This is a genomic window from Virgibacillus sp. LDC-1 (assembly GCF_030137545.1).
In the GTDB taxonomy this organism is placed as follows: Bacteria; Bacillota; Bacilli; order Bacillales; family Amphibacillaceae; genus LDC-1.
In genome coordinates this window covers 173015-230685 of record NZ_JARUVL010000003.1, presented here as the reverse complement: position 1 = coordinate 230685, position 57671 = coordinate 173015, and the positions used below count along the sequence as shown (strand labels likewise).

Genomic DNA, 57671 nt, shown 5'->3' with positions numbered 1-57671 from the left:
GCCAATTAGATGTAGGAGAAGAACTCGGCGATATAATGGATGCTTATGTTCAAAAGAAGGATGTTCGAAAACAAGAAGGAGCTATTGGGATATTTACCAATGGTCATATCACCAGAAGTGATATGTTTGAACATGTTGTGAAAATTCTTCGTGGCCAATGGGAATACATGAAATAATAAAATAGAACGAAATAAGAAGGCTATCCTAAAGTCAATTATTTGACAGATAGGATAGCCCTGTTTGTTTATTCAAAAATATAAGCTAACACATCTAAAGCTTGATCGACGGTTTCAACAGTTACATTTGCTTTATTAGAAAGCTCTTTTAAAGGATGAATAAGAGATTCAGGACGAACTATAATCGTCGGTTTGTTCATCGCAATTGCAGCACTGGCATCCATTGCTGTATTCCATTGCTTGTATTTTTCACCAAAGAGTGCAATTACAATGTCTGCTTTTTGCATTAATACTTGTGTTCGTAAATTATTTATACTTGAAGCTGCATCGTCTTTAAAGAGTTTGTTCGGTTGTTGTCCTAGGATATCTTCACCAACATTATCAGAACGATCATGATTTGTTTGTGGAGCTACAAACGTAAGTGGTAGACTCTTTTCTTTCGCTTTCTGTGCAACTTCCTCACGCCAGTTGTCATGAATTTGTCCTGCTAGATAAACGGTTAACTCCATGTAATTCCCTCCATTTAAAAATCTCTCACCTCCATATTAATCAAAACACAACAAAAATTAAAGCGTTTCAAACGTTCTCCTTGCAAATTTTATGATTTCTAGTAAGATATAAATGGACATAATAGGCCTTAAGTAGGGGGAAGCAAATTGAAGCGACCAACATTATTAGTCATTCTTGCTTTAGTAATATTTATTGTAGGGCTGACAATATCAGAATATAAATCAGAAAAGACAATCATTCAGGATGCACGAAAAATAGCAGAACGCACCTTCAAAAATGCAGCAAATGAGGGTGAAAATAGTGAGAAAGCAGATTTGCCTTTTTATCTACCAAAAGGTTTTCATGTAACGGAACAAGATAAAAACAATATTATTTTAGAGAATAAAGAGCAAACATTCCTTATTTTTAATAACGGATTAGAATCAGCGGACAGTGAGCTGAACTATACTGCAGCGGCACGTAATGAAGATGCACTTCTTATCGAATCATTTCAAGATAAAGAAAAATTCGGTTATATTCGAATTGTTCCAGATGAGGAAAATCATTATGAGCTGCAAGTTGGAGTAGGCGGTGTAAAAATAACGACTTTTACACCAAAGACAAACTTGGAAAATGATGCAAGGGAATTAATGAAAATAGCACTCTCACTAGCGTTCCAAAATGAATGAATAGTAGCTATCCATATTAATTTTGGATAGCTTTTTTATTCCTATGGAGTGTATAGCGAATTAAACAACATCATTGAAAGTAAAGAAAAACAAAGCTATTATAAGAATTGGGAGTTGATAAGATGCAATTATTAGAAACAATGGAACAGTATAATGAATTGATAAGCAAAGATAAGGTAGTTCTTTTATTCACGGCAGATTGGTGTCCAGATTGTCGCGTAATAGAGCCAATCTTACCTGAATTAGAAGATAGATTTTCGGATTATACCTTTGTAATGATAAATCGAGATCAATTTATTGAGCTTTGCCAAGAACTAGATGTATTTGGTATACCAAGCTTTATTGCCATGCATAAAGGGCAGGAAGCTGGTAGATTTGTAAGCAAGAATCGAAAGACAAAAGAAGAAATTGAACAATTTTTAGAAGATCTATTTGCGTAATGCTTGCTAGAGACGAGGAGGAAAAGCGATGAAGATGACTAGTATTAAATTGAAGAACATACTAGAGCAGCAGCTTTCCAACCCGAATTATCAGACGTCATATGATCGGAACAATGATACATTCCGGATAGAATGGAAAGATACGAAGCAGGGCGTAACGATAACTCTTCCAAATGTTGTAGCTAAATTTAATGCTCGTGGAGAGGTAGCAATTGAAGAACTAAAGGAGCATATTGAGGAATCCTTGCGCATTATGAATCAAACTTATTCCTTACAAGGAATGGAAAAAAATATCTATCCTGTAATCCGAGCCGCTTCCTTTCCAACGAAAACTAAGGCAGGAGAAGCGCTCATTTACAAGGAGCATACCGCGGAAACACGTGTTTATTATGCGCTCGATTTAGGTAAATCGTATCGATTAATTGATGCACCTTTACTAAAACAAGAAGGCTGGACAGCGGCTCATATCGATGAAATAGCGACCTTTAATTTACGTTCATTACGAAATGATGTGAAAAAGGATACAGTTGCGGATAATGATTTTTACTTTGTTGCTATGCAGGATGGATATGATGCAAGTCGCATACTGAATGAGGCATTTCTAGAGGAAATGAAAGCAAATAGTAAGGGTGAACTAGCCTTATCTGTTCCGCATCAGGATGTTTTTATAATCGCAGATATACAAAATAAAATGGGTTATGATATTCTTGCTCAAATGACGATGAAATTTTTTGCAGAAGGACGAATTCCGGTTACATCGTTATCTTTTGTTTATGAGGATAAAAAATTGACCCCTATTTTTATTTTGGCTAAAAACCGCCCAGAAAAATAACTTAGAAATGAGTGAGTTGAATGGATGTTTTTTATAATCCGAATGGTATTGGAGATGTGCTTATTATCCCATTAAAAGAAGGAAATAGGTATGAAATAAAGCATGAAATATACGGACCAATTGTTAAAATTACCGACAATCATGGAGAACGATTAGGCTATAATATTTTGGAAGCATCGAAGCATTTGCAGCTTCATTCAACTGGTCGGATAACAATGAATGAGCAGCTTTTAATGGAGCTGGAAAAGTTATTTCAAACGCATCAGCTTCAAGATGAGCTTGACTTCGATTTAAGCCCGACGTTTGTTGTTGGTTATGTGTTAAATAAAGAAGCCCATGAAAATGCAGATAAGCTTAGCGTGTGCCAAGTTGATGTAGGCACAGAAACATTACAAATTGTTTGTGGCGCTCCAAATGTGGACAAAGGACAAAAAGTTGTAGTTGCCAAGGTTGGAGCAACGATGCCTAGTGGATTACGAATAAAACCGACAGAATTACGTGGTGTTCCTTCGAATGGTATGATATGCTCGCAAAAAGAGCTTGGCTTGCCGAATGCACCGCAAGAAAAAGGAATTTACGTATTAGAGGATACGCATGAGATTGGTGACGCCTTTCAGGTCTAGTTTCTCAAGCTTTTTATAATATAAAGCAGCCCAGGTCTTCAGACATGGGTTGCTTTATTTATAAGGTTGCACGCATCTACCGATATAAAGGGAGAACATCGATTGCGAATATTTACCAAGAATCCTGCAAAAGAAGGTATAAAACTGGTAGAATATTAGCTAGAAATGAATTCAAGGAAATGAGTGAACATATATGTGGGATAAGTGGAAGAAAAAGATAGAACACTTTATTTGGAAGGAAGTAGAGGTAGAAGTAGAGGTTGATGATATAGAAACGAAAAAACCACAATATCCTATCGGCTCGGTTCAATCAACTGAAGTAGAAGCAAAGATAGCTTATCAATATCCAAAAGAGACTCCTTTTCGATTTCCGGTAATCCCGGATTCGACTGAAAAAGTGAATCCAACTGAAATTCCAGCATATCAGCGTCGGGCAAAGAAGACGAGAGAGTATGATCATAAAATTAACAATGAAGTAAAAGACAATAATTATCGTCGAGTTAAGGATGAAAAAAAGCCGTTTCAACCAACAAATGTTCCTTCTCCGATTTACGGCTTTCATCCTCGTAGAGCCAGTCAGAAAGAAGAACTAGAAAATGTACCGGCATTTATGAGAAAACAGCAATATTTGGACAAAAAAGAAAGTGAAACACTAATCGAAGAGAATAAGCAGCAGGAACAACCTTTATTTAAGGACCAACCTGCAGCTACAGTAAATACGGAGGAGCAAGTAGACATTTCTACTTCAGTTCCTAAACAAGATACCGATTATTCTTTCGCTGAAGATAATTGGAAAGAGCAAAAAACGGAACCGAATCAGCTAGAAGTGGATAAACAGAAATCAAAACAAAAGCCATATTCAAATACTAGTGTGGTAGCAAGTAATAATACTTCTTCTGTTCCTTATAATGTCATGATGACACCAAAAGATAAAAAGCGTTTACAGGATAAAAGAGACATAAAGAAGATAGAGCAAAATAAGGAATCGTCAGCATCCGTTCCACTTCATTTATTAGATGATCCAGAAGTAAAAGGGAACGAAAATTCGATATGGGTGGAGGAGCAGCAGCAACTGCTTGAGAAAACGTTAAAGCATTTTAATGTACGTGCAAGAGTGGTGAATGCAACGCAAGGTCCTGCTGTCACTAGATTTGAGGTTCAACCTGAAATGGGTGTTAAAGTAAGTAAAGTAAAGAACTTAAGTGACGATTTGAAGCTGAATATGTCAGCACGGGATATCCGTATTGAAGCACCAATTCCGGGGAAAAATACAATTGGAATCGAAGTGCCTAATCCACAGGCAAGCATGGTAGGATTACAAGAAATTTTGGAAACAGAACAATTTAAATCAAGTACCTCTCCGTTAACGATTGCATTAGGCCTCAATATCGACGGTTCACCGATCGTAACGAATATTCAAAAGATGCCACATGGAATGATAGCGGGAGCTACTGGTTCAGGTAAAAGTGTTTGTATTAATACGATTTTGCTTAGTTTGCTTTATAAAGCAAACCATGAAGAAGTTAAATTTATTCTTATTGATCCAAAAATGGTTGAGCTTGCACCTTATAATGGTATCCCTCACTTAATTTCTCCAGTCATCACAGATGTAAAGGCTGCAACAGCAGCGTTAAAATGGGCTGTGAATGAGATGGAAGAGCGGTATGATCGTTTTGTTCAGGAAGGTGTACGAGATATTAAGCGATTAAATCAAAAAATGGAGCAACAAAATCGACTTGATGAAAAAATGCCTTATATTGTAATTATCATTGATGAATTAGCAGATTTAATGATGGTATCTCCGCAGGATGTGGAGGATGCGATCTGTCGAATTGCGCAAAAAGCACGTGCATGTGGGATTCATTTATTATTAGCGACACAACGACCGTCCGTAGATGTAATTACAGGCTTAATTAAGGCAAATATACCGACGAGGATTGCATTTAGTGTATCTTCACAGGTTGATTCGCGAACAATAATTGATAGCGCTGGTGCAGAAAAACTGCTCGGTAGAGGGGATATGTTATTTGTCGAAAATGGAGCTGGAAAAAGCATTCGCCTTCAGGGACCATTTGTATCAGATGATGAAATTGAACGTGTGACAGACTATGTGCGAAATATTGCTCCTCCTAATTATTTATTTGAGCAGGAGACATTGCTACAACAGCTATCTGTTGACGAAGAAGAGGATGAACTTCTTCAGGAAGCGATTCAATTTGTAATGGCACATAATAGTGCAAGTACTTCTTTATTGCAAAGACAATTTAAAATTGGCTATAATCGAGCAGCAAGATTAATTGATGCGTTGGAGTCAAAAGGCATCATCTCAGGTCAAAACGGAAGTAAGCCACGGGATGTTCTAATTACGCAAACACAACTGGAAGAGTGGCAGGATAATATGGATTAAGCAACGTACTTAACTTGTTTAATTGGAGACGTTTTTATATGATAGTATAGATGGACTATAAAAAATAGTATCAAGGGAGAAAGTCATGAAAGAAATTGAAGAAAAACTAAAAGGGAAAATAGATCGTTTAACCAACCGTACGTTCAAATTCGATAAACGGATTAGTGAGGGATGGTTCTCGGCAGTATATTTTTTAAAAACAAAAGAAATTGCAGAAAAGAAGCTTCCTGATAATTATGTGACGATGCAGTTTTTTCAAAAGGATGAAGCGGTGCTTTGTGGAACAGATGAAGCTATTGCACTCGTTCATACATTTGCAGAAAATCCAGAAACATTGCAAATATATTCGTTGAAGGATGGCGATAAAATCAAGCCATATGAATCTGTATTAACGATATCGGGTGCTTATCAGCAATTTGGTTTTTTAGAGGGGATAATCGATGGCATACTAGCTAGGAGAACATCAGTCGCTACAAATGTATATAATGTAGTGAAAGCGGCTAGATCTTCTGGTAAGCAAAAACCAGTTATTTTTATGGGAGATAGAGATGATCATTATACACAGCAAGCAGGAGATGGTTATGCAGCATTTATAGGTGGCTCTACTGCACAGGCGACCCATGCTATGAATGAGTGGTGGGGAAAGGAAGGTATGGGGACAATGCCTCATGCACTTATTCAAATGTTCCGCGGGGATGTTGTTGCTGCTTCAAGAGCATATCATGAAATGTATCCTGAGGATGATTTAGTTGCGCTTGTTGACTATAATAATGATGCAATTACTGATTCGTTAAAGGTAGCACGCCAATTCGGGAAGGATTTAAAAGGTGTACGCATCGATACATCCAGAACATTGGTGGATAAATACTTTTTACGAAACCATCATTTAATGGGAACCTTTGATCCGCGCGGGGTAAATCCAGAGCTTGTATTTGCTTTAAGAAAGGCATTAGATGAGGAAGGCTATCAGCACGTGAAAATTGTTGTTAGTGGTGGGTTTGTAGAAGAGCGAATTCGTCATTTTGAGAACCTCGGAGTTCCTGTTGATATGTATGGAGTTGGTGGAAGTCTGTTGAAAATTAACATTGGCTTTACTGGTGATAATGTCTTATTAAATGGAACACCATCCGCCAAGGAAGGAAGACGTTTTCGTCCTAATCCGCGACTGGAAAAGGTAGAGTATCATAAACAAACAATGTAAACGGTCTTATTCTTCGGGAATAAAAAGCAGTTTCGCTCCTTGTTATCTTTTGCTATAATTATCGATATTGGTGAATTATTCACCTAGGTTAATTGATATTGGGAAAAAGATATTTTTCCTACATATATATTTGGAGGTTCTTTTATATGACAACTTACCATTTTATTGGTATTAAGGGAACGGGAATGAGTGCACTTGCCCAAATACTTCATGATTCAGGTGAAACCGTTCAAGGCTCGGATGTGGAGAAACGTTTTTTTACGCAAGAAGCAATAGAGGCAAAGAACATTCCGATTTACCCTTTCTCAGAAGAAAACATCAAGGATGACTACACCGTTATAGCGGGTAATGCGTTTCCTGATAATCATGTTGAGATAAAGGCTGCGAAAGAACGTGGAGTAACCTTTTACCGTTATCATGAATTTTTAGGGGAATGGTTAAAGCAATATACAAGTATTGCTGTTACAGGTGCTCATGGAAAAACATCTACAACCGGTTTACTTGCCCATGTGCTAGATCATGCATTTCCAATTTCCTATTTAATCGGAGATGGTACTGGAAAGGGCCATGTGGATAGTAAATATTTCGTTTTTGAAGCATGTGAATATAGAAGGCATTTTTTAAAGTATGAACCGGATTATGCTATTATGACAAATATTGATTTTGATCATCCAGATTATTTCTCAAGTATTAATGATGTATTTGATGCATTTCAGTCCATGGCTGATAAGGTAAAAAAAGGAATAATTGCATGTGGGGATGATGAACAATTACAGCAAATCCAGGCAAAGGTTCCGGTTGTTTATTATGGATTTTTACCTACAAACGATTTTCAAGCGCAAAATGTGATGCAAACCGGAAATGGGACTTCCTTTGAAGTATATGTTCGCAATACGTATTATGATACGTTTACGATACCAATGTACGGGGATCATCATGTACTTAATGCTTTAGCTGTAATCGCAATTTGTCATTACGAAGGTATTGACACAGATATAATCAAGCATATATACTCCTTTCAAGGTGTAAAGCGTCGCTTCTCAGAGAAAAAAATAGGCAATCAAATTTTGATTGACGACTATGCGCATCATCCAAAGGAGATTACGGCGACGATTGATTCAGCTCGAAAAAAATATCCAGAAAAAGAGATTGTCGCTATTTTTCAACCACATACATTTACAAGAACAAAAACGTTTTTACAGGAGTTTGCAGATAGTCTTAATCTAGCCGATCATGTTTATTTATGTGACATATTTGCATCTGCAAGAGAAGAAAGTGGACAGCTAACAATTCATGATTTACAAAAGCTTGTTCACCATAGTAATATCCTTACGATGGAAAATATCGATACATTGTCCAGCCATACAGATCATATTTTAATCTTTATGGGTGCTGGAGACATTCAAAAATTTCAGCAAGCGTATGAAACCAACATCTCACAAGTTTAATTTAACCAATAGATGAAACAAAAGAGTCTAGTAATGAAAATCATAGACTCTTTTTGTTATAATTAAGATATAAAGTTCTAAAATGATGCAGGATTTTTTTAGTCTTTGTCGAAATTAGTACATAGTTACCTTACTTTTTGAGGCATACTAACATAGGTTATGTTTAACGAACAAAAACGAGGGTAAATAATAAAAAGAATCGTTAACTTTGGGATTTACATGTGAGCAAGCTATACTTTCCACATAGCAATAAATAGAATAGAGAAGGAGCTGTTATCTTATATGGAAAGTCTTTTATACATTTCTGCAATCATTGCGGCTGTTGCTTTTGCCGTTCTGGTTATTTATTTGGCAATCACTTTGAAAGCAACACAACGCACCTTAAACAATGTCGCTAATACGTTAGAAGGTTTAGAAAAGCAAATGGAAGGAATAACTTCTGAAACAACCGAACTATTAAAGAAGACAAATCAATTAGCAGAGGATGTTAATCAAAAAACATCGAAGCTAGATGGTATCTTTGATGGAGCAAAGGGTATTGGAGAAACGATAAAGGACTTTAATAGTTCACTTCGTCAGCTTTCAACTAGTATTACGGAGAATGCTTACCGAAATAAAGACCAAGCATCCCAGGCTGTGAAATGGGGAGCGGCAATGGTCGATTTATGGAAGAAAAGCAAATCTAAATAGATATTAGGGGAGGAATTTACATGAGTGATAATGTGAATAGTAAAGATTTTTTAATTGGTACGATACTGGGAGCAGCAGTTGGAGCTGGTTTAGCATTAATGCTTGCACCAAAAGCAGGAAAAGAGCTTAGAGAAGATATTAATGAAGGTGCATTAAAGGTAAAAGAACGTGCTTATGAATGGAAGGATAACGCACAAGTGAAAGGAATCGATTGGAAGGAAAAAGCGTTGGTGAAAGGAAATGAATGGAAAGATAAGGCAGTACAATCAACTTCTGAATTAACGAAGACTGTTTCACAAAAAACACAGGATCTGACCAATACGGTGCAAACGAAGCTCCAAGAAAAAAGAAAAAAAGAAGATGAAGCTTTAGAAGCAGCGAATGACGTAGCAGAACAAATGGAAAAGGCAGCGGATGAACTAGAAAAAGAAAAGTAAAAAAAAACTTCTTTCCATCTTTAAATGGAAAGAAGTTTTTTTAGACCCACTTTATGATTTGATGGAAAGACGGTCACCCGTTTGAATAGGATCGTCAAAGCTGGACACGTTTTTATTTTTGTATAACTTAAAGTTTCCTGTAATAGTTGCCAAATCAATATCCACAAAACGGAATACATCTTGAAAGATGAAGGATACGTTTTTTTTCTCTGTGATGGAGATTTCATCGTTAGGATGTAATGTTTCTTGTTCATCTAATTCTACTCCATTTCTTGTAACAACAAGCTGTTTTTGTTTTAATGTTACAGGCTGATCATTGAACGTAATAGAAATAGTCGTCCAGTAATTTTTATCAAGCTGCTTTAAAAGGTCATGCACTGTCGGTTCTTTTGCATAAGTGACTTCTAGGAGGTCACGATGCTTTAATGGATGCTCTATTGAAGTAGCCTTTCCATTCACAAAGAACGTTGTTTCACCAGCTTCTAATGCTAGATTTTTATAATTAACGATAATTTCAAATTGTTTGTCCGCTAACAAAGTGTCACGTTTTATAAACTGGAGGAAATCTCGTATTGTTTTCGGCTGCTTTAAATCAATACGATCTTTATCTTTAATGTAAGCATGCTTAGAAGCTTTTTGCCTATTGATATAAATTTGTGGATCTACAGTGTATTCTTGTTCCTCAAAGTTTACTGTAATTGTAGGCATCTCCCCAATAAGCTCTTCTACTGTAATAATGGAAGCAGTCCCATCTGCGCCTTTTTCTACTTGTAAAATATCACCATTATGAATTCTATCATCAACTGTTACTGGAACACCGTTCAACGTAAGTTGTGGTGGGTTTCCATATCCCCCTGGAAGGGTTATTTCTTTTCCATTTAGCTGAATCATCGCTGCCATACCTGGTCGACCGTAATATTTTCTTATCTCTAATCCCGCTTGAACACAGGCATCTCCTACGGTAAGTTGCTTCATCTCAAACATGCGAATTGTTTTACCATTAACTCTTACGGAAACATAATGTACAGGATTTTGAGTTGCTGCAATTGCGATTCCAATTGGTGTTACATAATCTGGACCAGTAGGAAGCAGGTCAGTTTGCTCGAGCTGTTCAATGGCATCTATTCCTCTTACCGCAACTCGATTTGCTGGTAATTGTAGCTTCGTTGCAAGCACTTTCGTTAGTTCGGGTGTTAAACTTCCCCCACCAACAAGCATTACAGCCTTAGGAGAACGATTATTCAAGCGGTATATTTCTTCCGCGATTGCGTCAGCGAGCTTCTCGATACTTGGACTAATTTGGGAAACAAGTTCATTATATGTAATGGTAGTTTCGAATCCTAAAATATCAGCAACGACATCTTTTCCATTGTCAACGATATTTCGCTTTGTTTTTTCTGCTTTCGGAAAATCAAGTAAATATTCATCACTAACCGCTTCGGTAATTTCATCACCAGCTACTGGCACCATTCCATATGCAACAATCGTTCCTTTATCAGTTAAAGCGATATCACTCGTGCCTGCGCCAATGTCAACGAGTGCAACATTGAGCCTGCGCATAGAGCTTGGAATTAACACATCTATCGCTGCAATCGGTTCTAATGTGAGTGCTTCCATTTCTAGGTTTGCCCGAGAAAGTGCAGCAATTAAAGATTCTACGACAACCTTAGGTAAAAAGGTAGCGATGATCTCTACTTTTGCTTCTTCACCAGCTTGTTCTAATAGGGAACCAATTTGATCGCCATCCAATTTAAATTGAAGTACAGAATAGCCGACACAGTAATAATCATGGGACTTAACGTGGTTCTCTTGTGCAATAAGCTCTAATTGTGCTGTATGCACAGCACTTAACTCTAAATGTTTAATGGTTTCCATATTGGAAATTGGTTGTTGATGTAGCTCCATGGAGGCTGTTGCTTCTATTGTTTTTAAAGCTCTACCAGCTGCTGCTACACATACCTTTAGCAGTGGACCATGTTTTTTTTCAAGGTGTGCTTTTACTTCTATTATTACTTCGGCTACCTTAACGACATCGTGAATTTGACCATCTTGCATGGACCTTACTTTGTGTTCAACCATATGATAATCAATAAGTTCAAATGTATCTTCACTTTTTTTAAGAATAATTCCTGTAACAGAACGTGTACCGATATCTAGTGCAAAAATTAAATCGTTCATTTAGATTAATTCCTTTCGCAAGTAATCTAGAAAATATGCTTCTATTTTTCTAGCAAAACCGTTCAGTATTAATATCGACTTAATTATAAACTTATTAATGACAAAGGAAAAATTTTTAGCTATAATTGTCTCTAATTATTATTTTGACTCGAGAAAAAACGTTAGGGGGAGGATTTCAATGAGTAATTTGAAGATGGATCAATTACGCGCTGAATTGGATGAAGTAAATTTGAAATTATTACAATTGATCAATCAACGCGCGAAGCTTGTCCAAGAAATAGGTGCGATTAAAAATAAACAAAGTATGAAACGGTTCGATCCGGTGCGAGAACGGGAAATGCTAAACAAAATTGTAGAACAGAATGAAGGGCCTTTTGAAAGTTCAACGATTGAACATATATTTAAGGAAATTTTTAAAGCTAGCTTGGAGCTGCAAGAGGATGATCATCGTAAAGCATTGCTTGTTTCTCGAAAGAAGAAGCCAGAAGATACGATCATTCAAGTCCAGGATACGTCAATTGGAAATGGAGCAGTACAATATGTCATCGGTCCTTGTTCAGTGGAAACGTATGAACAAGTTGAAAAAGTTGCAGCTGCAGTAAAGCAAAGAGGAATTAAATTCTTGCGCGGTGGTGCTTTTAAACCACGTACTTCACCATATGACTTTCAAGGACTTGGCTTAGAGGGATTAGAAATCTTGAAGAAGGTAGCTGATAAATACGATCTTGCTGTTGTAAGTGAAATTGTTAATCCAGCGCATATTGAAAAAGCCCTTGACTATGTAGATATTATTCAAATTGGTGCAAGAAATATGCAGAACTTTGAATTGTTAAAGGCAGCAGGTGATGTAGATAAGCCTGTTCTGCTTAAGCGTGGACTATCAGCGACAATAGCAGAGTTTATTAATGCTGCGGAATATATTATTTCTAGAGGAAATGGCAATATTATTTTATGTGAGCGTGGCATTCGAACATATGAAAAAGCGACAAGAAATACACTAGACATTTCAGCCGTTCCAATATTAAAGAAAGAGACACATCTGCCTGTTATGGTGGATGTTACCCATTCAACTGGTAGAAGAGATTTATTATTGCCAACGGCAAAAGCGGCACTTGCTATCGGTGCAGATGGTATTATGGCAGAGGTGCACCCAGATCCAGCCGTTGCATTATCGGATTCGGCGCAACAAATGGATATTCCAATGTTTCATCATTTCATGGATGAAATAACGAAGCTTCAAAATCAAATTAAGTGAATTGGAAAGAGTCTGGGACAAAACAATTTTTCATCTAAAATTACCGAACGAAATATGGACGACAATAACTTACATTTAATTAAATGAAATAAATCGAGCATTTGAAATGGGTGAGACTTCCTTCGGGAATAGCACGAGCCGAAAATCTACTCGGAAAAGCAGACTTTCTTTTCCGAGTTAGGTGAGGCCGTGCCCGAGGAAATCGAACCCATTTTCAAACTGTCATGAAATTTTTTGGATTTTAATTTAAATACGCTTGTTTTAAATCATCTTTTTTGCTTTTATCTTATTAAGAGACATAATTGTAGTCATCTATGCTAGATAATGGTTTATTCGTATTTAATTTCACATACTCTTTGTAATTTTTCTCATCCTGGAGTATGATAATAACAAAAGTGAGGATACGTTTGAAATATTTAATGTAGTAATAATCAAGCCTTAACGAAATTAGTAAATAGCAGTAGGAGGAATTACAAATGACAATAACAATATATGATGTTGCCAGAGAAGCCAATGTATCAATGGCGACGGTTTCACGCGTTGTAAACGGCAATCCAAATGTGAAACCTGCCACAAGAAAAAAAGTGTTAGCAACAATTGAACAATTAGGATATCGTCCAAATGCGGTTGCGCGGGGACTAGCAAGTAAAAAAACGACAACAGTTGGAGCTATTATCCCCGATATTTCGAGCATCTTCTTTGCAGAGTTAGCAAGAGGAATAGAAGATATAGCTACGATGTATAAATATAATATTATCTTAAGTAATTCGGATCAAAACATGGATAAAGAGTTACAGCTCATTAATACCATGCTCGAAAAGCAAGTGGATGGAATATTGTTTATGGGTGGAAATATTTCTGAAGAGCACATTAAACAGTTTTCAACTGCTTCCGTTCCAGTAGTATTAGCAGCAACCTATGATGGCTCTGGAAAAATTCCGTCAGTTAATATTGATTATGAGGCAGCAGCCTTTGAAGCGACTAAGTTTTTAATTGACAAAGGGAATAAGCGAATCGCGTTTATCTCAGGAGAAGAAGATACAATCATTAATCAGTTAAAGTACGAAGGATATAAACGTGCTTTTAAAGAAACAGCAATGACATTAAATGACGCATATATCATTCATGGTGATTATACGTATGATTCTGGAATGAAGTCGATTGAAAAACTACTTCAACTAGAAGAGAAGCCTGATGCAGTGTTTGTAGCGTCGGATGAGATGGCGCTTGGTGTTATTCATGGTGCACAAGATTTGGGATATTCTATTCCAGATGATCTTGAAGTATTTGGCTTTGATAATACAAGATTAGCTACAATGGTTCGTCCAACATTATCAACAATAGTACAACCAATGTATGATATTGGGGCAGTAGCGATGCGCCTATTAACTAAATATATGAATAAAGAACAAGTAGAAGAAAAAAATGTCGTACTACCACATCGAATTGTAGAAAGAAACTCAACAAAAGATAAATAATGTCGATATATAAAGTAAGAACACGAGATATAACCTTCTAGTATTTTTATAAGATGGACATGCTTTTCTAGTTGTTTCGGTAATAATCAACATGGTTTGGGGAGAAGAATATATGAGAAAACGCGATTTATTAACTCCAATCGGCATTACATTAGGCTTTGTTATGATTATGCTTGCTATCATTTCAAAAGGTGGCAGTAATGCAACATCGTTTTTTGATATTTCATCCATATTCATTGTAATTGGAGGGCTTATTGCTTCGTTACTCATCAATTTTAAAATGGAACACATTAAGATGACGAACAAAGTACTTAAAGAGGCTTTTCGTAAACATGATCAGAAACTACCAGAGCTCATCCGCTTGTTTATCAGATTGTCGGAGCGGGCAAGAAGAGAAGGTATTTTAGCCTTGGAGAATGAATTAGATGAAGTAGAAGATCCATTTATTCGAAAAGGAATATTATTAACAGTAGATGGAATCGAGCCTGATGTCATTCATGACATAATGAGTGCAGAAATAACGGCGATAGAGGATCGGCATTATCGCGGAAGACTGATTATCGAAAAATGTGGAGAGTATGCGCCTGCTTGGGGAATGATTGGTACATTAGTTGGGCTCGTACTAATGCTAAATACGCTTCAAGACCCTTCAACTTTAGGTCCTAGCATGGCGGTTGCCTTATTAACAACACTGTATGGAACCGTACTTGCCAACTTGGTATTTATTCCAATGGCAAGTAAGCTAGAAAATAAAACAGAAGAAGAAGTATTCTTAAAGCAAGTTATTATAGAAGGCGTTATTGGTGTACAATCAGGGCAGAATCCGCGAATATTGGAAGAAAAGCTGAGCGCATTTCTTTCAAGTGATGCATCATTAGAGGAAGAAGACGATGCACAAGCTTCTATCGCGAGGGAGAGCTTCCATGAAGCGTAGAGAAATTCGAAAAAGCAAAAAGCTCGGTGCACCGAAATGGATGGTAACGTATTCCGATATGGTTACACTGATTCTCGTTTTTTTCATATTGCTCTTCTCGATGTCACAAATTGATGTAGTGAAATTTGAAGCTGTATCAGAATCATTCCGAAATCGAATGATATTTGATTTTAATCCATCTCCAGTTCCAATGGAGAACCCTACGCAAAGCCCAAGTCAACAGGAAAGTGGTAAGCAATCCAATGAGTTTGATACACCGGATGAAGGGAAGAAAGATCAGACGGAGGAAGAAAAGAACAAAGAGGATTCCTTAAATACTTTAATGAGCGATGTGGAAGCATACCTTGATGAAAATGGACTACATAATGTAATAACAGCTAATCGGACGGATCGTGGTGTTGTTCTTGTTCTACAGGAAAGTGTCCTTTTTGATTCAGGAGAAGCAGATATTCTTGCTTCTGGAAAGCCATTTTTGAATAAGGTCGGGTCACTTTTGGAAAAGATTCCAAATCACGTGAAGGTAGAAGGTCATACGGATAATCGACCGATTTCTAATTATCGCTATCCTTCCAACTGGGAATTATCGGGGGCTAGAGCTAGTAGTGTTGTACGGTTTTTGATTAAAGAAAATCAATTTGATCAATCACGGTTTTCTACGGTTGGTTATGCAGATACAAGACCAATTGCACCAAATGATTCGCCAGCCAATTGGAGTAAAAACCGGCGTGTGGAAATTATCATTATGGAGCAGGAATAAGTAAACAAAAGGCTGTCCTTTATTTAAGGGACGAGCCTTTTTTCTTAAGTAATTAAGTTTTTGTTCTTCCTTTTGTATACTTTAACGCAACTTGTAGCATCTTGTCGTTTTTTTCCTGAATATCGGCTTTACGTGGAATATTTGGTAGTGTATCACTTTGATCCTGCCAGGTTCGTGGTAACGTCACTGGTGCTGATTTTTGCCATTTCTTTAACCAAGAAAGGGGTAATGAACCTGATTTAGGTACACCATAGCGCATTACATTCCATACTTGTGCCCATGCACGTGGAACTACTCTCCATATATCATAGCCACCGCCACCTAATGCAACCCATCTACCTTCACAATAAGTATGTGCTAGTTCATGTGCAAGCTGTGGAATTCGTTCATATATTTGCATCGATGCACTTAAATGCGTAAGCGGATCGTGAAAATGAGCATCGGCTCCATTTTGCGTAATAATAATATCTGGTTGAAAAAATGCTGTAATTTCTCTGAAAGCGGATTCATAAACGTGTAAAAAAGATTCGTCCTGCGTAAAAGCATCGATCGGTATATTAAAGGAATATCCATGTCCTGCTTTAATTCCACGCTCATTAACATTTCCAGTGCCAGGAAAAAGATATCTGCCTGTTTCGTGGATAGAAAATGTGCATACATTTGGATCATCATAAAACGCCCACTGGACGCCATCACCGTGATGCGCATCTGTATCAACATACAGTACTTTTAAGTTATAGTGCTGACGGATGTATTTTATAGCTACAGCACCGTCATTATAAATACAAAAACCAGAAGCTTTTTGCTTGAATCCATGATGTAAGCCACCACCAAGATGAAGTGAATGTGTGGAACGTTTTTCTAATACAGCGTCAACTGCTGTTAGCGTACCACCAACTAATAGGGAGGAAGCTTCATGCATGTTCTCAAAAATTGGAGTATCCTCTGTTCCTAAACCATACTTAGCTGCTGTGGTTTCTGAAAGCTCTCCATTACTTGCTTGCTTAACCGCCTCAATAAACTGCGGATCATGAAAAAGGGCAAGCTCCTGTTCGGTTGCTTTTCGCGGTGGAATGATGTCAGTTTGATCTAATTGATGTGCTGCTTCTAGCAGCTCTTTTGTCATTTGTACTCTTTTTTGATTAAAAGGATGATCCGAATGAAAATGATAGTTCAAGAGTGCATCCGAATAAACGAAGGAAGCATTACCGCTCATACATTATCCTCCACGTTGTTTGGCCACATTAATTCATAGCCAGCTTTCTTTAAATCTTGAATAACCGGAAGTGGATTCATCGTTTGGATACGGAAAACTAAAATCTTAAAGTTCGGATCATCTTTATATGGATAAATTAAAACAGAAACAATATTCGTTTTTCGTTTTCCAAAAATCGCAGTAACCTCAGGAAGGATTCCTGGGCGATGTGGCACTTTTACTTCGATATGAGAGCTTTGAACATGCGTTCCAGTTAGTTGAATCAATGTGTACAGCATATCCTTCTCCGTAACTATCCCGACCAATTGATTGTTCTGAACGACAGGAAGCGAGGCAAATTCTTCGTCATAAAAAATACTTGCGATTTCTTCAACAAGGTCAAGTGGATGTACAGTCACTACAGGCTTACTCATAATCGTTTGAATTTCATTGCTTAGCGCCGAATTATCTGAGGTTGTATCAAAAATGGATGGGCTTGCATCACGAACATCTCGATCAGAAACAATACCAATTACCTGTTTCTTCGTATTGACAATAGGAATATGACGAATGCGATGCGTTTGTAATAGATGAAGCGCTTCCTTAATTGGGGCATTCGGTGGTAAGGTAACGACGTCTGTTTTCATAATTTCTTCTACAAGCATTAAAATCCTCCTCTCATGCTACGGTATTTCTTCCGCTGTAAAAATCGCAGCTCATCGAATTTCTTTATAGAAGCAGCGGGTACATTTTTTCCGATTCGTACCATTAGGCAGTTTGCTGGGTGCGAGATAATTTCTGGATCGTCCGTTGGTGCTGGTTTTAAGCCGCCTGCAGCCATCATTTTTTCCATGATCTTACGATAATTCCAGATACTTAGCTTTGTCCCTTCTAAATCCCAATGCCAATAGTATTCAGTGGATATAACGATATAATTTTCCATGAAATCGTCCATCATTGAAACCTCTAATAGTCCAGAAGCGATTTTATACCCACGGAATTCCGGTACTACTTCTATCGCTCCAAGCACGATTAAATCATCCATCTTGTATGTTGACCAGCGTTCAAGTGGGTCTGGGTGAAGGTAAGTAACATACCCAATAATAACATCCTTGCATCGAGCAATAATAATACGTCCTTCAGGAAAATCAGCAATCTGTTTAATTGCCTCGAACTGTTTGTCTGGTGGACGAAACGCAGTTAGTTGTCCATGGAACTGATAGCTTGCTAACTCTTTAGAGGAGAGTGGACCCTCTAATATTATTGGTTCATTTTCTGTATAGCGTGTGATAGAATGATATGCCTTCTTATGCTTCACTATGTCACCACCTATTAAAATAATCCGCCTATGCTTTTATCACCTTGTAATAAACCCCACTCTCGCTAAGTAAGCGAAGAAAGAGAGGGGGTTATGGGGATAGAAACATCAGAAATTTTTCATGTAACAATCGGGTGGAGATGAAAAACAACCGATTGATGTTTCATTTTTTATTATACAGGATAACGAGATGTTTTTTTAGTAATTACTATGAATATTTTGAAAAACTATTTAAATGAACGTAGAACTATTTTTTCATAAAAAGAAGAGGGGGGTCCCCTCTTCAAAATGTAATCGTTATTTAATTATTATCTCCTGACCCGGGATCTGTTGGTGGTGAACCTTCTTCTCCATTGCCTGGATCCTTTTCATTACCATTGTCTTTGTCTTCATCCTTTTTTGGATCATCTGGTTTAGGTTTTTCTGGTTTTTCTTTATCAGGATCAGGAAACTTTCCAATCATTAACTCTTTAGATGCATTGGATTCAAGTCCAAAGTAATCGACAGCCTTTACTTGATAGAGTGCTGGATTACTAGATATTGATAAGCTCGTGTCGGTTGTGCTACCGATCAGAGAGTAGTTTCCATCGGGTTTTGTTTTTCTATACACACGATATCCAACAACATCCTTACTCGACGATTTTTTCCACGCTAGTTTATTGCCGGATTTTCCTAGCGAGCTAGGAGCTACTGGAGCTTTTCCGTCGTCTTTCACTTTGCCGCCTAAATCACCTTTTGGTAATCCAATCTTTTCCCATTTCTCCCGGTCTGATCTTGGGAAAAGCACGGACAAGTCACTTAACTTATCATAACCTTCTCGTTTTAACCATGCTGGATTAAAGGTTAATCCGTCTCCATTAACAAACTCCTTTGGAGTATTTGGTCCTGCTACTACCGATTTACCATTCACCTTAACGAAAGAGCCTCTAATTAAGCTGTCATCTCTTTTCTTTGGAACATACTTTGCATTAAATAAATCTGTTTTTACTAGTCCAGCTTCTTGACAGAGCTCGGATGGTAATAGACCAGATATACCACAATAGCTCCGCGACACGACTCCACTTGGTCGGCTAAATCGTTCTTTTGGTGCAAGTAGTTCAGGGTTAACTTTGGTAGCAGCATTGATAAGCTCTGCCCAAAGCTTTATATTACGCTGACTATAACTATAGGTGCATCCAGGGCAATATTTCAAGCTCTCATTGGAATCATAACCAATCCATGCGCCCATCGTAATATTTGGATTAGTTGCAACAAACCAAGCATCTTTATAATCGTTTGTTGTTCCTGTTTTTCCTGCCCAATCAACTCCACCATATTTTAAGTATGAGCGTAAAGAAGCAGCAGTTCCTGAATTAATGACATCACGCATCATATCAATTGTTAAATAATTCGTTTGTGGTGAAAGCACTTTGACGGGTTCTGGCTTATGTTCATAAATGACCTTTCCATCTTTTGTCGTAATTTTTTCAATCATGTACCCGTCAACAAATTTACCCCCGTTTCCAAAGGTTGTATACATGTTCGTGTTTTCTTCTACACTAATATCGCCTGAACCTAAAGACATCGAGATATTTTCATGATCCTCTGCCGTTAAAGTTGAAACTCCCATTTTCTCTAAATACGTTCCAACGGGATCAGCATGAAGTATTTTGGAATATGTTCGAGCAGCTGGAATATTATACGATTTTTCTAAAGCAGTACGCGCAGAAACGATACCATGAAAGCCTTCCCCATAGTTTCCAGGCTTCCCATACGGATAACCAGGCACAGGAATTAATTTTGTATCAATATCCGCAATAGGTGTTCCAGGTTGAACAACTCCCATTTCCATAGCTGGTGCATAGTCTAGCACCGGCTTAATAGTACTTCCAGTTTGTCGCATTGTACGGGTAGCAAAATTCACTTGGCCAAGCCTTTTTTCTGTCGAATACCCTCGACCACCAACGAAGCTAATGATTCTTCCCGTATTATTTTCTATCAGCATTGCACCAGCTTGCACAGGATCTTTCACCGTTTCAATCTTACCAGTTTCCCCATTTTTTTCTTGAATGGTACGATCCGGTCCGTAATGTTTATAGTTTTTGGCCACATCTTGAAAAACATCAAATATCTTTTTATCGATCGTAGAATGAACTCGATATCCATCCATTTTCAAGCTTCGTCTTGCTAAAATATCGTATTTCTCATTTAATTCTTTATCTTTTTTAAGGTCTTCTTCTGTATGACCATCTTGTTTTGCAAGATATGTTTTTATAATTGGTTCAGCGCGAAGCTCCAGTTCATCAATAACATATTGATATTTATCGCTGGACTTTTTCACCTGCTTCGTAAAATCAGCTGTAATATCATAAGCTAAAGCATCTTTATATTCTTTTTCAGAGGCAATAAACCCTTCTTCATACATTCGTTTTAAAACGATTTTCATTCGGTTTATTCCATATTCCAATCCTTTTTTATCTTTTAGACCGCCGCTATTTTTAAACGGTGTATATTGATACGGGCTTTGTGGCATTCCTGCAAGAAAGGCCGCTTGTGGTAAATTCAGTTCTTTAGCATTAACACCGAATATACCTTGTGCAGCGGTTTGGATACCTGCAATGTTACGACCTGATGCATCTCTTCCATATGGAACAATATTTAAATAGGCTTCCAGAATTTGATCCTTTTCAAAGAATTGTTCTAATCGTAAGGCAAGAAGAATTTCCTTTGCTTTACGTTCAAATGAAACTTCATTTGTTAAGATTTGATTTTTAATCAGCTGCTGCGTGAGCGTGCTTCCACCAGATTTCATGTCCATATTAAGTACTTCTTGAATGATTGCACGAACAATCGCTTTTGGAACGACTCCTTTATGTTCGTTAAAATATTCGTCTTCTGTAGCGATTACGGCATCGATTAATATTGGCGCCACATTTTCCAATGATGTCTCTTCTCTATGTAGATCTGAGCTAATGTCTGCAATATAGACGTTATTAGCAAAATATAGCTTGGACGTTTCTTCGTAATTGTATATGTCTTTTTCCATGCTTTCATAGCTACGGATAGGTTCATCCTTCACGAGTGCAGCAAAGTAGCCTGCACCTAGGCCAAGACCAAAAAAACCACCAATAAATCCGATGATGAGGAAGAAGAGAATAACATTCCAAACAACATCATAGGTAATTCTCGATGAGCGTTGGAGTTTCCCAGTACGCCAAAGTGATATTATTTTATGGTAAGCTTGTTTACTCCATTTTTTGAAATCCACTATAAAACCTCCTAAAATTCCAATATTTATTATACCATACGGTTAAGTGGAGAAGGTATAGAAAAAAATTGCTTTTTATATGGAGATGTGGTAAGAATATATTATACTTTATATTCAATAGCTGAGAAAGATCGCAGTAGTGATGCAAATCCCTATCCAAGAGAGTCGACGGTTGGTGGAAGTCGATATATATTTGCTAACGAATTACAATCTGGAGCTTCTTTTCATGTCATAGGACATGAAAAGACGGTGTTTTGCATCGTTATCAATACCAAAGTGGCAATTAAATTGCAACAAGGGTGGTACCGCGTGTAGAAGCTCGTCCCTTTTTATAGGGAAGGGCTTTTTTTGATTTCTTCGTTTCACAAATCCGATCAAGAAAAAGGATGAAATTCTATTTTAAAGGAGAGTAAAGAATGGATATTTTACAGGATTTAGAAAAGCGTGGCTTAATTAATCAAGCAACAGATATGGATGGACTTCGAAAGCATTTAAATGAGAATCAAGTGACGCTTTATTGTGGATTTGACCCAACAGCAGATAGTTTACACATTGGCCATTTATTGCCAATCACGATACTTAAACGATTTCAAAAAGCAGGCCATCGTCCAATTGCCCTTGTTGGTGGTGGTACGGGAATGATTGGCGATCCAAGTGGTCGCAATTCCGAGCGTTCATTAAATACCGCGGAGGTAGTGGAAGGCTATGCGAATAAAATTAAAGAACAAATTGCTAAACTAGTTGAATTTGATAAGGGAGAAAATCCGGTCGTTGCCAGGAATAATCATGATTGGTTAACGAAAATGACAGTGATTGACTTTTTACGTGATGCGGGTAAATTTTTTAGCATTAACTACATGCTTGCAAAAGAATCCGTTTCTGCACGAATTGAGCAGGGGATCTCTTATACAGAGTTTAGCTACATGCTTTTACAGTCACTTGACTATTTAAAGCTTTATGAAGAAGAAGGCTGTACATTACAAGTTGGTGGAAGTGACCAATGGGGAAACATTACGGCTGGAATGGAATTGATTCGACGCTCCAGAGAAAACCTTGACGAAGAAGTAAAGGTGTTCGGACTTACAGTTCCACTTATTACAAAAGCGGATGGAACGAAATTTGGGAAAACAGCTGGAGGTGCCATTTGGCTGGATCCTGAAAAAACGAGTCCGTATGAGTTTTTTCAGTTTTGGGTGAATACAGATGATCGTGATGTCCTTAAATTTTTGCGCTACTTTACGTTCCTTTCTGATGAAGTCCTTTCAGAGCTAGAGGAAGAAGTGAAAAACAGACCAGAAAATCGTGTTGCGCAAAAACGTCTTGCAGAGGAAATGACAAAGACAGTACATGGAGAAGCAGCTTTAATGCAAGCACAACGGATTACGGAATCCCTATTTAGTGGTGATTTAAAGCAGTTATCTGTAGATGAAATTAAACAAGGCTTTAAGGATGTGCCAACATTTGAAATGGAGAAAGAAGCTATTGGCTTAGTAGATTTGCTTGTGCAAGCATCAATCTCACCCTCCAAGCGCCAAGCAAGAGAGGATATTTCAAATGGTGCGATTTACATTAATGGTGAAAGACAACAGGATGTTGCATACACACTAGATAAAGCAGATCGAATAGAAGATACCTTTATCATTATTCGAAGAGGAAAGAAAAAGTATTTCCTAATTCGATTTCAGTAAACTATATTTGTGAAAAATAAATAAGCGTTGTTTTGGAATCTCGTAATGTGCAAGCATTACGAGGTTTTTCAATTCATAGAAAACATTTGCATAGAGCTATTAAAACGAATTATGAAGAAGTGAAGTATTTTTTGTATCACCTGATAGGTAGCTGCTTCTTTTAAACAGAAAAACCCCTCTTAATCCGAGTGTGTAGGATTAAGAGGGGTTTATAAAAATTATTAACGTGAGTAGAATTCAACGATAAGTGCTTCGTTGATTTCTGCTGGAAGCTCAGAACGCTCAGGAAGACGAGTGAATGTTCCTTCTAAGCTATCAGCGTTAAATGAAACGTATTCTGGTACGAAGTTGTTAATTTCAACAGCTTCTTTAATGATATCAAGGTTTTTCGCTTTTTCACGAAGGCCAATTGTTTGACCAGGCTTCATTTGGTATGATGGGATATCTACGCGAGATCCATCAACAGTGATGTGACCATGGTTAACTAATTGACGAGCTTGTCTGCGTGTACGTGCAAGCCCCATACGGTAAACAAGGTTATCAAGGCGAGATTCCAATAGTACCATGAAGTTTTCACCATGAACACCTTTCATTTTACCAGCTTTGTTGAATAGGTTGCGGAATTGACGCTCGTTCAATCCGTACATGAAGCGAAGCTTTTGCTTCTCTTGTTGTTGCAAGCCATATTCAGAGATCTTTCTACGTTGGTTTGCTCCGTGTTGACCAGGAGCGTAAGGGCGCTTATCAAGCTCTTTCCCAGTTCCAGTTAATGAAATGCCAAGACGACGTGATTTTTTCCAAATCGGTCCAGTATAACGTGCCATAGGACATTTCCTCCTTTATATGTTATTTTGCATAAAATAACGCGACCGTGTCCCTTTCCGTTGTCCATTTTGTTTTCATGTACCATCGCTCCAGCAGCTAAGAGTTACGCGATACACCTCTTCTCATACGAGGAACAAAATGGGAACCAAGCGGCGGTTCACTAAGGCTACTTAATTATTTTACACAAAGAATAGTATATAATTTTATCTACCAGAAGTCAACAAATGCTAACGGATTTTTTAGAATTTAAGATAGAATGTAATTCTTCAATAGAATATGAAACGATTTAATCTTTATATATTACTTTTGTTTTTCAAGCGCATTACATAAAACAAGAACAAATTTCTCTAAATAGGTTTGATCGATTTCATCGAATCGATTTATAATGGGGCTATCAATATCAAGCACACCATAAATAGAATCATGAATATACATCGGAATGACAATTTCTGATTTACTTGCACTGTCACATGCGATATGCCCTGGGAATTCATCCACATTTGCGACTCGCATTGTAGTTTGTGTAGAAAGGGCAGTACCACATACTCCTTTTCCGGAAGGAATACGAATACATGCTGGTAGTCCTTGAAAAGGACCAAGGACTAATTCTTCCTCTTTCCATAAATAAAAGCCAACCCAATTAATTTCCTCTAAAAACTGATTTAATAATGCTGCTGCATTCGCTAGATTAGCAATTTCATCGTGTTCTCCTTCAGTTAATGCCTTTAATTGATTAATGACAAGATCATAATCTTTTGCTTTGTTTCCGGTGTATGATGATACTTGAAACATCCGACATCTTCCTCTCATTATGTTAATTTGGTTAAGTAATCTGTTCTTTCCTTCGACATGCTGTAGGGATTTGTCGATAAAAAAATGCAGGGATTTTTTTATCCTTGTCGTAAAAGGAATAATAGAAGGTATATTTATCAATTATTTCATTTTGGTGCTACAATTTACTATAAAGTACTGTTGCGTTAAATTAACAATACTTTAAAGCAGAAAGGACTGCTATAAATGGAATCGAATTCAACAAAATTAAAAATTATGCGTGTTGCAACAGCGTTATTTTATCAGAAAGGATTTCATAACACTTCTGTACGTGATATTGCTAACAAAGCATCTGTTAATGTATCCTCTGTTAGCTATTATTTTCAAGGTAAACAAGGCTTGTTGGAGGCTACCGTAACCGAATATTATGAAGCCTATTTACTACAGTTGGAGGAAAGTATGCATATGATGGATCATGCTCCTCCACTTGATTACTTGAAGAAATTAATTTCGACTATTATACAGTATAAGCAGAATAATTTTCAATTTTCGTGTTTTATTCATCGTGAGCTCTCTTTCGACTCTGTTTTTGCTAGAGAAATGGTTGTAACTTATTTGGCAAAGGAAAACCATTATATAGCGGATGCGTTTTTTAAGGCAATTGAAAATGCGCGACATACTGTTATGGATCGACAGTTTTTGTTAATGCAGTTAAAGGGCATGCTTAGTACGCCGTATATCATGCACAGTGAGCTTAAAAATCAAGTGATTGGCGATTATTCGCACGAGCTCTTTGCTACACAGTATGCAAAAACAATTCATAATTGGCTTGATTTTGTTGTTGCTACAGAAGAACTAAGCTATAAATAACGAAGAGCGTTAGCTTCAAGAAATTTATATTCATTCTAAGACGATGGAATCGACTTTAGTCTGGTGGCATTGAGAAAAAGATGGAGAATGCTCTCACAAATTGCGGTAGAGCGAATTAATCAACCATTAGGTCGTTGTTTTAAACATAGTAAACGAGCTGGGAACAGGAGTTCCTGTTTAATAAATTGCATTTTTGGACGAAAAAAAAGAAAATGTCAAAATGTGAATTTATTTGTTTTTTTTTAGCCAAAAAAGGGACTTACATGGTATCATAAGAATAATTACAATCCCTCCATCAACATACATAAAAGGAAGATGGAGAATAAGGAACGGTTGAAAATCCTCTTATTAAGGATTTCGGTGAGGAGGCTTTATATGGCAGCTTATATTATAGGAATCATACTAGCAATTATCGTACTAATTATCATCGGTCTTATACTGCGAAAACGTGTTTATGATGAGGTTGATCGACAGGAAAGCTGGAAGATGGATATTATGAATCGGAATATTGCTTCTGAGCTAGCTAAGATTAAGAAATTAACCTTATCAGGGGAAACGCAAGATAGATTTGAAACGTGGAAAGAACGTTGGGATGCTATCGTAACAAAAGAGTTGCCAGATATTGAAGAGTATTTGTTTGATGCAGAAGAGGCGGCTGATCGCTATCGGTTTCCGACAGCAAAGAAAACGCTTCGCAAGATTGATCAAATTATGACAGCGATTGAAGCAGATATCGAACGGATATTAAATGAACTAGATGAACTGCTTGAATCTGAAAAAACGAGTAGATTAGAAATTGAACAAATACAGCCAGCGATTCGCGATCTTCGTAAAACAATTTCCCAAAATCGTTATCAATACGGTAAAGCAGAAATTCGTTTTGAAGTCGAATTAGATGAGCTAGATGAGCAACTTCAAGCATATGATGAAACGGTAAAAGCCGGGAACTACATAGAGGCGAAGGAAATTGTTAAACACTTAAGTGATCGACTACATACACTAGAGCAAGAAATCCATGAATTTCCGCAACTATACAAAGCATGTAAGCAAGAGTTGCCTGCACAGCTAGATGATCTTTACACAGGGATGAAGGAAATGAAGGAGTCAGGCTATCGTATCGAGCATTTAGGGTTTGAGAAAGAAATTAAGCAATATCAGGAACGGTTAATTGATTGCGTAAAGGCTCTAGAAAAAGGTGAAACAGAAGAGTCGAAGTCTATTATTGATGAGCTTGATGACCGAATAAAAGAAATGTATCAGTTATTAGAAAAGGAAGCAATTGCTAAAAGCTATATCGAAACTCAGCTGCCAAGCTATCAAAATGCGCTTACAGAAATAAGTGCGACGTTTGAAGAAACGCGTTTAGAAGTAGAGCATTTAAAGCAAACATATTTCTTCACAGATCAAGATATGGAAAAATACTTATCGCTTGATAAGACAATTTCAACGTTAAAAAATCAGCTTGAAGAATTAAAAGAAGCAAATGAGACAGAGCATACGGCTCACTCGGAGATTCGCATTCAGCTTGAGTCCGGGTATGAACAACTTGAGAAAATTGAGAATAAGCACACAGGCTTTAAAGAGATGATTCACAATTTGCGTAAAGACGAACTAGAAGCTAAAAGTCAATTAAAGCTTATACGTGAACAAATCCAAGTTACGCAACGAAAGTTAAACAAGAGTAATATTCCTGGAGTTCCAAGCTTTATATGGAATATGATGGATGAAGCCTCTGACAAAAATAATCGGGTGCTAAAAGCATTAGAAAAGCAGCCATTAGATATGGCGGAGGTGCAACAAGCGTTAACGGAATCCCAAGCTGCAATAGACTATATGGGTGAACAGACTGATTTGTTACTGGATCAAGCTTATTTGACAGAGCAAGTAATTCAATATGCGAATCGCTATCGTAGTAAATATCCACTGCTAGCCGCGAAGCTTGCGGAATCTGAACGATTATTTCGTGCTTATGAGTATGAGCTTGCATTAGAACAAGCTGCGAAAGCAATTGAAGAAATTGAACCAGGTGCGTTAAAGCGTATTGAAGAGCAACAAATGGCGATTAATGGGTAACGAATTAAATGATGGAAACTAGTCATGGTGCAACAAGCGTTTACGATAATGGATGGATATAGAAAAGCATATAAAGGCTGACGATAGGGGGGATGAACCTAAAAAATCCAACCTGGAGTTCAGCCTTCTGTTGTGTTTGCATGAAAAGACAAGAAAGCATAAAATATGGGAGTAGTATATGCATTATAATAATAAATCGAGTGTTACGACTCGTTTGATTTTTTTGAAGGGGAAGAAGGCGTATTAATCATGATATATTTAGATAATAGTGCAACAACAAAGCCACATCCAGAAGTAGTGAAGAGCTTTCATCACGTTTCCGAGCGATTCTTTCCTAATCCTTCTTCTATTCATCAATTAGGTGGAGAGGCAGAGCAATTACTAATAGCTGCAAAAGGGCAAGCAGCAGAATTACTTGATGTACAACAGAGTGAAGTGATTTTTACGTCTGGTGGAACAGAGGGGAATAACCTTGCGATTAAAGGAATTGCTTTACAGTATCGACAAAGAGGAAAGCATATTATAATATCTGAGGTGGAGCATCCATCTGTCTATGAGGCATGTCAGAGCTTGGAAGAGCTCGGATTTGAAATAACATATCTCCCAGTTAACCAAGACGGTAAAGTATCAATCAATGATGTAGAAGCTTCGATAAGAGAGGATACGATTTTAATCAGTATTATGCATGTCAATAATGAAACAGGGACGATTCAACCGATAGAAGCGATTGGATCTATTGCGAGGCGTTATCCGAAGTTGTTTTTTCATGTTGATGCTGTGCAAGGATTTGGAAAGGTACCATTACAAATACAGAATTGGGGTATCGACTTATGTACGATATCAGGGCATAAACTTCATGGCATGAAAGGAACAGGATTGCTTTATGTTCGAGATGGGATAAAGCTATTTCCGTTATTTCATGGAGGGCAGCAAGAAAATGGAAAACGAGCAGGGACAGAGAATTTGCCAGGTATAATTTCGCTCGTAAAGGCAATGCGCCTTATAAAAGAAAGAGAAATGAGCGATAGTGATAAGCTTCAAGCATTAGGACAAGCGCTTCGCTGTGGACTAGATAAGCTTCATACTGTTAGAATAAATACTCCTCAAAATGGAGCGGCCCCACATATCATGAATTTTTCAGTGCCTGGTTTTAAACCAGAGGTTATTATTCACGCCTTAGGAGAAAAGGACATTTTTATCTCAACAAAGTCTGCTTGCTCATCAAAACGGATGAATGGAAGTAGAATATTAGAAGCGGCAGGATTAAGTGAAGTACTTAGTCGGTCAGCGTTACGTGTTAGTATGTCCTATGACACCACAATAGACGAAGTAAATGCTTTTCTTCGCGCAATAGAAACAGCTATTTATCAACTTAAAGATGTAATGAGGTAGATTAAAAATGGAATATGATCATATATTAATTCGCTATGGTGAAATAGCATTAAAAGGAAAAAATCAAAAAAAGTTTCTCGTAAAGCTACAAGAAAATATTCAACAGAAATTAAAGGATTTTTCAGGGATAAAAGTAAAACGAACCCAAGGAAGAATGTTTATTCTTTTAAATGGACAAGACCCCTTTCCAATCATGGAACGATGTAAAACAATTTTTGGTATTCATAGTCTTAGCTTGGCCATAAAGGTAGATAATGATGTAGAGGCGATAAAAGAAGGTGCACTATATGCCTTAAAGCAAGGGAAGAATATTGAAACCTTCAAAGTATCGGTTAAACGGATTAATAAAGGATTCCCAATTCGTTCTCAGGAAATGAATCAAGTGCTGGGGCGGCATCTGTTAGTGCATACCGATGATGTAACAGTTGATGTTCATCATCCAGATTTACAAATTAAAGTAGAAATTAGAGCTGAGGCAACTTATATTTCTTCAAGTACTGTTCATGGACCTGGTGGATTGCCTGTTGGTACTTCAGGAAAGACATTATTGCTTTTATCTGGTGGAATCGATAGTCCGGTAGCAGGATATTTGGCAATGAAACGTGGCGTAGAGTTGGAGGCGATTCATTTTCACTCTCCACCATTTACAAGTGACCGAGCAAAGCAAAAGGTAATCGATTTAGCTGAAAAGCTCACGTCATTCGGCCCGTCCATTAAGATCCATATGGTTCCTTTTACAAAACTACAGCAAAAGATCTTCAAGGATACACCAGATGGCTATGCGATGACAATCATGCGTCGAATGATGATGCGAATAGCAGAGCAGGTATGTAAAAAAGAGGACATCCTTTCATTAACAACAGGGGAAAATCTAGGCCAGGTTGCCAGCCAGACCATGAATAGCATGAATACGATAAATGAGGTGACAAACTATCCTATTCTTCGTCCGCTCATTACGATGGATAAAGATGAAATTATCCAAATTTCAAAGAAAATAGATACGTTTGAAATATCGATTCGTCCGTATGAAGATTGTTGCACAATATTCGTTCCAAAATCACCAAAGACAAAACCGAAACGAGAGCGTGCAGCCTATTTTGAAGAAAAGCTGGATTATGAGGAATTGCTTCAGGAAACAATTGATGGTATTGAAACAATTAAAATTACAAGTAAAAAGCAAGAGCAACATCTATTTTCCGAGCTGTTTTAACAGAACTTCAGAAAATGCAAAATTAACGTATACTGACAACACTTACCTTTCGAATTAGCGCATGTTTCTTCTTTCTTTGACACACGATAAGTGTACTAGGGAGGTGAAGAGATATGGCTAATAATTCAAATCAATTGGTCGTGCCTGGTGTAGAACAGGCATTAGAGCAAATGAAATATGAAATTGCTTCTGAGTTCGGCGTGCAACTAGGAGCAAATACAGTTTCTCGTGCGAATGGTTCAGTAGGTGGAGAAATTACGAAACGTCTCGTGCAAACTGCACAACAGCAATTAAACCAAGGTAAATAATAATGATGGCAAAGGACTATTCCATAAGGGATAGTCCTTTTTTGCAGCCTATAAAAATGTACGCTTTACTCTGTCCCAATACGAATTATTTTTTAGCTTCACTGTTTTTATCACTTTATCACTCAGTGTAACGATAATGTTTTTGATGTTACGGACAGAATACGCTTCATTATCTAAACCAATAATTGGATAGTCATTTCCATCTTGAGTAACGGTCAGCTCCAGTTTTCTCTCTTTACCTAAGACAAAAGATGAGCCAAGCGTCCGATAACGATTATTATTCAATGAAGCAAGCTCGGATACTTGAAAACAAGGAATCTTAGGATCAATTACTGCCCCGTGTATAGATTTGTTATATGCAGTACTTCCGGTAGGGGTTGCAACGATAAGCCCATCCCCACGAAAGGTTTCAAAATGCATGTCATCAATATGTACATCCATGACAATTGTTTTAATAATTGCGGAGCGAATACTCAATTCATTTAAACAGGAAAACGTCATTTCATCATTTACATTTACATCAATTACTGGGAAACGTCTCACCTCTAATGGTGCATTTTGCATTGTAAGTAACATATCATCGAATTGATCTAAATTAAAATCACAATATAATCCGGATTCATTTTTTTGCGTGATTCCTAAATATAGACAGTCTTGTCTAAAGCCAGTTTTACGCACTGCCTGTAAGAAAGAACCATCTCCTCCAATGCTAATGATGATGTTTGCCTCGCTTGGTTTTTCTACAATAGAGAATCCATTCTTCATTGCGACTTCCATTAAGGTATTAAGTTTACGATCAATTTCTGGATTGTGCTGATAATAAAAGTAAAGATTTTTTCGGTTTGTCATAATCAACAGGCCTCCTAAATATATCTTGTCTCTTCTTCTATCATACCATTTATAAGTAGGTTTCCCTAATGGATTGGAAAGAAACAAAAAAAGTCAGTGTTAGTGAGTAAGATTATCCCAAAAGCTGCATGATAAAAAGAAACGAATATTGAATGGAGGAGTCTCTATGTTTTGGGCATTATTAGGTATGCTATTGGTCAGTGGTTTGGTGTTCATCCTTTTTGTGCGATTATATATGTCTTTTACGTTTCATTACATCGAGAAAGAGCAAAGCTTAATCATTCTTCTTCGCATTTTACATATAAAGCTATACGAAAAACAAGTTTCGTTTAGCAATGATGAAGATGAGCTATTAAATTATTTAATGCAGGAAAACGGGTTAGATGATAAAGGAAATAAATTCCGTTTTTCAAGTATCCTTCAGACCATCCCGAATTATGGAAAGCTAATGATGGATTGTTTACAAAAAGTAACGATTCATGAGTTAAGTTGGAAAACAAATATTGGTACAGGAGAAGCTGCGCTTACCGGTTTAGTTGCAGGAGCATTTTGGAGCATCAAAGGATCAGTTCTTGCGTTTTTAACTGCGTGTTGCCGTGTAAAACAAAATGCGCAGGTTGAAGTGGTTCCACATTTTCAACAAAAACGGTTTCAAATAAAGCTTCATTGCATTGTATCGATCAGATTGGGACAAGCTATTTACATAGCCTTAAAGATAAATAAAGCATTGAAATCAAATGCAACTATTATGCAATCACCAGAATTCATATAAATAGGAGGTAGTATCGTGGAAGAGCATCCAATACAAGGGTTAATGACGACTGCAATGGAAAACTTAAAGGATATGGTTGAAGTAAATACGATTATTGGTGATCCGGTTGAATCTCCAGATGGGAGTATGATTATTCCAGTTTCAAAGCTAGGCTTTGGGTTTGCAGCAGGAGGAAGTGAATTTAATAATAAATTTGATAGTTCAAATGGAGAAGCTATCCTTCCTTTTGGTGGCGGAAGCGGTGGTGGTGTTTCTATTTCACCAGTTGCTTTTTTAATCGTCAATGAAAAAGGAGTAAAGATGGTTCATTTAAATGAAAATGTTCATATTTATGAAAAGATGATTGATTTTGCACCAAAGGCAGCAGAAAAAATTCAGCAAATGATGAAAGATTCGAATAAAAAAAACCAGTCAAAAGAGCTTAGGAACGATAAGTCGAAAAAGAAACAGAAAGATGATGAAGAAGCAAAGGCAGAACCTGATGATGACTCAGACTTTATTATTTAACAAAACAATTATGGCGAAAAAAGCACTAGTACAGATGCTGACATAGAACTGTAACAGTTTTATTAGGTTTAACGTTGGACTTAAGAAGGTAAATTCTTCATAATGGAAGGTGAATATGAAAATATTGAAGGAGTGATACCGATGGCTAACGTAACGTTCAACCAAAATCCAGTCACCCTTGTCGGAAAAGAATTAAAAATTGGAGATCAAGCACCAGATTTTACTGTACTGTCCAATGATTTACAGGAAGTAACTTTATCCGATTATCAAGGAAAGATAAAACTAATTAGTGTTGTTCCTTCTCTTGATACAGGACTTTGTGCAGAGCAAACAAAACGTTTCAATGAAGAAGCAAGTAAGCTTGGGAATGTCCAAGTCCTTACGATTAGTATGGATCTACCATTTGCACAAAAGCGGTGGGCAACAGAAAATAGGATTGAAAACTTAACTACACTTTCAGATTATCGTCAAGCAGAATTTGGTGAAAAGTATGGAGTATTAATTAAAGAGCTGCGATTATTAGCTCGTTCTATTTTCGTGTTAGATGAAAAGAACAAGCTAATCCATGTGGAATATGTAAAGGAAGTTACCAATCATCCTGACTATGATAAAGCTTTGGAGGCTGTTGCTAGCTTATCGTAAAAAAAGCTGTTAAAATTCTCTCTCTATTTAAACTGAGAGAGAATTTTAACGGTTTGCTTGCTCCAATTACCTTCATTCGTATTCAGTCTCATTTTTTGTTATAATACTAACGCTTTGATAGGGATTGGAGGAATACATATGGAAGAAAATAATGTAACAACGTTATTTGAGTGGCTCGATAAAACGACAGCAATGGTAGAAACACATTCTAATGAGCCTTACTTAGATAGCTTAAGTATAGTACTGGATATTGCTTTTTATGAACGTGTTTCAGAATTCGAGGATGAAATATTAATACACAAAATGGATAAAGCCATAAAGGAATTAGCTATTGAATCATATGGAACAGAAGAAATTCGCAAAGCCGTTCAACTAGTCATTTTAAAAGGAATGAAAAATTCAACACAGCAACAGCATCTTATGACTCCTGAGACAGTAGCTTTGATTATGGGATATTTAGCGTCTAAATTAACGGAAAATCTGGAAAGTATTCGTCTATTTGATCCAGCATGTGGAACAGGAAATCTTCTTACAATTGTAATGGATCATCTGAAACAACCACTAGCTACCTTTGCGAGTGATGTGGATTCAACCTTAATTAAACTAGCATTAGCAAATGCAAACTTGCAAAAAAAGGATATCACTTTCTTCCATCAGGATAGCTTACGTCCATTATTGTTAGACCCTGTTGATCTAACGATTGCAGATTTACCTGTGGGATACTATCCAGATGATGTACAGGCGTCAGAATTCGAATTAAAAGCAAAAGAAGGGCATGCATATTCGCATCATTTATTTATTGAACAAGGTGTCCGTTATACAAAGGATGGAGGGTACCTAATCTTTGTAGTGCCAAATTCCTTGTTCGAGACTGAGCAAGCAAAAGAGCTTCACCGTTTTATTCATCAATACGCACATATTATTGGTTTTCTACAGTTACCAGAAAGTCTTTTTAAATCACAAACAAATGCAAAAAGCATTCTTATTATCCAAAAAAAGGGCAATCATACAGCTGCTCCGAAACAGCCATTACTTGTTAAGCTACCATCGTTTAAACATACACATGCCATGGAAGATGTGCTAGCGCAAATGAATAGCTGGTTTGCCTCATATCAAAAACGTTCTTAATCGCATTCATTATCATATTAGTTCTTTTTAATATAAGACAACCGAGGAGTTGATTGATAGTGGTTAACGTATTAGCTATTAATGCAGGTAGTTCATCTTTGAAATTCCAATTAATTCAAATGCCTGGAGAAAATGTACTCGCAAAAGGTCTTGTTGAACGTATCGGGATTCCAAATTCTATATTTAGTATTGAGGTAAATGCGCAAAAAGAAAGCCAAGTGGAAGATATACCAAATCATGAGGTAGCCGTTCAAATGCTTTTAAAAGGTTTAATGGCATCTGGAGTGATTCATTCATTAAATGAGATAAATGCAGTTGGACATCGTGTTGTTCACGGAGGAGAGACTTTTAGCGATTCAGTTCTTATTACAGAAGAGACAATACAGAAAATAGAAGAAATATCGGAACTCGCTCCTTTACACAATCCTGCCAACTTAACAGGAATTCACGCTTTTCGGGAGATATTACCAGAAGTACCTATGGTTGCAGTTTTCGATACATCCTTTCATCAATCTATGCCAGAGAAATCTTATCTATATAGTCTTCCATATGAATATTATAAAAAATATGGCATACGAAAATACGGTTTTCATGGAACATCACATAAATATGTATCACAACGCGCTGCTGAATTATTAGGCGTGCCATTAGAACAATTGCGATTAATTTCCTGCCACCTAGGAAACGGTGCAAGTATTTCAGCGATTGAAGGTGGGAAATCGATTGATACATCCATGGGCTTTACGCCATTAGCCGGAGTGACAATGGGGACAAGATCAGGGAATATAGACCCCGCTTTAATTCCGTATATTATGGAGAAAACGGGACAGACAGCGGAGGAAGTAATTGAAGTCTTAAACAAGAAAAGTGGATTATTAGCGTTGTCTGGTTTCTCGAGTGATTTAAGAGATATTGAAGAGGAAGCTAACAAAAATGATCGTGCAGAGCTTGCTCTGGAAGTATTTGCGGCACGAATCCATAAATATTTGGGCTCCTATGCAGCACGAATGTCTGGTGTCGATGCAATTATTTTCACTGCTGGAGTCGGTGAAAATAGTAGTGAAATCCGTGCAAAGGTATTAACAGGTTTAGAGTTTATGGGCGTGTATTGGGACCCTGCTTTAAATCATACACGTGGAAAAGAAGCATTTATAAATTATCCGCATTCCCCAGTTAAAGTGCTTATCATTCCAACGAACGAGGAAGTGATGATTGCAAGGGATACAGTGCGTTTGTCGGGCTTAGTAAAGCATGTGTAAACGAGGCTTTTCTCGATTATGAGGGGGGATTATTATGTCTGTTCAAGCGCATAAAAAGGATGCATTCCAAGTAAACTGTATGATTGTTACCATTAGTGATACGAGAACGGAAGCAACAGATAAAAGTGGGGCACTTATGCAGCAATTACTTGAGAATGCAGGGCATAACGTTACAAATAAAAAGATAGTTCAAGATGAAGAAGCGTCGATTCGTTCTGCGATTGAGGTAGGATGTAGCGACCCAAACGTGGATGTCATTTTAACCAATGGTGGAACAGGAATCGCATCTCGAGATGTGACAATCGAAACGATACAACCAATGCTTGACAAGACGATCCCTGGCTTTGGAGAAATTTTTCGATTTCTTAGCTATACGGAAGATATTGGATCAGCGGCAATTTTATCGCGAGCAATTGCAGGTGTGGTTCAAAACACAGCGATTTTTTGTACCCCTGGATCAACGGGTGCTGTAAAATTAGCAATGAATAAATTGATATTACCCGAACTTTCTCACGTTGTGCATGAGTTGAAAAAGAAGCCTTTATAAAAAAAGGTGCTGCTTTAAAAGGCAAAAAGTCCTTTTGGCAGCACCTTTATATTTGGTATTTTCACAAGACCTTCCTCATCGAACAACAAGCACATCACAATCAGCATAACGGGTAATGCTTTCAGAAACACTTCCAATTAAAAAGCGTTCTACAGCGTTCATCCCAGTTGCACCACAAATAATTAAATCAGCTTCAAACTGCTTGGCAATGTCTTTTGCAATTTTTACTTTCGGGGATCCATATTCAATACAACGGACAATGTCAGTAATCCCAGCTTCTTTTGCAGTTTCTACATAGTTATCAATTAATTCCTTTGCATATTGTTCTGCTCGTTCACCGAGTGTTCTGTCATATGCTTCTACCGTTGCAAATGATCGAGAATCGACTACATGAGCGAGGATAAGACGGGCTGCATTCCTTTTGGCAATATCCAATGATTTCATGAATGCTTTTTCAGAGGCTTCTGAACCATCCACTGCAACTAAAATATGTTGATATTCAAATTTCATTTTCCTCTCTCCTCTCATGGTATTCTTTTACTCATCTTAATTATACAATAAAACGATTACAAATGGTAAAACTTCACAAAATATTGTTTTTTCTTATCGTACAAACTAATGCAAGGGGAGTATCGTCCCTGCTGCATTTTCTTTGCTTCGTATCTTATATTATTGGAGGTAGATGCTAATGGCGGACAAGAAGAAGAAAATTACGAATTTGCAGGAAGATAATGATGGAGTAGCTGCTGTTAAAAACCAGCTTTTTGAAAGCTACCAAAGTGGTGTAGTTGAAGATCAATTGCATAATAATAAAGGAATCTTCAAGTACAACAATCAGAAAAACTAATGTTTATAATGGATAGTCTCTTTAATGGAGGCTATCCTTCATAATTATGCTTTTTTCAATGGCTTTATTTATGATATTCTTAATACATGCTTGAATAAACTGAGGATAAGGGAAGGTGTTTTTTAATGAAAATTGGCGTGCCAAAGGAAATAAAAAATAATGAAAACAGAGTAGCAATGACACCAGCAGGAGTTGTATCATTAACAAATGCCGGACATGATGTATATGTAGAAGCAAGTGCTGGTTTAGGTTCTGGATTCACTGATGAACAATATAAACAAGCAGGCGCATACATTGTACCAACGGCAGCAGAAGCATGGTCTAAGGAAATGATTATGAAGGTAAAGGAGCCTTTAGAAGAAGAGTATCATTATTTTAGAGAAGGTCAGCTTTTGTTTACATACTTGCACTTAGCAAATGAGCCAGAATTAACACGTGCGCTTATTAAACACAAGGTTGTTGGAATTGCTTATGAAACGGTACAGCTGCCAAACGGATCATTACCATTGCTAACACCGATGAGTGAGGTAGCAGGCAGAATGGCAGCACAAATTGGTGCACAATTTTTGGAAAAAAACAATGGTGGTAAAGGTGTTCTATTAGCAGGAATTCCTGGCGTAAAACGTGCCAAAGTAACAATCATTGGTGGAGGCGTTGTTGGAATGAATGCTGCCAAAGTAGCCTCAGGACTTGGTGCAGATGTAACGCTAATTGATTTAAATCCTGATCGACTTCGCCAGCTAGATGATATTTTTGGTTCCTCGATCAATACCGCAATGTCTAATCCGATGAATATTGCTGAAGCAGTAAAAGAATCTGACCTAGTAATTGGTTCTGTATTAATTCCTGGAGCAAGAGCACCGAAGCTTGTATCAGAGGAAATGGTTCGTACGATGTCAAATGGATCTGTCATTGTGGATGTTGCCATCGATCAAGGAGGAAATTTTGAAACGTGCGATCGAATTACGACCCACGACAACCCTACCTATACAAAACATGGGGTACTACATTATTCGGTAGCAAATATGCCAGGAGCTGTGCCTCGAACGTCAACGATAGGATTAACGAATGTAACCGTACCATACGCCCTTCAAATAGCAACGAAAGGGTATAAACAGGCATGCTTAGAAAATGAGGCGTTGAAAAAAGGGATTAATACATTGCAGGGCTATGTCACTTATGAAGCTGTAGCAGAGGCACATAGGCTAGAATATGCAAGTGTTGATGAATTATTAAATAATTAGTAAGGATTCCGTTAAGTACAAGTCATTAGGTTAGCTCTTGTATTTAACGGTTTTTTATATGGCTGGAAACCTAGTAATATAAACATAACATAATAAATAATTAATTTTTGTGTATTGATAGACAATTATGAAACTTTTTGAATGATTGGACGTATTACAAAAAGAACAGATGAATAACATTTACGTTAAATCAAATAAGGAGGTTTCTGTATGTTTCAATTTTTTAAACGGATGAAGACAGTAGTGAGTTCTGAATTGAATGCCATGCTAGATAAAGCAGAGGATCCTGTTAAAATGCTTGAGCAATTTTTACGGGAAATGGGAGAGGAAATACAAGAGGTTGAAAAAGCGGTTGCAAAGCAAATCGCGAACGAAAAAATCTTGAAGCGTAAGGCAGACGATGCGAAGGTTATGGTAGAAAAACGTTTAGGTCAAGCGGAGCAAGCTGTAAAGGCAAATAATGATGAGCTTGCACGTCGTGCGCTCGAGGATAAAAAGGAATATGAAAACCAGGCGAACCTTTTGTCAGAATCATGGGAGCAAGCCAAAAATGATGTAGAAATGCTACAAACGAAGCTAGATGAAATGAAGAAAGAGTATCAACAAATGAAGCTAAAAAAGGATGGTTTGAAAGCTAGGGCGGTTTCAGCTAAAACGAAAACGAAGATTAATCGCACCATGTCTTCTATCGGAAGTGATGATTCCAAGCGAGGCTTTGAACGGATGGAAGAAAAAGTAATGCAATTTGAAGCGGAAGCAGAGACGAGTGAAGATTTGTCCCAAGCTAGTCGGACGTTAGATGATGAGTTTGCAAAGCTCAATACGGATGTGGATGATGAACTTGCTGCTTTAAAAAAAGCAATTGGAAAAGAATAATCGATAGGAATGGATCAGTTTATATACTGATCCATTTTGATTAGAGGAATTTTTCAATGTTTGTAGAAATAATGAATAGGGAAGTGAATTCTTGAAAGGAGAGATATCATGGAAGTATCTTATCACGGTCATTCGGTTGTAAAGGTAACAACTAAAAGTCATACTATTCTTATTGATCCATTTATTTCAGGAAATGATTTATGTGATCTGCATCCTGACACCGTGGAAGCGGATGTGATATTACTTACACATGGTCATAATGATCATGTTGGGGATACAGTTGCGATTGCAAAGCGAACGAATGCAATGGTGATTGCACCAAATGAACTTGCTATTTACTTAGGAACGAAAGGATTGCATACACATCCAATGCATATTGGTGGGGCATATTCATTTCCATTTGGAAAGGTCAAATTCACGCAAGCATTTCACGGATCTTCTTATACCGAGCCTGATAATACAATTGTTTATACGGGAATGCCAGCTGGAATTTTACTTACGATTGAAGGGAAAACAATCTACCATTTAGGAGATACCGCACTTTTCACAGATTTAAAAATGTATGGTGAAATGCATCAAATTGATCTAGCATTTATTCCAATTGGAGATAATTTCACGATGGGGCCAGAGGACGCTCTAGTTGCTTCTGATTGGATAAAAGCTGATCTAGTTGTTCCAGTGCACTATAATACATTTCCTGTAATAAAACAGGATCCTGACGAATTCGTAAAGAAAGTCCGAACTGGAAAAGGAAAAGTAATGAAGGTTGGCGAAGTGCTATCCTTATAATGAAGCGTGGGCATAAGGTTGTCCACGCCCTTTTACCTTGTAGGGGAAAAATCAATTTCATCAAAACAACGAATTAAAGGGAGTTAGTCAATTGAATATGTTAATGATTTCTACTTTTTTTGTCTTAGGAGTTGTCTTCGGCTCCTTCTTTCATGTTATTGGACAGCGTGTTCCAGTAAATGAATCATTTTTAGTTGGGCGATCTATCTGTCGACATTGCGAGCGAACATTAAATTGGTACGAACTTATCCCTGTTGCTTCCTTTGTTCTTCTTCGGAGAAAATGCGGCCATTGCCACCACCCGATTTCATGGACATACCCCATAATAGAGCTGTTAACAGGGTGTTTGTTTGCTTTTAGTTACCAGCATATTGGATTTAATCTAGAGCTTCTATCCGCACTTTTACTTGTTTCTCTCCTCATCATCGTTCTTGTATCCGATCTTCAGTACATGCTGATCCCAAACTCTATTTTATTTTATTTCCTCTTGTTATTTATCTTCCTTCAAATGCAAATTACCCACATAAGTATTTGGAATAATATACTTGGCGGTATAACAGGCTTTGCGATTATCGCAGTCATTATCCTCTTAAGTCAAGGCGGAATGGGAGGAGGCGATATGAAGCTATTCGGTTTACTTGGATTTATATTAGGAATAAAGAAGGTCCTGTTTGCATTGTTTCTTTCAAGTATTAATGGAGCGATCATTGGAACAGGCTATCTTTTGCTTGCTAAAATAGAATTGAAAGAACCTATCCCATTTAGTCCTTTTATTGTTATCGGGACAATGATTTCTTTCTATTATGGAGATATGTTTCTTAATTGGTATGGCTCCTTTCTTCGTTGAATCCTAGATCGTGTAGTGTACAGAGACAGGTTCTTAAAGGGATTCTGTTTTCATAAACTAAAGTAAAAGCCAGAGGAGGTGATGGTTCTTGCGTCATTATGCACTTTTACGTTTGTTGTTGGCAGGGTTTTTTCTTTACTTTGCATGGCCTTTAATACCTGTTTCCTCCTCCCAAATAGAAACGGTGTTTTGGGGAGCGTGGCTTACCTTTTTCTTTCTATTAGTTGCTGCTAATTTTGCTGTGCTTTTACAAATTACAGAGCCTCCAATTATGGAACAGGAGCAAGGAGTGCGACTAAAAACCCATAATCATTGAGCAATTATCCGAACAACTGTATAATAATAGTAATTAACAGTACTAGTACAGTTGAAAGTCGGTGAAGCACGTATTATGACGACAAAGCATGAGCAAATTATTCAACATATTATTTCATTAGAAGTAGGCCATAAAATATCGGTACGTCAAATTGCCAAAGCCTTGAATGTGAGTGAAGGAACAGCTTATCGTGCAATTAAAGAGGCTGAAACACAAGGACTTGTAAGTACCATTGAACGCGTAGGGACAATTCGAATTGAACGAAAAAGAAAAGAGAATTTCGAACGGCTGACGTTTGCGGAAGTCGTTAATATTGTAGATGGACAGGTTCTTGGAGGAAAAGAAGGACTGCATAAAACGTTAAATAAATTTTTAATAGGTGCAATGCAGCTAGATGCTATGGCGAGATATACAGAGGCCGATTCGTTATTAATTGTTGGTAATCGAGTGAAGGCACAGGAATTAGCATTGCAGGATGGTGCAGCCGTCTTGATTACTGGAGGATTTGATACAGAAGGCTATATAAAGCAGCTTGCAGATGACAAGCAATTACCAATCATATCAACAAGCTATGATACGTTTACGGTTGCTGCCATGATTAACCGTGCAATATATGATCAATTAATCAAAAAAGAAATTGTCTTTGTCGGAGATATTTTTACGCCATATGACCAATCTTATTACTTGCATGCAAAGGATCAAGTGGGCAGGTGGTATGAATTAAACGCGCAATCTTCGCACACGCGATTTCCAGTACTTGATGATAAAAGCCGGGTGATTGGTATCGTTACATCGAAGGATATTCTTGGGCAGGATGAAGCGATGGCTATTGATCGAGTAATGACTAAAAATCCAATTATTGTCCAAGCAAAGACGTCTTTAGCCTATGTTGCACATATGATGGTGTGGGAAGGAATTGAGGTTGTTCCTGTCGTTGACCAAACGAATAAGCTGATTGGTATTGTATCAAGACAGGACGTATTAAAAGCCTTACAGCAAATCCAACGCCAGCCGCAGGTCGGGGAGACAATTGATGATATCGTCGCCAGTAATGTACAAGCGTTGGAGCATAGTCCAATGATGTATCAAACAAAAGTAATTCCACAAATGACGAATCAGTTAGGAACACTTTCCAATGGTGTTTTTACATCTCTAATAACGGAAGCAAGTAAGCGACTTCTTCTTTATTTAAAAAAGGGAGATTTAGTTGTAGAGAACTTGACCGTTTACTTTTTAAAGCCTGTTCCAATAGATAGTAAGCTTATAATTAGGCCGCAGCTACTAGATGCAGGACGAATCTACGCCAAAATTGATGTCGAAGTTATGCATGAACGAAAGCTTGTAGGAAAAGGATTAATTATGGCTCAAATAATTGAAAGATAAGCGATATCTTTGAAGAGAATAAAAAAGGAGGACCAGAAGGAATACATCGTGATTACTCCATTTGGATCCACCTTTTTATCCTTTAGTAAAACCCCACGGATCGAAGTTTCACATCATACGATACTATGCATTTAGTCGCTGCCATTCTTTTCGGTAATGCTTTGTTTCTTGCCAGCCGGTGTATAGCTGTAACCCTCCTAATATTAAAAAAACGATACCAATAAAAAGAGAAAATTTCGTTCCGTAAAATATGTATTGATTTATTCCAAAAAAGAAGATAAAGCTTCCAAGACAAATACGCGACTTTGCGTTAAAATAAGCTTGATTTAAGCCATCTTTTGTCTTTAAAATCGCTACTTTATAGTATACATATAAAACAAGCGAAATAACGATGATGATAGGAAAAATAATTGTCATAGAATCGACTCCTGTGATTAATAATCTTGTTATCATTGTAGCTTTTTTTTTGGACGATTACCACCGTTCTACTAAACCGATTTAAATGAATCATGAATAAAGGAGCAATATTATGAAGCAAATTATTACATCTATTATCCAAGCAATAAAGGAATTCGATACGATAATTATTCATCGGCATGTACGCCCAGATCCAGATGCAATAGGCTCCCAGGCAGGGTTGAAGGAAATGATAATGCAAACCTATCCAAATAAAAAAGTCTATATAGTTGGGGAAGATGAGTCTTCCCTCATGTTTCTTGCGGAGATGAATAAAGTAGAAGACGATGTCTATGAAGAGGCACTAGTTATTATTTGTGATACAGCCAATACAGCGCGTATTGATGACCAACGATATAAACGAGGCCAAAAAATAATTAAGATTGATCATCATCCAAATGTCGATCCATACGGAGATATTCAATGGGTTGATACAGCCTCAAGCTCCACGAGTGAACTGATTTGTGAGTTATATACACATGCGAAGAATGATTTGGAGCTAAATAATGCCGCTGCAAGACTTTTGTATGCAGGGATCGTTGGCGACACGGGAAGATTTTTATTTCCCAGCACAACACCAAGGACTTTTCAACATGCTTCAGCGCTTGTAGCCTATCCATTTGATCGTCAGGCGCTTTATGCAGGGATATATGATATTACAGAACCGATTGCTAGATTACGGGGCTATATTTTGCAAAACTTTCAAATGTCACCTGTTGGTGTTAGTTTTATCAAATTAACGAAAGAATTACTGGATTCATTTGCAATTGACCCTTCAGAAACGAGTCAGGTTGTTGGATTATTAGGAGATATTAAAGGAATGAAGGCATGGGCGGTATTCGTGGAGGAAGCAGATATGATCCGTGTTAGACTACGTTCCAAAGGTCCGATAATTAATGATCTTGCTGCGAAATATCACGGTGGAGGACATCCACTCGCTTCTGGTGCTACAGTTTATAATTGGTCGGAGGCAGATGAGCTCATTAAAGAATTAGAAGCTATTTGTAAAGAAAGTATAGATTAAAAGCCAAAATAAATGTGCTGGTCTACTTTTACGGAAGTGGTCCAGCACGTATTTTAAATTGCTTTCCTATTCATCTCCATGTTATTAACTACTCTTGCTCGCTGGGATTGGTGTGAAATAACATCCAGTTGATGAATAGTCTACATGTACGTTTAGCTTTTCTTTCTCAATTCCACGCTTAATCTTTTCGATGACGACTGGAGATTCTGCATAGGCAGTATGCCCTTCACGCAATTGCTTCATCTTCTCCTCATAAACACGTGATCTTGGAATGACATACATTTGATTCATCTCCTTTCAATATTGTTAATTAAGAATACTCCCCCTTGAAAGCAAAGCATCTATTTCTAATTTCATTTTATTAGAAAACAGCATCTATTGCCACAGTATTGAGAATATTTTCACAAAAAATTCACATTAATTGGAAATGGAAGCATCTAGTTTAATTTTTACTATTGGTGCAATTGTTAATTTTACTACTTTAAACGAATAAGAAAAATCATCCACGGAATAGTTTTTATTTTCAATTGCGGACGTTATTAACTCATCATTTTTGGATACAATTTGGATATCCTGGCCAATTATTTGATCAATTTCTTCTTTGATCAATTCTTCTAACTGATACAATGTCAAAGTATTTTCTAGGCGAAGCTGCTTCGCATTTTTAAACTCAAGCTCTATTTTTTCAACGGTAATCGCCTTTTTATTTTCCTCATTAAGATCTTGTTTATCTTTTAACAGTGCTTCATGCTGCTTTTTAATTTCTTTAACCTCGGATTGTAATGCTACATTATTCTCTAACAGCTTTTCGTACATTTCACCGTACATATACATGACAATTAAATATGAAAACAATCCACCTAAAAAAACGCCAACAAAAAACCGTTGCCAACCGGGCCGTTTATAATATGGAGGAATATGCATTAGGTGACATCCTCCTGAATAAGCCAGCTAATTAGAATGATGCCCGTTTTTACGCCTCCCATGGCAGATAAAATTAATAGTATTTGTTTGATAACATCGAAAGAAGAGCCATCAAGCGCTTTTTCAAAGTTGGCGATGGCATCAAACGTCCCCCCGATAGCTGCGACAATTGCCCATATCCGCAGCTTTTTAGCGAGATTGCTCATTTCGGTGAATGGTGGATCTCCTGTGGCAAATGCTCCAATACTGCCTATAAGCGAACCGCCAATTATTACGCCAAAAGCGATGAAAAAACAATGAATAAATGAAGCGAAAAAACGTTCTTCCATAATACACGCTCCCTATGATGTATGCTTCCTACATTCTATGATGAAAATAGACAAGTTATGTTTAACGAACGATATGTTCGAGTTCGTGTACATATTGAACGATAATTCGTTATAATGGTAGACAGAGAAAGTAAAGGCGGGATATCATGTCGTTTACACAATTACAAGTACGGAGTGGTTACAGCTTATTGGATAGTACAATCTCTATTGATAAGCTTGTCGATAAAGCGGCCTCTTCTGGGTATACAGCAATTGCGCTTACAGATATGCATGTTTTATACGGTGTTATTCCTTTTTATAAGGCGTGTATAAATAAAGGATTAAAACCAATTGTTGGAATGGTTGTACTAATTCAAGAGGATGAGCAAAAGAAAACACCATGTGTTTTACTTGCAAAAAATAATCATGGCTATCAGCAGCTTATTCAACTTAGCAGTATGTTACAGCTGAATGATAGAGAAACAGTAGAACTTGCACAATTACAAGCATATACGGATGATCTTATTGGAATCTTGCCAATTTCGCAAAGTCACTTGGTAAATATATTAAATAATCAATCCATTCAAGATGCCGTTGTATATGTGGAGAGGTTGAAAAACATTTTTGCCGCAACGGATTTTTATCTAGGGATAGATGAGCCCGAAACAGGAAGAACAAATGTAAAAGATATAGATATAAAATTGTTACAGGAATCATGTCATGTTCCATTAACAGTGGTACAGGATGTGCGGTATTTAGATGCTAGCGATCGAGAAGCTTTTGATTGCCTGCAAGCAATAAAAAAGGGGAACCGCTGGAGCGACCAGGCTAAGGATACGAATCGACAACAACACTATCTTCGAACAGAAGATGAAGTGGTTTTCTTATTTGCAGGTACTTTGACGGAGGCTTTACAAAGAACGGAAGAAATTAAAAATAAGTGTAACGTTGATATTGATCTACATACACGTACATTGCCAGCGTATCCTGTCCCTAATGACGAAGATGCAGCATCATATTTACGAAAACTTTGCCATCAAGGACTACGTGATAAGTATCAAGACAGAGATGATTCAATTGCTAACCGGCTGGAATATGAGCTAAATGTGATTGAATCCATGGGATATAGTGATTATTTTTTAATCGTTTGGGATTTTATTAAGTTTGCTAAAGATCATGGTATCCTAGTTGGACCTGGGCGTGGATCTTCTGCAGGGTCAATAGTTGCTTACTTACTCGATATTACAGAAGTAGATCCGATTAAGCATCAATTATTATTTGAGCGTTTTTTAAATCCTGAACGAATTACGATGCCAGATATTGATATTGATTTCTCGGATCAGCGTAGAGATGAAGTAATCGAATATGTACGAGATAAATACGGAAAAGAGCATGTTGCCCAAATCATTACATTTGGTACCTTTGCAGCACGTTCATTAATTAGAGAACTATTTAAAATGTTTGATGTCGATCAACAAGATGCGTCGTTTATTTTAAAGGAAGTTCCTGTACAAGCGAAGGATTCTTTAAAAACGATTATTCAGCAATCAGGGGAGTTAATGAACTATATTACCCAATCTGAAAAGCTAAAGAAACTATTTTCCATTGCTTTTCGATTAGAAGGATTACCAAAACATTTATCGACACACGCAGCTGGAGTAGTAATAAGTAAGCAGCCATTAGTGGAAAATGTTCCGTTAACATTAGGAAGTAATGAGACGTACCTTACTCAATATGCAATGAACGATTTAGAATCCATTGGTCTATTGAAAATTGATTTTCTAGGATTACGTAATTTATCGTTATTAGAAAGAATTATTCATACGATTCGGCAAAAGACAGATCACCATGTGGACTTAAAGAAAATACCGGACGATGACAAACGTACGTTTAATTTACTTCAAAGTGGAAAAACAAACGGTATTTTTCAGCTTGAATCAGAAGGGATGAAGCGTGTATTAAAACAACTAAAGCCTTCTCATTTTGAAGATATTGTAGCAGTGAATGCATTGTATCGTCCTGGTCCAATGGAAAACATTGAAGTATACATCGCAAGAAAACACGGAAAAGAGCCGGTTCATTATCCACATCCTGATTTAGAGCCTATTCTAAAATCAACGTATGGCGTGCTCATTTATCAGGAGCAAATTATGCAAATTGCCAATGTAATCGCGGGATTTTCATATGGACAGGCAGATATTTTACGGAGAGCGGTTAGTAAAAAAAAACAACAACTGATGGATAAACAACAATCCGCTTTTATCCAAGGCTGCTTACAAAATGGCTATGATCAATCTGTTGCAGAAAAGTTATTTGCTTGGATTATTAAGTTTGCCGATTATGGATTTCCGAAAAGCCATGCGGTAGCCTATAGTAAAATTTCTTATTGGCTCGCTTATTTGAAGGCGCATTTTTCAACTTATTTCTATGCAGAATTATTAAGCACTGTCTCAGGACAGCATGAAAAAATAAATCTTTATATGAAAGAATTAAAAGAGTTAGGAATCCCTTTTAAAGGTCCTTCCATTAATAAGAGCTTTGGAAAATTCACCGTGGAAGGCGACCAGATTCGTATGGGATTACAATCGATAAAAGGGGTAGGGAATCAAGCTGTAAAGGAAATAATTCAAATCAGAAAAGGAGGAGCGTTCGCGCATTTGTTTGACTTTTGTTTACGAGTTCCAACAAAATCAATTAATCGTTCTACATTAGAAGCACTTATTATGGCTGGTGCTTTTGATGAAACATATCGTAATAGAGCAAGCCTACTAGCTTCTATTGATCAAGCAATTGAACAAGGAGAGCTTTTTCGAGAATTTAGTGATCAACCGAGCTTTTTTCAAAATGAGCTTCAGTTAGAAGCATCTTACACAACAATAGAAGATTTTAGTTCGATGAAAAGGCTTGCAGATGAAAAAGAATTGTTAGGTGTTTATATTTCCGATCACCCATTAAAGCAATATCGTGAAAGGTTTATGCAAATGGGCTATGCAACAATGAGTAGTGCGGAGGAAATTGTTGGGAAGAAAAATGCTCAAAGTATTGTTATGATGCAAGCCTTAAAAACGATTCGTACAAAGCGTGGAGATCCGATGGCCTTTGCTGTCATTGGTGATGAAACCGGTGAAATGGAGGCTGTCATTTTTCCAGAATTATTCCGAGCAGTTAAGCCTTGGATCAAAGAAGAGCAAATAGTCAAGGTAACAGGGAAAATAGAATGGCGCAATAATCGGCATCAATGGCTATTAGCTAAGATTGAGCCATTTAATGAAGATATGCTGCACAGAGAAATAAGTGGGCGGCTATTTATAAAAATTACCGGTCAAAATCATGATGAGGCACTAACATGCATAAAACAGACTGTAGCGGATAATCCAGGTAATGCTTTGATTATTATTTTTGATGAACCTAGCAAAAAAACATATCAACTAAAAGATTATTATCTGCAACCGACGGATAAAGCATTAGAAAATCTAAAGCTGTTCTTCGGAGAAGAGAATGTTATTTATAAAGAATAATGAATTAATCGTAACGGAATCCAAGGAAGTAGGCACTACTTTACAGACGAAATCCATCTGTTATAATTAAATAGTTAAGTGGTCAGACCACCAGTTGGATAAACGGATGATGACAAACTTATACGCGTTAAGGAGAGATAGATAAAATGAATCTACGAGATGAAGCGTTACACATGCATAAAGTGAGCCAAGGGAAGCTAGCAACCGAACCTAAAGTCCCTGTTAAAAATGCTTATGATTTAAGCCTGGCATACTCACCAGGGGTTGCAGAGCCATGTAAAGAAATTCATGATCAGAAAAGTAAAGTATATGATTATACAATGAAGGGGAATATGGTTGCAGTTGTTAGTGATGGATCTGCTGTTCTCGGACTTGGGAATATTGGTCCAGAGGCTGCTTTACCTGTAATGGAAGGAAAAGCAGTGCTCTTCAAAACATTTGCAGGTGTCGATTCTTTTCCCATTTGCTTAGACAGCCATGATGTCGATGACATTGTCAACACGGTAAAATTGCTTCAACCTACGTTTGGAGGCGTTAATCTCGAAGACATTGCAGCACCAAACTGTTTTATTATTGAAGATCGATTAAAAAAGGAAACGAATATACCTATATTCCATGATGATCAGCATGGTACTGCTATTGTCACTGTTGCAGGGCTTATTAATGCATTAAAGCTAGTAGGCAAAAGCTTTTCTGAAATAAAAGTAGTTGCCAATGGTGCAGGTGCTGCAGGTATTGCCATTATTAAATTATTGTATAGCTTTGGTGTTCGAGATATCGTCATGTGTGATTCTCGTGGAGCCATTTATGAAGGTCGACCATATGGAATGAATGAGGTTAAAGACCAAATTGCCGAAATGACTAACTTAGACAAAGAAAAAGGAAGTCTTGAAGAAGTATTAGAAGGCGCGGATGTATTTATCGGTGTATCTGTGGGTGGCGCACTAACAAAGGAAATGATTAAGAAAATGAATGCCGATCCAATCATTTTTGCGATGGCTAATCCTGATCCGGAAATTATGCCAGAGGATGCGAAAGCAGCTGGTGCAAAAGTAATTGGAACAGGAAGATCTGATTTTCCGAACCAAGTAAATAACGTATTAGCATTTCCGGGGATATTTAGAGGGGCACTTGATGTAAGAGCAACTCGAATTAATGAAAAAATGAAGATTGCTGCTGCAGAAGCAATCGCATCTTTAATCAGTGAATCAGAGTTATCGTCCGATTATGTTATTCCTGCACCATTTGATAAGCGTGTTGCTCCATTAGTAGCATCTAGTGTGGCAAAAGCTGCGATGGAATCAGGCGTCGCGAGAATTGAAGTTGATCCAGAAGCGATAGCGGAAAAAACAAGAAAGCTAACAGACCTCTAATAAATAAAGAAAGCTTATTGCTTTCAACAAATAGCCTGTGTTTCATTTACCTAATGGAAAGCAAAGGAGTGGATCATGGCTGTGTCCATGTCACCAAAGCAAAAAGTATACCAAGAAGTTTTAAAGGAAATTCGTAGCTTTATAGATGAGCATAATCTGCAGTCCGGAGATAAACTACCTTCTGAAAGAGAATTGGCAGAGAAGCTGAATGCTGGTAGATCGTCAGTCAGAGAAGCATTAAGAGCCATGGAGCTACTTGGATTAATTGAAACGAAGCATGGAGAAGGAACGTTTCTGAGCACCTATCGTCCTTATCAAACGGTTGAGTTGTTATCGTCCTTTATTTTAAGGGACAATGTTACGAAGCATGATTTAATTTGTGCAAAATTAGTACTAGAAAAAGAAACTGCAAAGTTAGCCTTTAGTAGACTAACAACGGATGATTTAGCTGCGCTTCTTCAAATTGTTGATATGGATGGAGATGAGAAACAAAAGCATTTAGATTTCTTTTTTCTATTGTTCGAGAAAACAGAAAATCTTTTATTAGCAAAGATTTGGCGATTAATGGAAGAATTTTCTCATACAATGGATAGAATCTATTATGATGTAAGCTTTTATAAAGAACTTCTCACCATTTATACAAATAATGAGTATGAAGCTATTGAACAGTTGTTTACGAGTATGTTAAAAAAAGAAAGGTGTTGTTAAACTGTCGTCTTTAGAAGACAAATGGATAAAATTTTGTCTTCGACGGATTTAGACACCTTTTTTATGGAAGATACGATATAGTAAGAAGCAATGAAAAAAGGCTGAATACTTCCAGGAAAATGGACATCAACCTAAGAGATTGCATGAAAAAGGGGGAAATGAACTTGCTTAAAGATCTTTTTGGCAAGAAAAGGAAATATGCTTCCATTCCAAATGAACAATCAAAAGTAGATGTTCCTGAGGGGCTAATGAAAAAATGCACCGGGTGTTATAAAATTTATTATACAAAAGAAATGAAAAAGAACTTAAATGTCTGCCCCAATTGTGGTTATCATCACCAACTAAATGCTTGGGAACGGATTGATAGCCTATTCGATAAGGACACCTTTCAGGAATGGGATCGTGAGCTAATATCCAATAACCCGCTTGGTTTTCCTGGATATGAAGAAAAGCTTGAAAAAGATCGCCAAAAAACAGGTTTGAATGAAGGGGTAGTAACAGGAAAAGGACTTATTGACGGACAAGCTGTTGCCTTTGGAGTCATGGATGCTAGCTTTCGTATGGGTAGCATGGGTTCTGTCGTTGGTGAAAAAATTGCTAGGGCAATCGAAAACGCTAAAAACGAGCAGTTACCTTTCATTGTTTTTACTGCTTCAGGTGGAGCGAGAATGCAAGAGGGACTTCTCAGTTTAATGCAAATGACGAAGGCGTCAATAGCGATAAAGCGTTTTTCAGAAGCAAATGGTTTAATGATATCTGTTATGACGCATCCAACAACTGGAGGGGTTTCTGCTAGCTTTGCCTCTTTAGGGGACTATAATTTTGCTGAGCCAGGCGCGTTAATTGGTTTTGCAGGCAGAAGAATTATTGAACAAACAACACGTGAAAAATTACCAGACGATTTTCAAACGGCAGAATTTTTATTGAAGCACGGTCAATTAGATCGCGTAATTCATCGTCATGACATGAAGCAACAGCTAAGCACGCTCTTAAAGCTGCATGAGAAAGGTGGGACCGGCAAATGAAGCAGGTTCTTGATTTCGAAAAACCGATCGTAAATCTAAGAGAAAAAATTGTAGAGTTAAAATCGTTCACTGCAGATAGTGATATTGATTTATCCGATGAAATTCAAACATTAGAAAAGCGATTAAAGGTTTTAGAGGACGATATCTATGGTAATTTAAAGCCGTGGGATCGTGTACAGATGGCTAGGCATCAGGAACGTCCGACTACTTTAGATTATATCGCTGAGATTTTTACAGATTTTATGGAATTTCACGGTGATCGTGCCTTTGGGGATGATCCTGCCATTGTTGCGGGTATTGCATATTATAAAGGTACACCCGTTACAGTTATTGGTCATCAACGTGGTAAAAATACAAAAGAAAATATTTATCGAAATTTTGGAATGCCACATCCTGAAGGATATCGAAAAGCGTTACGACATATGAAACAAGCAGAGAAGTTTCAACGACCGATTATCTGTTTTATTGATACAAAAGGAGCAGATCCAGGTAAAGAGTCAGAAGAGCGCGGGCAAAGTGAAGCAATTGCTCGTAACCTAATGGAAATGGCAGGCTTAACGGTACCAATCATTTGTATTGTTATTGGAGAAGGTGGAAGTGGCGGAGCGTTAGCCTTAGGTGTTGGTGATCGGATTCATATGCTTGAAAATTCAACGTATTCCGTAATATCTCCTGAAGGAGCAGCGGCACTTTTGTGGAAGGATGCAACACAAGCAAGAAGAGCAGCTGAATCCATGAAGATAACAGCTTATGACTTAAAGGAGCTAGCTCTTATTGATCAGATTATTCCTGAGCCAAAGGGTGGCGCGCATCGAGATATAAAGCAACAAGCAGGAGCGATTGATTCGATAATTGAGCAATCGCTTGAGGAGCTACGTGTACTATCTGTTTCAGAATTACTTGAGAATCGATGGGAAAAGTATAAGTGTATGGGCGATTATAAAGAAATTTGATAAATATAGAGGCTGGCATAAGTCAGTCTCTTCTTATATTTTACCGAAATTCTAATTTAAACAAATAATGGACTTATTTATTTAAATAGTATTTGGTATGGAGGTGAATATAGAAAAGAGGCATACAGATTGTATCTGAATTGCTCATATAGTAAGACACATTAGTGTGATCGTAACACACGCGTTTGTTATTAATTGATATTTTTACTTCTACCTATTATCTTTAAAGTGGAAGGTTGTACTTACATGCTGTCAAATAATCGATAATCTATCTTGAGGTGAAATCATGAAAAAAATCGGCGTTTTAACAAGTGGTGGCGATGCTCCAGGAATGAATGCAGCGATCAGAGCTGTAACTAGGAAATGTATTTACCATGGAGTTGAGATTTACGGAATTAAATATGGTTATCAAGGTCTTATTGATGGAGATATTGAAAAGCTGGAAATAGGTTCTGTCGGAGATATTATTCAACGTGGAGGCACAACGCTTTTTTCAGCAAGATGTGAAGAATTCAAGACGGATGAAGGACAGTTAAAAGGGATTGAGCAATTGAAAAAGCATGGAATTGAAGGGTTAATTGTCATTGGTGGTGACGGGAGTTTTCGTGGAGCGCAAAAACTAACCGAAAAAGGCTATCCATGCATCGGTGTTCCAGCAACTATTGATAATGATATTTCTGGAACAGATTTTACAATTGGTTTTGATACGGCTTTAAATACAATTATCGAAGCGATAGATAAAATACGGGATACGGCGACATCTCATGAAAGAACATATGTTATTGAAGTAATGGGAAGAAATGCAGGGGATCTTGCCTTATGGGCCGGACTTGCTGATGGTGCAGAGAGTATATTGATCCCTGAAAAGCCGGATAACTTTGACGAGGTTATTGAACGACTCCGCCGTGGGCATGAACGTGGGAAAAAGCATAGCATTATTTTATTAGCTGAAGGAGTAGGAAGTGGCATGGAATACGGACAACGGATAAAAGAAGCAACACAGCTAGAAACACGAGTTACGGTTTTAGGCCATATTCAACGAGGTGGCTCTCCAACTGCACAAGATCGGGTTCTTGCAAGCCGATTAGCTGCTAAAGCTGTTGATTTAATTTTGAACGGACAAGCAGGACGAATGGTTGGAATTCAAAATAATGTGTTAGTAGACCATGACATATCGGAAATACTTAGCGGAAATCATACAATTAATTTAGATATGTATGAGCTATCAAAGGAACTATCTATTTAATTACTGGCATATCTAATAAGAACAATAATCGTCATGAAACTGGACGAAGGAGGAAATACATTGAGAAAAACAAAAATTGTTTGCACAATAGGACCTGCTTCAGAATCGATTGAAACATTAGAACAGCTTATCGAGGCTGGAATGAATGTAGCACGATTAAACTTTTCCCACGGTGATTATGAGGAACACGGAAAACGAATCGAAAACATTCGTAAAGCAGCAAAAAATAAAGATAAAACAATCGCGATACTATTAGACACAAAAGGACCTGAAATTCGCACCGGTACATTTAAAGAAGGTCAGGCCGAGCTTCAGGAAGGACAAGAAGTTATCATATGTATGGATGACGTGGAAGGAACAGCAGAACGGTTCTCTGTGACATATGATGGACTTATCCATGATGTACAAGCTGGTTCAAGAATTTTATTGGATGACGGTTTAATTGAACTCGAGGTAGTGTCTATTGATATGGACAAGAAGGAAATCCGAACGAAAGCATTAAATGCAGGATTAATAAAAAATAAAAAAGGTGTTAACGTACCAAATGTTTCCGTTAATTTACCAGGAATCACAGAAAAAGATGCAAATGATATTCAATTTGGAATCGATCAAGGCATTGATTTTATAGCCGCGTCATTTGTACGAAGACCATCAGATATTTTAGAAATCAGAGAGCTACTTGAAACAAATAATGCTACACATATTCATATTATACCGAAAATTGAAAACCAAGAAGGCGTAGATAATATTGATAGCATATTAGAGGTTAGTGACGGCTTAATGGTTGCTCGAGGAGATTTAGGTGTAGAAATTCCAGCGGAAGATGTACCTCTCGTTCAAAAAGAGTTAATTAAAAAATGTAATATTGCTGGAAAGCCTGTAATTACAGCAACTCAAATGCTGGATTCAATGCAACGAAATCCAAGGCCAACAAGAGCAGAAGCCTCTGATGTGGCAAATGCTATTTTTGATGGTACAGATGCCATTATGCTCTCAGGAGAAACGGCTGCCGGACATTATCCAGTTGAATCTGTACGAACAATGAGTAATATTGCATTAAAAGCGGAAACCGGAGTAGATCATGCCGCAATTTTAAAACAACGATCCAAATCAGTGGATATGACGATTACAGATGCAATAAGTCAATCGGTTACACATAGTGCAATGAACTTATCGGTAAGTGCAATCATAACACCTACAGAAAGTGGTCATACCGCTCGTATGATATCGAAATATCGGCCAAAGGCTCCAATTGTAGCTGTTACTCCATCTGAACATGTAAACAGACAGCTTTGTCTAGTATCTGGTGTGCAATCGATTATAGGAGGTACCGCACATTCAACAGACGAAATGCTGGAAGTTGCAATTGATCGGGGTCTAAAGGAAAATCTAATCACACGAGGCAGTAAGGTGATTATTACAGCAGGTGTTCCGGTAGGAGAAAGTGGTACAACCAATCTTATGAAGGTTCATATTATTGGGGATGTCATTGCTAAAGGGCAAGGTATTGGAAAGCGTAGTGCTTATGGAAGAGCGGTTTTAGCAAAATCCGCAACAGAAGCAAACGAAAGTGTCCAAGAGGGAGATATTCTTATCACTTATGGAACAGATCGAGAAATGATGCCAGCGATCGAAAGAGCAAGTGGAATCATAACGAGTGAAGGTGGTTTAACTTCACACGCTGCGGTTGTAGGCTTAAGCCTAGGTATTCCAGTAATTGTTGGTGTTGAGAAAGCGCTAGAGTTAATTGAAGATGGAGAAGATATTACGATTGATGGAACAAAAGGGGATATTTATAAAGGGCATACGAGCGTTTTATAATTAAATTAATTGTCTTTAATTAAAATTGGAGGGGGTTTAATCTTCCCCCTTTTCTTATTCTAGTTTGAACAAAAGGAGAGGTCACGATATGCGATGGCTATTATTAGCATTTTTAATCATTCCAGCCTTAGAAATCGGAATTTTCGTTTGGGCTGGTGGGGTGATTGGTCCTTGGTGGGTAGTTGCCTTAATTATTCTTACCGGTATAGTTGGATTAGCAATTGCAAAACAACAAGGTATGGAGACATGGCAACGCGCTCAATTATCGCTCCGGCATGGTCAAGTACCAGGGGAAGAAATTCTTGATGGGATTTGTATTTTAGTAGGCGCAATTTTTTTATTTACGCCCGGATTTCTCACAGATATCGTTGGGTTTATTCTTGTCCTTCCTTGGAGTAGAAATCTATTTAAAGGATTTTTTATCTATCTATTTAAAAGAATGATTAACAATAACCAGATCACCTTTCGACGTTGGTAGCATGAATTTATTTTGCTTCTCCTTTAATAAACGCCCAAAGTAATGTGAAAATACCTGCCTTATAGATAACTGTTACAATGATGAGCAAAAATGGTGCAATAATAATGCCAGTTACTCCCCATAGTTGAATGCCAACAAATAATATCATTAGACCTACAAGTGGGTTTACTCCAATATGAGAAGAAAGAATTTTTGGTTCGAGTATTTGACGAAATATAACAATAATCATATATAGAATACAAAGGCCAATCGTCATATCGTAATGATTCGTTAAAAATGTGTATAAAATCCATGGAAAAAAGAGAATTCCTGTTCCGATTAATGGAAGAAAATCAGCGATTGCAGCAAAAAATGTAATTGTAGGTGTATGCTTGACTTGTAGCAACGATAAACCAATGAATATAATGCCAGCGGTAATCAATATAAGCAGAAGCTGTGCTTTAAAATAGCCAGCAAACGCTTCCCTAAAATGAGTAGGCAATGCATGATAATATTTACTGGAATTGGTAGGTATTACTTTTTTAATCCTTTTTTTCCATTGTTCCATATCTTTTGTAATAAAGAAGGTTGCTAGGATTATAAAGATGATGATGGTTAAGGAAGCTGGTAAAAGAGAAAGAAATACAGGGATTTTTAAAAAGAAATCCTGTAATAGCGCTGTACCTGAGGAAGCTAAATCTCCCGACAGATTCTGTAAATTTTCTAGTAGTGCTTCCTGCTGTGTTTGGTTAAGCGATTGAAATATCGTGGCGAGCTTATTATATATTGGGATGATACTTTCTTTAAAGCGGTCTTCAAGTATGGCGATAAATGATTGATAGTAGGTAGGAATTCTATCCGCTAAGTATGCAGTTCCTTGTACCATTTCTGAGATCAAAAGAAACGATAGCATTACAAGCA

57 protein-coding genes and 1 other annotated feature (2 of these 58 running past the window's edge) are annotated in these 57671 nt (G+C 37.3%); of the genes, 42 read left to right on the top strand and 15 right to left on the bottom strand.

Features of this window, described 5'->3' with window-relative positions:
* A protein-coding gene (locus QBK89_RS04735; protein ID WP_284139870.1) for a DUF84 family protein crosses the window boundary here: on the top strand, positions 1-176 show its end. 325 nt of this gene lie to the left of the window's left edge; only the last 176 of its 501 coding nucleotides appear in the window; its start codon lies off the left edge, out of view; it ends in the stop codon at positions 174-176.
* Positions 177-244: 68 nt separating this feature from the next.
* Here the strand turns inward: QBK89_RS04735 and QBK89_RS04730 are convergent, their stop codons facing one another.
* On the bottom strand, positions 245-685 hold the full coding sequence (locus tag QBK89_RS04730) for a YtoQ family protein (protein WP_284139869.1): 441 nt from the start codon (positions 683-685) through the stop codon (positions 245-247).
* A 147-nt stretch (positions 686-832) separates the two neighbouring features.
* Between QBK89_RS04730 and QBK89_RS04725 the strand changes: the two genes are divergently transcribed.
* The 9 genes from QBK89_RS04725 (at position 833) to QBK89_RS04685 (ending at position 9432) form a co-directional block, all read left to right on the top strand.
* Positions 833-1354 (top strand): hypothetical protein, encoded by a 522-nt coding sequence (locus QBK89_RS04725; RefSeq protein ID WP_284139868.1) that lies wholly within the window; start codon positions 833-835, stop codon positions 1352-1354.
* A gap of 122 nt (positions 1355-1476) precedes the next feature.
* Positions 1477-1794 (top strand): thioredoxin family protein, encoded by a 318-nt coding sequence (locus QBK89_RS04720; protein ID WP_284139867.1) that lies wholly within the window; start codon positions 1477-1479, stop codon positions 1792-1794.
* A 28-nt stretch (positions 1795-1822) separates the two neighbouring features.
* On the top strand, positions 1823-2626 hold the full coding sequence (locus QBK89_RS04715) for a DUF1444 domain-containing protein (protein WP_284139866.1): 804 nt from the start codon (positions 1823-1825) through the stop codon (positions 2624-2626).
* A gap of 20 nt (positions 2627-2646) precedes the next feature.
* Positions 2647-3249, top strand: a complete 603-nt coding sequence (ytpR, locus tag QBK89_RS04710) for a YtpR family tRNA-binding protein (RefSeq protein ID WP_284139865.1) — start codon at positions 2647-2649, stop codon at positions 3247-3249.
* Between the two features lie 193 nt (positions 3250-3442).
* Positions 3443-5656, top strand: a complete 2214-nt coding sequence (locus QBK89_RS04705; protein ID WP_284139864.1) for a DNA translocase FtsK — start codon at positions 3443-3445, stop codon at positions 5654-5656.
* 85 nt (positions 5657-5741) lie between these two features.
* Entirely contained in the window at positions 5742-6857 is a 1116-nt protein-coding gene (locus tag QBK89_RS04700; protein ID WP_284139863.1) for a nicotinate phosphoribosyltransferase, read from the top strand.
* A gap of 146 nt (positions 6858-7003) precedes the next feature.
* Positions 7004-8305: a UDP-N-acetylmuramate--L-alanine ligase gene (gene murC, locus QBK89_RS04695; RefSeq protein ID WP_284139862.1), complete on the top strand. Its 1302-nt coding sequence runs from the start codon at positions 7004-7006 to the stop codon at positions 8303-8305.
* A gap of 282 nt (positions 8306-8587) precedes the next feature.
* On the top strand, positions 8588-8995 hold the full coding sequence (locus QBK89_RS04690) for a DUF948 domain-containing protein (RefSeq protein WP_284139861.1): 408 nt from the start codon (positions 8588-8590) through the stop codon (positions 8993-8995).
* 20 nt (positions 8996-9015) lie between these two features.
* A complete protein-coding gene (locus tag QBK89_RS04685) occupies positions 9016-9432 on the top strand; it encodes a YtxH domain-containing protein (protein ID WP_284139860.1) in 417 nt (138 codons plus the stop codon).
* Positions 9433-9483: 51 nt separating this feature from the next.
* Here the strand turns inward: QBK89_RS04685 and QBK89_RS04680 are convergent, their stop codons facing one another.
* On the bottom strand, positions 9484-11610 hold the full coding sequence (locus QBK89_RS04680; protein WP_284139859.1) for a cell division protein FtsA: 2127 nt from the start codon (positions 11608-11610) through the stop codon (positions 9484-9486).
* 178 nt (positions 11611-11788) lie between these two features.
* Between QBK89_RS04680 and QBK89_RS04675 the strand changes: the two genes are divergently transcribed.
* From QBK89_RS04675 to motS, 4 genes are all read left to right on the top strand, one after another.
* A complete protein-coding gene (locus QBK89_RS04675) occupies positions 11789-12865 on the top strand; it encodes a bifunctional 3-deoxy-7-phosphoheptulonate synthase/chorismate mutase (protein WP_284139858.1) in 1077 nt (358 codons plus the stop codon).
* Between the two features lie 476 nt (positions 12866-13341).
* Positions 13342-14343 carry a catabolite control protein A gene (gene ccpA / locus QBK89_RS04670; RefSeq protein ID WP_284139857.1) on the top strand — a complete coding sequence of 334 codons (1002 nt, stop codon included), beginning with the start codon at positions 13342-13344 and terminating at the stop codon, positions 14341-14343.
* Between the two features lie 112 nt (positions 14344-14455).
* Entirely contained in the window at positions 14456-15277 is an 822-nt protein-coding gene (gene motP, locus QBK89_RS04665; protein ID WP_284139856.1) for a flagellar motor protein MotP, read from the top strand.
* Positions 15267-16034 (top strand): flagellar motor protein MotS, encoded by a 768-nt coding sequence (gene motS, locus QBK89_RS04660; protein WP_284139855.1) that lies wholly within the window; start codon positions 15267-15269, stop codon positions 16032-16034. Before motP ends, motS begins: the two co-directional genes overlap by 11 nt.
* Positions 16035-16086: 52 nt before the next feature.
* On the opposite strand, the gene QBK89_RS04655 is transcribed toward motS, so the two are convergent.
* The 4 genes from QBK89_RS04655 to QBK89_RS04640 all read right to left on the bottom strand — a co-directional run bounded on the left by QBK89_RS04655 (position 16087) and on the right by QBK89_RS04640 (position 21794).
* Complete coding sequence (locus tag QBK89_RS04655; protein WP_284139854.1) at positions 16087-17250, bottom strand: acetoin utilization protein AcuC; 1164 nt, start codon at positions 17248-17250, stop codon at positions 16087-16089.
* Entirely contained in the window at positions 17247-17894 is a 648-nt protein-coding gene (locus QBK89_RS04650; protein ID WP_284139853.1) for an acetoin utilization AcuB family protein, read from the bottom strand. The genes QBK89_RS04655 and QBK89_RS04650 overlap by 4 nt, the downstream gene beginning before the upstream one ends.
* Complete coding sequence (locus QBK89_RS04645; RefSeq protein WP_284139852.1) at positions 17894-18547, bottom strand: GNAT family protein; 654 nt, start codon at positions 18545-18547, stop codon at positions 17894-17896. The genes QBK89_RS04650 and QBK89_RS04645 overlap by 1 nt, the downstream gene beginning before the upstream one ends.
* Positions 18548-18848: 301 nt before the next feature.
* Complete coding sequence (locus tag QBK89_RS04640) at positions 18849-21794, bottom strand: transglycosylase domain-containing protein (RefSeq protein WP_284139851.1); 2946 nt, start codon at positions 21792-21794, stop codon at positions 18849-18851.
* A gap of 114 nt (positions 21795-21908) precedes the next feature.
* Positions 21909-22124: a binding site (T-box leader), on the top strand.
* An 86-nt stretch (positions 22125-22210) separates the two neighbouring features.
* Here QBK89_RS04640 and tyrS point away from each other — a divergent pair.
* Entirely contained in the window at positions 22211-23482 is a 1272-nt protein-coding gene (gene tyrS / locus QBK89_RS04635) for a tyrosine--tRNA ligase (protein ID WP_284139850.1), read from the top strand.
* 221 nt (positions 23483-23703) lie between these two features.
* Here tyrS and rpsD read toward each other — a convergent pair whose 3' ends face one another.
* Both rpsD and QBK89_RS04625 read right to left on the bottom strand, forming a co-directional pair.
* Entirely contained in the window at positions 23704-24306 is a 603-nt protein-coding gene (gene rpsD / locus QBK89_RS04630) for a 30S ribosomal protein S4 (RefSeq protein ID WP_284139849.1), read from the bottom strand.
* A gap of 301 nt (positions 24307-24607) precedes the next feature.
* On the bottom strand, positions 24608-25099 hold the full coding sequence (locus tag QBK89_RS04625; protein WP_284139848.1) for a GAF domain-containing protein: 492 nt from the start codon (positions 25097-25099) through the stop codon (positions 24608-24610).
* 225 nt (positions 25100-25324) lie between these two features.
* Between QBK89_RS04625 and refZ the strand changes: the two genes are divergently transcribed.
* The 5 genes from refZ (at position 25325) to QBK89_RS04600 (ending at position 30931) form a co-directional block, all read left to right on the top strand.
* Positions 25325-25948, top strand: coding sequence for a forespore capture DNA-binding protein RefZ (refZ, locus tag QBK89_RS04620; RefSeq protein WP_284139847.1), 624 nt, complete (start codon positions 25325-25327; stop codon positions 25946-25948).
* Between the two features lie 375 nt (positions 25949-26323).
* Positions 26324-28021, top strand: coding sequence for a septation ring formation regulator EzrA (ezrA, locus tag QBK89_RS04615; protein WP_284139846.1), 1698 nt, complete (start codon positions 26324-26326; stop codon positions 28019-28021).
* A 249-nt stretch (positions 28022-28270) separates the two neighbouring features.
* Positions 28271-29413 (top strand): cysteine desulfurase family protein, encoded by a 1143-nt coding sequence (locus QBK89_RS04610; protein ID WP_284139845.1) that lies wholly within the window; start codon positions 28271-28273, stop codon positions 29411-29413.
* A 7-nt stretch (positions 29414-29420) separates the two neighbouring features.
* Positions 29421-30623 (top strand): tRNA uracil 4-sulfurtransferase ThiI, encoded by a 1203-nt coding sequence (gene thiI / locus QBK89_RS04605; RefSeq protein WP_284139844.1) that lies wholly within the window; start codon positions 29421-29423, stop codon positions 30621-30623.
* Between the two features lie 113 nt (positions 30624-30736).
* A complete protein-coding gene (locus QBK89_RS04600) occupies positions 30737-30931 on the top strand; it encodes an alpha/beta-type small acid-soluble spore protein (RefSeq protein WP_284139843.1) in 195 nt (64 codons plus the stop codon).
* A 48-nt stretch (positions 30932-30979) separates the two neighbouring features.
* Here the strand turns inward: QBK89_RS04600 and QBK89_RS04595 are convergent, their stop codons facing one another.
* Positions 30980-31780: an NAD kinase gene (locus QBK89_RS04595; RefSeq protein ID WP_284139842.1), complete on the bottom strand. Its 801-nt coding sequence runs from the start codon at positions 31778-31780 to the stop codon at positions 30980-30982.
* Positions 31781-31946: 166 nt separating this feature from the next.
* Here QBK89_RS04595 and QBK89_RS04590 point away from each other — a divergent pair, with 166 nt between their 5' ends.
* The 6 genes from QBK89_RS04590 (at position 31947) to QBK89_RS04565 (ending at position 36635) form a co-directional block, all read left to right on the top strand.
* Positions 31947-32552, top strand: coding sequence for a DUF2953 domain-containing protein (locus QBK89_RS04590; RefSeq protein ID WP_284139841.1), 606 nt, complete (start codon positions 31947-31949; stop codon positions 32550-32552).
* A gap of 15 nt (positions 32553-32567) precedes the next feature.
* On the top strand, positions 32568-33059 hold the full coding sequence (ytfJ, locus tag QBK89_RS04585; protein WP_284139840.1) for a GerW family sporulation protein: 492 nt from the start codon (positions 32568-32570) through the stop codon (positions 33057-33059).
* A gap of 141 nt (positions 33060-33200) precedes the next feature.
* On the top strand, positions 33201-33701 hold the full coding sequence (tpx, locus tag QBK89_RS04580; RefSeq protein WP_284139839.1) for a thiol peroxidase: 501 nt from the start codon (positions 33201-33203) through the stop codon (positions 33699-33701).
* A 138-nt stretch (positions 33702-33839) separates the two neighbouring features.
* Positions 33840-34829, top strand: a complete 990-nt coding sequence (locus QBK89_RS04575) for a class I SAM-dependent methyltransferase (RefSeq protein ID WP_284139838.1) — start codon at positions 33840-33842, stop codon at positions 34827-34829.
* Positions 34830-34888: 59 nt separating this feature from the next.
* Positions 34889-36088 (top strand): acetate kinase, encoded by a 1200-nt coding sequence (locus tag QBK89_RS04570; protein WP_284139837.1) that lies wholly within the window; start codon positions 34889-34891, stop codon positions 36086-36088.
* 34 nt (positions 36089-36122) lie between these two features.
* The gene (locus tag QBK89_RS04565; RefSeq protein ID WP_284139836.1) at positions 36123-36635 is read left to right on the top strand and encodes a MogA/MoaB family molybdenum cofactor biosynthesis protein; all 513 of its coding nucleotides are present in this window, start codon (positions 36123-36125) and stop codon (positions 36633-36635) included.
* A gap of 75 nt (positions 36636-36710) precedes the next feature.
* Here QBK89_RS04565 and QBK89_RS04560 read toward each other — a convergent pair whose 3' ends face one another.
* The gene (locus tag QBK89_RS04560; protein ID WP_284139835.1) at positions 36711-37145 is read right to left on the bottom strand and encodes a universal stress protein; all 435 of its coding nucleotides are present in this window, start codon (positions 37143-37145) and stop codon (positions 36711-36713) included.
* 178 nt (positions 37146-37323) lie between these two features.
* Here QBK89_RS04560 and QBK89_RS04555 point away from each other — a divergent pair, with 178 nt between their 5' ends.
* The 7 genes from QBK89_RS04555 (at position 37324) to QBK89_RS04525 (ending at position 42937) form a co-directional block, all read left to right on the top strand.
* Positions 37324-37482, top strand: a complete 159-nt coding sequence (locus QBK89_RS04555; RefSeq protein WP_284139834.1) for a hypothetical protein — start codon at positions 37324-37326, stop codon at positions 37480-37482.
* A 125-nt stretch (positions 37483-37607) separates the two neighbouring features.
* Positions 37608-38726, top strand: coding sequence for an alanine dehydrogenase (gene ald, locus QBK89_RS04550; RefSeq protein ID WP_284139833.1), 1119 nt, complete (start codon positions 37608-37610; stop codon positions 38724-38726).
* Between the two features lie 210 nt (positions 38727-38936).
* Positions 38937-39602 carry a PspA/IM30 family protein gene (locus tag QBK89_RS04545; protein WP_284139832.1) on the top strand — a complete coding sequence of 222 codons (666 nt, stop codon included), beginning with the start codon at positions 38937-38939 and terminating at the stop codon, positions 39600-39602.
* Between the two features lie 108 nt (positions 39603-39710).
* Positions 39711-40391 carry a metal-dependent hydrolase gene (locus tag QBK89_RS04540; RefSeq protein WP_284139831.1) on the top strand — a complete coding sequence of 227 codons (681 nt, stop codon included), beginning with the start codon at positions 39711-39713 and terminating at the stop codon, positions 40389-40391.
* Between the two features lie 97 nt (positions 40392-40488).
* The gene (locus tag QBK89_RS04535; RefSeq protein WP_284139893.1) at positions 40489-41238 is read left to right on the top strand and encodes a prepilin peptidase; all 750 of its coding nucleotides are present in this window, start codon (positions 40489-40491) and stop codon (positions 41236-41238) included.
* Between the two features lie 88 nt (positions 41239-41326).
* A complete protein-coding gene (locus QBK89_RS04530; protein WP_284139830.1) occupies positions 41327-41554 on the top strand; it encodes a hypothetical protein in 228 nt (75 codons plus the stop codon).
* A 75-nt stretch (positions 41555-41629) separates the two neighbouring features.
* Positions 41630-42937, top strand: a complete 1308-nt coding sequence (locus tag QBK89_RS04525) for a DRTGG domain-containing protein (RefSeq protein WP_284139829.1) — start codon at positions 41630-41632, stop codon at positions 42935-42937.
* A 123-nt stretch (positions 42938-43060) separates the two neighbouring features.
* Here QBK89_RS04525 and QBK89_RS04520 read toward each other — a convergent pair whose 3' ends face one another.
* Positions 43061-43354: a YtpI family protein gene (locus tag QBK89_RS04520; RefSeq protein ID WP_284139828.1), complete on the bottom strand. Its 294-nt coding sequence runs from the start codon at positions 43352-43354 to the stop codon at positions 43061-43063.
* Between the two features lie 121 nt (positions 43355-43475).
* On the opposite strand from QBK89_RS04520, the gene QBK89_RS04515 reads away from it, so the two are divergent.
* Complete coding sequence (locus QBK89_RS04515) at positions 43476-44417, top strand: DHH family phosphoesterase (RefSeq protein ID WP_284139892.1); 942 nt, start codon at positions 43476-43478, stop codon at positions 44415-44417.
* Positions 44418-44501: 84 nt separating this feature from the next.
* Here QBK89_RS04515 and QBK89_RS04510 read toward each other — a convergent pair whose 3' ends face one another.
* The 3 genes from QBK89_RS04510 to ytrH form a co-directional block, all read right to left on the bottom strand.
* The gene (locus QBK89_RS04510) at positions 44502-44699 is read right to left on the bottom strand and encodes a YtzJ family protein (RefSeq protein ID WP_284139827.1); all 198 of its coding nucleotides are present in this window, start codon (positions 44697-44699) and stop codon (positions 44502-44504) included.
* 135 nt (positions 44700-44834) lie between these two features.
* On the bottom strand, positions 44835-45341 hold the full coding sequence (gene ytrI / locus QBK89_RS04505) for a sporulation membrane protein YtrI (RefSeq protein ID WP_284139826.1): 507 nt from the start codon (positions 45339-45341) through the stop codon (positions 44835-44837).
* Positions 45341-45670, bottom strand: coding sequence for a sporulation membrane protein YtrH (gene ytrH, locus QBK89_RS04500; protein ID WP_284139825.1), 330 nt, complete (start codon positions 45668-45670; stop codon positions 45341-45343). The genes ytrI and ytrH overlap by 1 nt, the downstream gene beginning before the upstream one ends.
* A gap of 146 nt (positions 45671-45816) precedes the next feature.
* Between ytrH and dnaE the strand changes: the two genes are divergently transcribed.
* From dnaE to QBK89_RS04460, 8 genes are all read left to right on the top strand, one after another.
* Positions 45817-49167, top strand: a complete 3351-nt coding sequence (dnaE, locus tag QBK89_RS04495; protein ID WP_284139824.1) for a DNA polymerase III subunit alpha — start codon at positions 45817-45819, stop codon at positions 49165-49167.
* 146 nt (positions 49168-49313) lie between these two features.
* Positions 49314-50540, top strand: coding sequence for an NADP-dependent malic enzyme (gene ystJ, locus QBK89_RS04490; protein WP_284139823.1), 1227 nt, complete (start codon positions 49314-49316; stop codon positions 50538-50540).
* Between the two features lie 75 nt (positions 50541-50615).
* Entirely contained in the window at positions 50616-51248 is a 633-nt protein-coding gene (locus tag QBK89_RS04485) for a FadR/GntR family transcriptional regulator (RefSeq protein WP_330948681.1), read from the top strand.
* A gap of 164 nt (positions 51249-51412) precedes the next feature.
* Positions 51413-52273 carry an acetyl-CoA carboxylase, carboxyltransferase subunit beta gene (gene accD, locus QBK89_RS04480; RefSeq protein WP_284139822.1) on the top strand — a complete coding sequence of 287 codons (861 nt, stop codon included), beginning with the start codon at positions 51413-51415 and terminating at the stop codon, positions 52271-52273.
* Entirely contained in the window at positions 52270-53226 is a 957-nt protein-coding gene (accA, locus tag QBK89_RS04475) for an acetyl-CoA carboxylase carboxyl transferase subunit alpha (RefSeq protein ID WP_284139821.1), read from the top strand. Before accD ends, accA begins: the two co-directional genes overlap by 4 nt.
* A gap of 286 nt (positions 53227-53512) precedes the next feature.
* Positions 53513-54472, top strand: a complete 960-nt coding sequence (gene pfkA / locus QBK89_RS04470) for a 6-phosphofructokinase (RefSeq protein WP_284139820.1) — start codon at positions 53513-53515, stop codon at positions 54470-54472.
* Between the two features lie 60 nt (positions 54473-54532).
* Positions 54533-56293 carry a pyruvate kinase gene (pyk, locus tag QBK89_RS04465; protein WP_284139819.1) on the top strand — a complete coding sequence of 587 codons (1761 nt, stop codon included), beginning with the start codon at positions 54533-54535 and terminating at the stop codon, positions 56291-56293.
* Between the two features lie 88 nt (positions 56294-56381).
* Positions 56382-56771: an FxsA family protein gene (locus QBK89_RS04460; RefSeq protein WP_284139818.1), complete on the top strand. Its 390-nt coding sequence runs from the start codon at positions 56382-56384 to the stop codon at positions 56769-56771.
* A 7-nt stretch (positions 56772-56778) separates the two neighbouring features.
* Here the strand turns inward: QBK89_RS04460 and ytvI are convergent, their stop codons facing one another.
* Positions 56779-57671 carry the 3' portion of a sporulation integral membrane protein YtvI gene (ytvI, locus tag QBK89_RS04455; protein WP_284139817.1) on the bottom strand. It continues 223 nt past the right edge of the window, so only the last 893 of its 1116 coding nucleotides appear in the window; its start codon lies beyond the right edge, outside the window; it ends in the stop codon at positions 56779-56781.

Coding starts and splice junctions, on each gene's coding strand:
- QBK89_RS04520 (WP_284139828.1), bottom strand. CDS start 43,354: ATGACAATTATTTTTCCTATCATCATCGTTATTTCGCTTGTTTTATAT.
- QBK89_RS04600 (WP_284139843.1), top strand. CDS start 30,737: ATGGCTAATAATTCAAATCAATTGGTCGTGCCTGGTGTAGAACAGGCA.
- QBK89_RS04720 (WP_284139867.1), top strand. CDS start 1,477: ATGCAATTATTAGAAACAATGGAACAGTATAATGAATTGATAAGCAAA.
- ytrH (WP_284139825.1), bottom strand. CDS start 45,670: ATGGAAGAACGTTTTTTCGCTTCATTTATTCATTGTTTTTTCATCGCT.
- QBK89_RS04675 (WP_284139858.1), top strand. CDS start 11,789: ATGAGTAATTTGAAGATGGATCAATTACGCGCTGAATTGGATGAAGTA.
- QBK89_RS04535 (WP_284139893.1), top strand. CDS start 40,489: ATGTTAATGATTTCTACTTTTTTTGTCTTAGGAGTTGTCTTCGGCTCC.
- tyrS (WP_284139850.1), top strand. CDS start 22,211: ATGGATATTTTACAGGATTTAGAAAAGCGTGGCTTAATTAATCAAGCA.
- murC (WP_284139862.1), top strand. CDS start 7,004: ATGACAACTTACCATTTTATTGGTATTAAGGGAACGGGAATGAGTGCA.
- QBK89_RS04565 (WP_284139836.1), top strand. CDS start 36,123: ATGTCTGTTCAAGCGCATAAAAAGGATGCATTCCAAGTAAACTGTATG.
- motP (WP_284139856.1), top strand. CDS start 14,456: ATGAGAAAACGCGATTTATTAACTCCAATCGGCATTACATTAGGCTTT.
- QBK89_RS04715 (WP_284139866.1), top strand. CDS start 1,823: ATGAAGATGACTAGTATTAAATTGAAGAACATACTAGAGCAGCAGCTT.
- QBK89_RS04655 (WP_284139854.1), bottom strand. CDS start 17,250: ATGAGCGGTAATGCTTCCTTCGTTTATTCGGATGCACTCTTGAACTAT.
- dnaE (WP_284139824.1), top strand. CDS start 45,817: ATGTCGTTTACACAATTACAAGTACGGAGTGGTTACAGCTTATTGGAT.
- QBK89_RS04730 (WP_284139869.1), bottom strand. CDS start 685: ATGGAGTTAACCGTTTATCTAGCAGGACAAATTCATGACAACTGGCGT.
- QBK89_RS04510 (WP_284139827.1), bottom strand. CDS start 44,699: ATGTATGTCATTCCAAGATCACGTGTTTATGAGGAGAAGATGAAGCAA.
- QBK89_RS04575 (WP_284139838.1), top strand. CDS start 33,840: ATGGAAGAAAATAATGTAACAACGTTATTTGAGTGGCTCGATAAAACG.
- ystJ (WP_284139823.1), top strand. CDS start 49,314: ATGAATCTACGAGATGAAGCGTTACACATGCATAAAGTGAGCCAAGGG.
- thiI (WP_284139844.1), top strand. CDS start 29,421: ATGGAATATGATCATATATTAATTCGCTATGGTGAAATAGCATTAAAA.
- QBK89_RS04485 (WP_330948681.1), top strand. CDS start 50,616: ATGGCTGTGTCCATGTCACCAAAGCAAAAAGTATACCAAGAAGTTTTA.
- QBK89_RS04705 (WP_284139864.1), top strand. CDS start 3,443: ATGTGGGATAAGTGGAAGAAAAAGATAGAACACTTTATTTGGAAGGAA.
- motS (WP_284139855.1), top strand. CDS start 15,267: ATGAAGCGTAGAGAAATTCGAAAAAGCAAAAAGCTCGGTGCACCGAAA.
- refZ (WP_284139847.1), top strand. CDS start 25,325: ATGGAATCGAATTCAACAAAATTAAAAATTATGCGTGTTGCAACAGCG.
- QBK89_RS04590 (WP_284139841.1), top strand. CDS start 31,947: ATGTTTTGGGCATTATTAGGTATGCTATTGGTCAGTGGTTTGGTGTTC.
- QBK89_RS04540 (WP_284139831.1), top strand. CDS start 39,711: ATGGAAGTATCTTATCACGGTCATTCGGTTGTAAAGGTAACAACTAAA.
- QBK89_RS04555 (WP_284139834.1), top strand. CDS start 37,324: ATGGCGGACAAGAAGAAGAAAATTACGAATTTGCAGGAAGATAATGAT.
- QBK89_RS04460 (WP_284139818.1), top strand. CDS start 56,382: ATGCGATGGCTATTATTAGCATTTTTAATCATTCCAGCCTTAGAAATC.
- QBK89_RS04610 (WP_284139845.1), top strand. CDS start 28,271: ATGATATATTTAGATAATAGTGCAACAACAAAGCCACATCCAGAAGTA.
- ytrI (WP_284139826.1), bottom strand. CDS start 45,341: ATGCATATTCCTCCATATTATAAACGGCCCGGTTGGCAACGGTTTTTT.
- tpx (WP_284139839.1), top strand. CDS start 33,201: ATGGCTAACGTAACGTTCAACCAAAATCCAGTCACCCTTGTCGGAAAA.
- QBK89_RS04545 (WP_284139832.1), top strand. CDS start 38,937: ATGTTTCAATTTTTTAAACGGATGAAGACAGTAGTGAGTTCTGAATTG.
- rpsD (WP_284139849.1), bottom strand. CDS start 24,306: ATGGCACGTTATACTGGACCGATTTGGAAAAAATCACGTCGTCTTGGC.
- QBK89_RS04685 (WP_284139860.1), top strand. CDS start 9,016: ATGAGTGATAATGTGAATAGTAAAGATTTTTTAATTGGTACGATACTG.
- QBK89_RS04650 (WP_284139853.1), bottom strand. CDS start 17,894: ATGCTTGTAGAAGAAATTATGAAAACAGACGTCGTTACCTTACCACCG.
- ezrA (WP_284139846.1), top strand. CDS start 26,324: ATGGCAGCTTATATTATAGGAATCATACTAGCAATTATCGTACTAATT.
- QBK89_RS04625 (WP_284139848.1), bottom strand. CDS start 25,099: ATGTTTCAAGTATCATCATACACCGGAAACAAAGCAAAAGATTATGAT.
- QBK89_RS04595 (WP_284139842.1), bottom strand. CDS start 31,780: ATGACAAACCGAAAAAATCTTTACTTTTATTATCAGCACAATCCAGAA.
- ytpR (WP_284139865.1), top strand. CDS start 2,647: ATGGATGTTTTTTATAATCCGAATGGTATTGGAGATGTGCTTATTATC.
- QBK89_RS04700 (WP_284139863.1), top strand. CDS start 5,742: ATGAAAGAAATTGAAGAAAAACTAAAAGGGAAAATAGATCGTTTAACC.
- QBK89_RS04690 (WP_284139861.1), top strand. CDS start 8,588: ATGGAAAGTCTTTTATACATTTCTGCAATCATTGCGGCTGTTGCTTTT.
- QBK89_RS04525 (WP_284139829.1), top strand. CDS start 41,630: ATGACGACAAAGCATGAGCAAATTATTCAACATATTATTTCATTAGAA.
- ald (WP_284139833.1), top strand. CDS start 37,608: ATGAAAATTGGCGTGCCAAAGGAAATAAAAAATAATGAAAACAGAGTA.
- ccpA (WP_284139857.1), top strand. CDS start 13,342: ATGACAATAACAATATATGATGTTGCCAGAGAAGCCAATGTATCAATG.
- QBK89_RS04680 (WP_284139859.1), bottom strand. CDS start 11,610: ATGAACGATTTAATTTTTGCACTAGATATCGGTACACGTTCTGTTACA.
- pfkA (WP_284139820.1), top strand. CDS start 53,513: ATGAAAAAAATCGGCGTTTTAACAAGTGGTGGCGATGCTCCAGGAATG.
- accA (WP_284139821.1), top strand. CDS start 52,270: ATGAAGCAGGTTCTTGATTTCGAAAAACCGATCGTAAATCTAAGAGAA.
- QBK89_RS04560 (WP_284139835.1), bottom strand. CDS start 37,145: ATGAAATTTGAATATCAACATATTTTAGTTGCAGTGGATGGTTCAGAA.